The organism is Sphingomonas sp. DC4900 (genome assembly GCF_049896485.1).
Classification (GTDB): Bacteria; Pseudomonadota; Alphaproteobacteria; order Sphingomonadales; family Sphingomonadaceae; genus Sphingomonas; species Sphingomonas aquatilis.
This window is the reverse complement of sequence record NZ_JAFCUK010000020.1, coordinates 1-50,339: the sequence shown is the minus strand read 5'-3', so window position 1 is coordinate 50,339 and position 50,339 is coordinate 1. Positions and strand designations below refer to the sequence as shown.

50 protein-coding genes, 3 pseudogenes and 1 riboswitch are annotated in these 50,339 nt (G+C 68.7%); of the genes and pseudogenes, 32 read left to right on the top strand and 21 right to left on the bottom strand.

All coding sequences use genetic code 11. The features are described from left to right. Positions 1-384: 384 nt before the first annotated feature. The 18 genes and pseudogenes from ACP690_RS16765 to ACP690_RS16680 all read left to right on the top strand — a co-directional run bounded on the left by ACP690_RS16765 (position 385) and on the right by ACP690_RS16680 (position 16,969). A complete protein-coding gene (locus ACP690_RS16765) occupies positions 385-915 on the top strand; it encodes a hypothetical protein (RefSeq protein WP_426261699.1) in 531 nt (176 codons plus the stop codon). Further along, entirely contained in the window at positions 912-2,243 is a 1,332-nt protein-coding gene (locus tag ACP690_RS16760; protein ID WP_426261700.1) for a DNA-packaging protein, read from the top strand. Before ACP690_RS16765 ends, ACP690_RS16760 begins: the two co-directional genes overlap by 4 nt. A 218-nt stretch (positions 2,244-2,461) precedes the next feature. Beyond that, the gene (locus ACP690_RS16755; RefSeq protein ID WP_426261701.1) at positions 2,462-3,565 is read left to right on the top strand and encodes a phage portal protein; all 1,104 of its coding nucleotides are present in this window, start codon (positions 2,462-2,464) and stop codon (positions 3,563-3,565) included. Then, complete coding sequence (locus ACP690_RS16750; RefSeq protein WP_043060828.1) at positions 3,562-3,882, top strand: DUF6127 family protein; 321 nt, start codon at positions 3,562-3,564, stop codon at positions 3,880-3,882. The genes ACP690_RS16755 and ACP690_RS16750 overlap by 4 nt, the downstream gene beginning before the upstream one ends. Then, entirely contained in the window at positions 3,879-4,241 is a 363-nt protein-coding gene (locus tag ACP690_RS16745; RefSeq protein ID WP_426261702.1) for an HK97 family phage prohead protease, read from the top strand. Before ACP690_RS16750 ends, ACP690_RS16745 begins: the two co-directional genes overlap by 4 nt. Before the next feature lie 56 nt (positions 4,242-4,297). Next, a complete protein-coding gene (locus tag ACP690_RS16740) occupies positions 4,298-5,299 on the top strand; it encodes a phage major capsid protein (protein ID WP_426261703.1) in 1,002 nt (333 codons plus the stop codon). Positions 5,300-5,372: 73 nt separating this feature from the next. Beyond that, positions 5,373-5,852, top strand: a complete 480-nt coding sequence (locus ACP690_RS16735) for a head-tail connector protein (protein WP_426261704.1) — start codon at positions 5,373-5,375, stop codon at positions 5,850-5,852. Next, positions 5,849-6,229, top strand: a complete 381-nt coding sequence (gene gp17, locus ACP690_RS16730; RefSeq protein ID WP_426261705.1) for a tail completion protein gp17 — start codon at positions 5,849-5,851, stop codon at positions 6,227-6,229. Before ACP690_RS16735 ends, gp17 begins: the two co-directional genes overlap by 4 nt. Positions 6,230-6,242: 13 nt before the next feature. Then, complete coding sequence (locus tag ACP690_RS16725; RefSeq protein WP_147035399.1) at positions 6,243-6,650, top strand: phage major tail protein, TP901-1 family; 408 nt, start codon at positions 6,243-6,245, stop codon at positions 6,648-6,650. Next, a complete protein-coding gene (locus ACP690_RS16720; protein WP_426261706.1) occupies positions 6,647-6,976 on the top strand; it encodes a gene transfer agent family protein in 330 nt (109 codons plus the stop codon). Before ACP690_RS16725 ends, ACP690_RS16720 begins: the two co-directional genes overlap by 4 nt. 11 nt (positions 6,977-6,987) lie before the next feature. Beyond that, positions 6,988-7,173, top strand: a complete 186-nt coding sequence (locus tag ACP690_RS16715) for a phage tail assembly chaperone (protein ID WP_426261733.1) — start codon at positions 6,988-6,990, stop codon at positions 7,171-7,173. Then, positions 7,166-7,707: pseudogene (locus ACP690_RS16710) on the top strand (tail tape measure protein). Before ACP690_RS16715 ends, ACP690_RS16710 begins: the two are co-directional and overlap by 8 nt. Positions 7,708-8,083: 376 nt before the next feature. After that, complete coding sequence (locus ACP690_RS16705) at positions 8,084-10,348, top strand: DUF2460 domain-containing protein (protein ID WP_426261707.1); 2,265 nt, start codon at positions 8,084-8,086, stop codon at positions 10,346-10,348. Beyond that, a complete protein-coding gene (locus ACP690_RS16700; RefSeq protein ID WP_426254987.1) occupies positions 10,345-11,142 on the top strand; it encodes a DUF2163 domain-containing protein in 798 nt (265 codons plus the stop codon). Before ACP690_RS16705 ends, ACP690_RS16700 begins: the two co-directional genes overlap by 4 nt. Before the next feature lie 401 nt (positions 11,143-11,543). Further along, a complete protein-coding gene (locus ACP690_RS16695) occupies positions 11,544-13,676 on the top strand; it encodes a phage tail baseplate protein (protein WP_426261708.1) in 2,133 nt (710 codons plus the stop codon). Between the two features lie 3 nt (positions 13,677-13,679). Beyond that, on the top strand, positions 13,680-14,186 hold the full coding sequence (locus ACP690_RS16690) for a DUF2793 domain-containing protein (protein ID WP_426261709.1): 507 nt from the start codon (positions 13,680-13,682) through the stop codon (positions 14,184-14,186). Between the two features lie 109 nt (positions 14,187-14,295). Continuing rightward, positions 14,296-15,417 (top strand): OmpA family protein, encoded by a 1,122-nt coding sequence (locus tag ACP690_RS16685; RefSeq protein ID WP_017980059.1) that lies wholly within the window; start codon positions 14,296-14,298, stop codon positions 15,415-15,417. 250 nt (positions 15,418-15,667) lie between these two features. Then, complete coding sequence (locus tag ACP690_RS16680; protein WP_426261710.1) at positions 15,668-16,969, top strand: UDP-glucose dehydrogenase family protein; 1,302 nt, start codon at positions 15,668-15,670, stop codon at positions 16,967-16,969. 3 nt (positions 16,970-16,972) lie between these two features. Here ACP690_RS16680 and ACP690_RS16675 read toward each other — a convergent pair whose 3' ends face one another. Further along, positions 16,973-17,677: a YgfZ/GcvT domain-containing protein gene (locus ACP690_RS16675; RefSeq protein ID WP_426261711.1), complete on the bottom strand. Its 705-nt coding sequence runs from the start codon at positions 17,675-17,677 to the stop codon at positions 16,973-16,975. Positions 17,678-17,748: 71 nt separating this feature from the next. Between ACP690_RS16675 and pyrC the strand changes: the two genes are divergently transcribed. Next, positions 17,749-18,786: a dihydroorotase gene (gene pyrC, locus ACP690_RS16670; protein ID WP_426261712.1), complete on the top strand. Its 1,038-nt coding sequence runs from the start codon at positions 17,749-17,751 to the stop codon at positions 18,784-18,786. Between the two features lie 22 nt (positions 18,787-18,808). Here the strand turns inward: pyrC and ACP690_RS16665 are convergent, their stop codons facing one another. The 7 genes from ACP690_RS16665 to ACP690_RS16635 form a co-directional block, all read right to left on the bottom strand. Next, positions 18,809-19,789, bottom strand: a complete 981-nt coding sequence (locus ACP690_RS16665) for a type II secretion system F family protein (protein WP_024310354.1) — start codon at positions 19,787-19,789, stop codon at positions 18,809-18,811. Positions 19,790-19,809: 20 nt separating this feature from the next. Beyond that, positions 19,810-20,784: a type II secretion system F family protein gene (locus ACP690_RS16660; protein ID WP_147036917.1), complete on the bottom strand. Its 975-nt coding sequence runs from the start codon at positions 20,782-20,784 to the stop codon at positions 19,810-19,812. Between the two features lie 20 nt (positions 20,785-20,804). Further along, entirely contained in the window at positions 20,805-22,082 is a 1,278-nt protein-coding gene (locus ACP690_RS16655; protein WP_017980053.1) for a Flp pilus assembly protein ATPase CpaE, read from the bottom strand. Position 22,083: 1 nt separating this feature from the next. Next, positions 22,084-22,743 (bottom strand): CpaD family pilus assembly protein, encoded by a 660-nt coding sequence (locus ACP690_RS16650; RefSeq protein WP_063686443.1) that lies wholly within the window; start codon positions 22,741-22,743, stop codon positions 22,084-22,086. Between the two features lie 17 nt (positions 22,744-22,760). Then, complete coding sequence (locus ACP690_RS16645) at positions 22,761-24,371, bottom strand: pilus assembly protein N-terminal domain-containing protein (RefSeq protein WP_426261713.1); 1,611 nt, start codon at positions 24,369-24,371, stop codon at positions 22,761-22,763. A 1-nt stretch (position 24,372) separates the two neighbouring features. Further along, positions 24,373-25,419 carry a Flp pilus assembly protein CpaB gene (gene cpaB / locus ACP690_RS16640; RefSeq protein WP_426261714.1) on the bottom strand — a complete coding sequence of 349 codons (1,047 nt, stop codon included), beginning with the start codon at positions 25,417-25,419 and terminating at the stop codon, positions 24,373-24,375. A gap of 62 nt (positions 25,420-25,481) precedes the next feature. Next, positions 25,482-25,991, bottom strand: a complete 510-nt coding sequence (locus ACP690_RS16635; RefSeq protein ID WP_017980049.1) for an A24 family peptidase — start codon at positions 25,989-25,991, stop codon at positions 25,482-25,484. Between the two features lie 81 nt (positions 25,992-26,072). Here ACP690_RS16635 and ACP690_RS16630 point away from each other — a divergent pair, with 81 nt between their 5' ends. Genes ACP690_RS16630 through ACP690_RS16620 form a run of 3 tightly spaced genes read left to right on the top strand, consistent with a single transcriptional unit; the run spans position 26,073 to position 28,335 of the window. Beyond that, positions 26,073-27,032, top strand: coding sequence for an alpha/beta fold hydrolase (locus ACP690_RS16630; protein WP_426261715.1), 960 nt, complete (start codon positions 26,073-26,075; stop codon positions 27,030-27,032). Beyond that, on the top strand, positions 27,029-28,108 hold the full coding sequence (locus ACP690_RS16625; RefSeq protein WP_426261716.1) for an NAD(P)/FAD-dependent oxidoreductase: 1,080 nt from the start codon (positions 27,029-27,031) through the stop codon (positions 28,106-28,108). Before ACP690_RS16630 ends, ACP690_RS16625 begins: the two co-directional genes overlap by 4 nt. A gap of 53 nt (positions 28,109-28,161) precedes the next feature. After that, a complete protein-coding gene (locus tag ACP690_RS16620; RefSeq protein WP_116460512.1) occupies positions 28,162-28,335 on the top strand; it encodes a YegP family protein in 174 nt (57 codons plus the stop codon). Between the two features lie 56 nt (positions 28,336-28,391). Here the strand turns inward: ACP690_RS16620 and rnhA are convergent, their stop codons facing one another. The 3 genes from rnhA to ispH all read right to left on the bottom strand — a co-directional run bounded on the left by rnhA (position 28,392) and on the right by ispH (position 30,923). Further along, the gene (gene rnhA / locus ACP690_RS16615; RefSeq protein ID WP_017980045.1) at positions 28,392-28,847 is read right to left on the bottom strand and encodes a ribonuclease HI; all 456 of its coding nucleotides are present in this window, start codon (positions 28,845-28,847) and stop codon (positions 28,392-28,394) included. Further along, the gene (gene thrB, locus ACP690_RS16610) at positions 28,844-29,797 is read right to left on the bottom strand and encodes a homoserine kinase (protein WP_426261717.1); all 954 of its coding nucleotides are present in this window, start codon (positions 29,795-29,797) and stop codon (positions 28,844-28,846) included. The genes rnhA and thrB overlap by 4 nt, the downstream gene beginning before the upstream one ends. Positions 29,798-29,945: 148 nt before the next feature. After that, positions 29,946-30,923: a 4-hydroxy-3-methylbut-2-enyl diphosphate reductase gene (ispH, locus tag ACP690_RS16605; protein ID WP_426261718.1), complete on the bottom strand. Its 978-nt coding sequence runs from the start codon at positions 30,921-30,923 to the stop codon at positions 29,946-29,948. Positions 30,924-31,075: 152 nt separating this feature from the next. Between ispH and ACP690_RS16600 the strand changes: the two genes are divergently transcribed. The 6 genes from ACP690_RS16600 to ACP690_RS16575 all read left to right on the top strand — a co-directional run bounded on the left by ACP690_RS16600 (position 31,076) and on the right by ACP690_RS16575 (position 37,373). Continuing rightward, positions 31,076-31,675 (top strand): hypothetical protein, encoded by a 600-nt coding sequence (locus tag ACP690_RS16600; protein WP_426261734.1) that lies wholly within the window; start codon positions 31,076-31,078, stop codon positions 31,673-31,675. Positions 31,676-31,846: 171 nt separating this feature from the next. Next, positions 31,847-31,938, top strand: a riboswitch (glycine riboswitch). A 162-nt stretch (positions 31,939-32,100) separates the two neighbouring features. Beyond that, entirely contained in the window at positions 32,101-33,303 is a 1,203-nt protein-coding gene (gene gcvT / locus ACP690_RS16595) for a glycine cleavage system aminomethyltransferase GcvT (RefSeq protein ID WP_426261719.1), read from the top strand. A 20-nt stretch (positions 33,304-33,323) separates the two neighbouring features. Further along, positions 33,324-33,695, top strand: coding sequence for a glycine cleavage system protein GcvH (gene gcvH / locus ACP690_RS16590; RefSeq protein WP_426261720.1), 372 nt, complete (start codon positions 33,324-33,326; stop codon positions 33,693-33,695). Between the two features lie 180 nt (positions 33,696-33,875). Continuing rightward, positions 33,876-35,234, top strand: coding sequence for an aminomethyl-transferring glycine dehydrogenase subunit GcvPA (gene gcvPA, locus ACP690_RS16585; protein WP_426261735.1), 1,359 nt, complete (start codon positions 33,876-33,878; stop codon positions 35,232-35,234). Further along, positions 35,231-36,802 (top strand): aminomethyl-transferring glycine dehydrogenase subunit GcvPB, encoded by a 1,572-nt coding sequence (gene gcvPB, locus ACP690_RS16580; RefSeq protein WP_063686425.1) that lies wholly within the window; start codon positions 35,231-35,233, stop codon positions 36,800-36,802. Before gcvPA ends, gcvPB begins: the two co-directional genes overlap by 4 nt. Before the next feature lie 67 nt (positions 36,803-36,869). Beyond that, entirely contained in the window at positions 36,870-37,373 is a 504-nt protein-coding gene (locus ACP690_RS16575) for a CcdC protein domain-containing protein (RefSeq protein WP_426261721.1), read from the top strand. Here the strand turns inward: ACP690_RS16575 and ACP690_RS16570 are convergent. Next, complete coding sequence (locus ACP690_RS16570; protein WP_426261722.1) at positions 37,370-38,827, bottom strand: diguanylate cyclase domain-containing protein; 1,458 nt, start codon at positions 38,825-38,827, stop codon at positions 37,370-37,372. The genes ACP690_RS16575 and ACP690_RS16570 overlap by 4 nt on opposite strands. 113 nt (positions 38,828-38,940) lie before the next feature. Here ACP690_RS16570 and ACP690_RS16565 point away from each other — a divergent pair, with 113 nt between their 5' ends. After that, positions 38,941-39,810 (top strand): tyrosine recombinase XerC, encoded by an 870-nt coding sequence (locus ACP690_RS16565; protein ID WP_294313950.1) that lies wholly within the window; start codon positions 38,941-38,943, stop codon positions 39,808-39,810. Between the two features lie 199 nt (positions 39,811-40,009). On the opposite strand, the gene ACP690_RS16560 is transcribed toward ACP690_RS16565, so the two are convergent. The 5 genes and pseudogenes from ACP690_RS16560 to ACP690_RS16540 form a co-directional block, all read right to left on the bottom strand. Then, positions 40,010-40,612: a DedA family protein gene (locus ACP690_RS16560; protein WP_426261723.1), complete on the bottom strand. Its 603-nt coding sequence runs from the start codon at positions 40,610-40,612 to the stop codon at positions 40,010-40,012. 23 nt (positions 40,613-40,635) lie between these two features. After that, on the bottom strand, positions 40,636-41,631 hold the full coding sequence (gene gshB, locus ACP690_RS16555; RefSeq protein WP_426261724.1) for a glutathione synthase: 996 nt from the start codon (positions 41,629-41,631) through the stop codon (positions 40,636-40,638). A gap of 576 nt (positions 41,632-42,207) precedes the next feature. Further along, complete coding sequence (locus ACP690_RS16550; protein WP_426261725.1) at positions 42,208-42,585, bottom strand: YraN family protein; 378 nt, start codon at positions 42,583-42,585, stop codon at positions 42,208-42,210. A gap of 3 nt (positions 42,586-42,588) precedes the next feature. Then, on the bottom strand, positions 42,589-43,032 hold the full coding sequence (locus tag ACP690_RS16545) for a hypothetical protein (protein ID WP_426261726.1): 444 nt from the start codon (positions 43,030-43,032) through the stop codon (positions 42,589-42,591). A gap of 65 nt (positions 43,033-43,097) precedes the next feature. Beyond that, positions 43,098-43,289, bottom strand: a pseudogene (locus tag ACP690_RS16540) (YraN family protein); the annotation flags it as partial. 530 nt (positions 43,290-43,819) lie between these two features. On the opposite strand from ACP690_RS16540, the gene ACP690_RS16535 reads away from it, so the two are divergent. After that, positions 43,820-44,766, top strand: a protein-coding gene (locus ACP690_RS16535) for an IS630 family transposase (protein WP_426261727.1) whose coding sequence is annotated in 2 segments (ribosomal slippage) — positions 43,820-44,171 and positions 44,171-44,766 — 948 coding nt in all. Because the reading frame shifts where the segments join, the coding sequence is not laid out codon by codon here. 336 nt (positions 44,767-45,102) lie between these two features. On the opposite strand, the gene rsmI is transcribed toward ACP690_RS16535, so the two are convergent. Next, on the bottom strand, positions 45,103-45,963 hold the full coding sequence (rsmI, locus tag ACP690_RS16530) for a 16S rRNA (cytidine(1402)-2'-O)-methyltransferase (RefSeq protein ID WP_426261728.1): 861 nt from the start codon (positions 45,961-45,963) through the stop codon (positions 45,103-45,105). Between rsmI and ACP690_RS16525 the strand changes: the two genes are divergently transcribed. Next, a complete protein-coding gene (locus tag ACP690_RS16525) occupies positions 45,962-47,167 on the top strand; it encodes a penicillin-binding protein activator (RefSeq protein WP_426261729.1) in 1,206 nt (401 codons plus the stop codon). The two genes, rsmI and ACP690_RS16525, sit on opposite strands and share 2 nt — an antisense overlap. 216 nt (positions 47,168-47,383) lie before the next feature. Here the strand turns inward: ACP690_RS16525 and hemW are convergent, their stop codons facing one another. Further along, positions 47,384-48,547 (bottom strand): radical SAM family heme chaperone HemW, encoded by a 1,164-nt coding sequence (hemW, locus tag ACP690_RS16520; protein WP_426261730.1) that lies wholly within the window; start codon positions 48,545-48,547, stop codon positions 47,384-47,386. A gap of 12 nt (positions 48,548-48,559) precedes the next feature. Between hemW and ACP690_RS16515 the strand changes: the two genes are divergently transcribed. After that, positions 48,560-49,135 (top strand): CAP domain-containing protein, encoded by a 576-nt coding sequence (locus tag ACP690_RS16515; RefSeq protein WP_426261731.1) that lies wholly within the window; start codon positions 48,560-48,562, stop codon positions 49,133-49,135. 155 nt (positions 49,136-49,290) lie between these two features. On the opposite strand, the gene ACP690_RS16510 is transcribed toward ACP690_RS16515, so the two are convergent. Both ACP690_RS16510 and ACP690_RS16505 read right to left on the bottom strand, forming a co-directional pair. Beyond that, a complete protein-coding gene (locus tag ACP690_RS16510; RefSeq protein WP_426261732.1) occupies positions 49,291-49,923 on the bottom strand; it encodes a GNAT family N-acetyltransferase in 633 nt (210 codons plus the stop codon). Positions 49,924-50,133: 210 nt separating this feature from the next. Then, positions 50,134-50,220, bottom strand: a pseudogene (locus ACP690_RS16505) (non-canonical purine NTP pyrophosphatase); the annotation flags it as partial. Between the last annotated feature and the right edge of the window lie 119 nt (positions 50,221-50,339).

Sequence of the window (50,339 nt, the reverse complement as noted above, 5' to 3'; positions counted from 1 at the left end):
CGTCGTCGATCAGGCGTCCGCGGCACACCCGCCAAGGTCAATGCGAACGCTGGTCTTGCGGCCAGCGACAAGGTAAACTCGGCCAGCGTCTCGGATGGCAGTCATGAGAGCGTACGATAGCGGCCTTTCGCGGCAAATTGAAACCCGTTGTCCGACTATTGTACCTTAGTAGCATATCTTGTGGCCGGCCGTGGCGATCCGGCGATAGGATGGGCGAATGTAACCCATATGGTACAAAACGCTTGACATCGTCACGCTCATTCGGTACATAACGGGAAGGCTGAAGAATTGTGAGTCGGGCCGGGGTGGCGGGGATCAAGTCCCGTTACGCTCGGCCGCTTGCGTTTCGGGGCCGGGGCGAATGAGGGGGATGTAGGTATGGGCATGGAGCGGTCGACGGCGGACGCCGACGAACGGCGCGAGGCAGCGGGGGCGCTCATCGCGCAGGGCAAGCGGCCGACCAAGCAGTGGGCGCGGTGGAATGCCGCGATGCGCGACACGTTCTTCGCGCATCTTGCCGGAAGCTGTAATATCGCCGCTTCGGCCGCCGCGATCGGCCTTAGCCCGTCGCAGGTGCAGCACCGGCGCCGGACCAACCCGCAATTCGCGGCGATGTGGGCGGATGCGATCGAGGCGGGCTATCAGCTGCTTGAGATGCGGATGCTCGGCTATGTCCTGGCGGGCGGTGGCGAGACGATCGCGCCCGATGATCCGAATGCGCTGGGGCCGGTGCATTGGGAGGGGGCCATCAAGCTGCTGACCATCCACCGCGCGCGGCGGGAGGGGCGAGGCAAGCCGTGCGGCCCAGCGCCCAAGGCGGCGACGCGCGAGGAGACGGATGCCGCGGTCGTGGCGGGGCTGGCGGCACTGGCGGCGCGCCGGACCAGGGTGCTGCTGCCGATGGGTGGCGCATGAGCCGGCAGGGGGAGGCGATCGACGCCGTCACGGTGCTGGCCGGGCTGACGCCGGACGATCGCGACTATGTGATGCGCCGCCTGACACCGGCGATGCGGCGCGAGCTGTCCGAACGCTGGATCGGCGGGTGGGCGCGGGCGGGGCAGGCGCCGCCGGAGGGGGACTGGCGCATCTGGCTGATCCGCGCCGGGCGCGGGTTCGGCAAGACACGCGCGGGCGCGGAATGGGTGACGACGCTGGCGGCGGACAAGCACGCGGCGATCGCGCTGGTCGGCGCGACCGAGGCGGACGTGCGGCGGGTGATGATCGACGGGCCGAGCGGGCTGCGCGCGGTCGCCAAAACGGGGCGGATCCCGCGCTATACGATCCACAAGGGCGAGGTGCGCTGGCCCAATGGGGCGGTCGCCTATGTCTATTCGGCCGATGCGCCCGAGCAGCTGCGCGGGCCCGAGCATAGTGCGGCGTGGTGCGACGAGCTGGCCAAGTGGCGGCGCGGCGATGCGGCCTGGGACAATCTGATGATGGGCCTCAGGCGCGGCGCCAACCCGCGCGTGCTGGTGACGACGACGCCGCGGCCGACCAATCTGATGAAGCGCGTGCTGCGATCGCAGGGGCTGGTCGAGACGCGCGGGACGACGCGCGACAATCCGTTCCTGCCGCAGGTGTTCGTCGATCATATCGAAGAGGCCTATGCCGGCACGGCGCTGGGCCGTCAGGAACTGGACGGCGAGATGGTCGAGGATCTGGCCGGCGCCTTGTGGTCGCGCGCGCTGCTGGAATCGTGCCGGGGCGGTGTGCCCGACGATCTGGTGCGCGTCGTGGTCGGCGTCGATCCGCCGGCGGGGGGACTGGAGGACGGCACGGCGGGCGGTGCGTGCGGAATCGTCGCGGTCGGGCTGGACGGCGATGGCGTCGCGCATGTGCTGGACGATGCGAGCGTCTCCGCCGCGTCGCCCGAGGGCTGGGCGCGGGCGGTGGCGGGTTGCGCCGCGCAACATCGCGCCGACCGGGTGGTGGCCGAGGCCAATCAGGGCGGGGCGATGGTGCGATCGGTGCTGATGGCTGCCGACGTGACGCTGCCGCTGACGCTGGTGCGCGCGAGCCGGGGGAAGGTGGCGCGGGCCGAGCCGGTGGCGACGCTCTACGCGCGCGGGCGGGTGCGGCATTGCGGGCGGTTCGCGGCGCTGGAGGACGAGATGTGCGGGCTGGTGGCCGGGGGCGGCTACCAGGGGCCGGGGCGGTCGCCGGATCGCGCGGACGCGCTGGTGTGGGCGGTGAGCGAGCTGATGCTGCGGCCGCAGGGGAAGGCCGGCGTGCGGGGGCTGTAGGCGCCGCTTCGTTCGCTTTTCCCTTCGTCATCCCGGCGTACGCCGGGATCCATGGATACGCGACGCTGGCGTCGGCGCGTACCCATTGGCCGCGCCGTACCCATGGATCCCGGCGTTGGGCCCCATCGAAGTATTACTTCGATGGGAACCCGTGCGCCGGGATGACGAGGGGGGGCGTGGCCTCACCCTTGCCGGAACGGCATTACGGGAGATTCGACATGTGGTTGTTCGGGCGGAAGGGGCTGCGCGAGGGCGCGCGGCCGGCATTGTCGCGTGGCGGTGCGGGCGTGGCCTTGGGGGAATGGCCGCGCAGCTATGAGGCGCAGGTGCGCGAGGCCTATGCGGGCAATGCGATCGCGCAGCGGGCGGTGAAGCTGATCGCGGAAAGCGTGGCGGGTGCGCCTGTGGTGGCGAGTGTGCCCGACATGATGGCGTTGCTAACGGCGCGATCGGGCGGGCAGGTGCTGCTGGAGGCGGTGGCGGCGCAGCTGCTGTTGCATGGCAATGCCTATATCCAGGTGCTGCGGGATGCCGAGGGGCAGGTCGGCGCGCTGTATGCGCTGCGGCCCGAGCGGGTGAGCGTCGAGGTGGACGCGGGCGGGTGGCCGACCGCCTATCGCTATGCGGTGGGCGAGCGGCGGGTGCGGCTGGATGCGGAGGGGCTGCGGCCGGATGTGATCCATATCCGCAGCTTCAATCCGATCGACGATCATTACGGCATGGGGTGCCTGGGTGCCGCCGCCGGGGCGGTCGCGGTCCACAATGCGGCGGGCAAGTGGAACAAGGCGCTGCTCGACAATGCGGCGCGGCCGTCGGGCGCGTTGGTCTACGATCCGGGCGATGGCGCGGCGCTGTCGGCGGAACAGTTCGAGCGGTTGAAGGCGGAGATGGAGGCGGGGTTCGCAGGCGCGACCAACGCCGGGCGGCCGATGCTGCTGGAAGGGGGCCTGAAGTGGCAGGCGCTGTCGCTGTCGCCCGCCGATATGGATTTCGTCGGGCTGAAGGCGGCGGCGGCGCGTGAGATCGCGCTGGCGTTCGGCGTGCCGCCGATGCTGCTCGGCCTGCCGGGCGACGCGACCTACGCCAATTATCGCGAGGCGAACCGGGCGCTGTGGCGGCTGACGGTGTTGCCGCTGGCGGGGACGATCCTGACGGCCTTGGCGCAAGGGCTGGGGGGCTGGTTCGAAGGGGCGGCGCTGTCAGTCGATCTGGATCGCGTGCCGGCGCTGGCGGAGGATCGCGAGCGATTGTGGCGCAGCGTATCGGGCGCCGATTTCCTGAGCGTCGAGGAGAAACGGACGATGCTGGGAGTAGGGGCATGAGCGGGCCGGCACAGGATACGGGGGTGCTCGCGCAGCTGATGGCGCAGGCGGCGCGCGAGGGCGCGGACCTGGCGACGATGCGCGGCATCGCCGAGGAGGCGGGCGAGCTGTCGGCGATGCGCGCGCTGACCCGGCTGGGCCTCAGCGACGAGGCGGCGCGGGGGGACCTGGCCGAACTGCGCGAGCTGCTGGGGGCGTGGCGCGATGCCAAACGATCGGCGTGGAAGGCGGCGGCGGGGTGGTGCGTGCGGCTGGCGGGCGCGCTGCTGCTGACGGGGCTCGCGGTGAAGCTGGGGTTCGGCGGGTGGCTGGAGTGAGGTTCGCCGGATACGCCGCAGTGTTCGATCGCGTCGATCGGGCGGGGGATGTGGTGCGAGCGGGGGCCTTTGCGGGCGCCGGAGCTGTGCCGCTGCTGTGGCAGCATCGTGGGCGCGCGGTGGGGCGGATCGACGTTTTGGCTGAAGACGCGCGCGGGCTGCTGGTCGAGGGGGTGATCGACGATGCGGAGGTTGCGCGGCTGGTGACGGCGCGCGCGGTCGATGGGTTGTCGGTAGGGTATCGGCCACTGGTGGTGCGGCAGGGTGCGCGGCGCGAACTGCTGCGCGTGGCGCTGGCCGAGGTGAGTCTGGTGGCGGTGCCGATGCAGCCGCTCGCGCGGATCACGCAGGTCGGCTGATTTCGATCGGCGGGCCGGCACCGCCCCTCAAACGTGTTTCAACGAGGAGAAGACGTATGGACGTGGTCGAAAGGCCGGCGCTGGATGGCGCGCGCGTGGAGCAGACGGACGGGGCGTTTGCGGGCTTCGTGCGGACGGGGACGGTGCTGGAGATGAAGGCCTTCACCGGCGTCACCGGCGATGCGGGCGGATATGCCGTGCCGCGCGAGGTGGACGGCGAGATCGCGCGGGTGCTGAAGGGCATCTCGCCGATCCGCGCGATCGCCAATGTCGTGACGGTGGGGTCGGCGGGCTATCGCAAGCTAATCACCACCGGCGGCACGCCGTCGGGCTGGGCGGCGGAGACGGCGGCGCGGCCGGAGACGGCGAGCCCGGTGTTCGCCGAATTGGTGCCGCCGATGGGCGAGCTGTACGCCAACCCCTCCGCCAGCCAGGCGATGCTGGACGATGCGGCGTTCGACGTCGAGGCGTGGCTGGCGGGCGAGATCGCCACCGAATTCGCGCGCGCGGAAGGGGCGGCGTTCGTCGGCGGCAATGGCGTCAATCGGCCCAAGGGCTTTCTGACCGCGCCGGTCTCCACCGCCAAGGACGCGACGCGGGCGCTGGGGACGCTGCAATATCTGCCGTCGGGCGCGGCGGAGGATTTCGGCACGGCGCCGGACGAGCGGCTGCTCGATCTGGTGCACAGCCTGCGGGCGCCATACCGGCAGGGCGCGAGCTTCGTGATGAACGCCAACACGCTGGCGCGCATCCGCAAGTTCAAGACCGCGGACGGCATGCCGCTGTGGCAGCCGAGCCTGGCGGCGGGGCAACCGGCGACGCTGCTCGGCTATCCGGTGGTCGAGGCGGAGGACATGCCCGACATTGCCGCCAATGCGCTGAGCATTGCCTTCGGCAATTTCCAGGCGGGCTACCTGATCGCCGAACGCGGCGAGACGGCGATCCTGCGCGATCCGTACAGCAACAAGCCGTTCGTCAGCTTCTACGCGACCAAGCGCGTCGGCGGCTGTGTCGCGGACAGCGCAGCGATCAAACTGATGAAGATCGCCACCGCCTGACGGCGCGCGGCCCCCGTCGGGATGGACGGGGGCCGCTTTCTTTTGCGGGGAGAGCGGGATGGGAGCGGCGGCGATGCCGGCCGCGGCGGTCGCGAACGCGGCGGCTGCGACGGCGACCTATTTGCGGATCGGCGAGGCGCCCGATGCGGTGCTGCTGCGTGCGAGCGGCACGGCGCTGGGGCTGGCGGAGGCGTTCTGCGGGCAGTTGCTGGTGGCGCGTGACTGCGAGGAGCGGATGCGGCCGCGCGCCGGGTGGCAGCGGCTGGCGGCGATGCCGGTGCGCGGGATCACCGGCGGCACCGGGCTGGGGATCGATATCGATGCGGGCGGGGTCGGCTGGGTGAAGGTCGACGGCGGCGAGACATTGGTGCGCTATTCGGCGGGACTCGCGGCGGCGTGGGAGGCGCTGCCCGAGGCGGTGATGCAGGGCGTCGTGCTGCTGGCGGCGCATCTGTTCGAACGGCGCGATGGCGATGCCATGCCGCCCGCGGCGGTGGCGGCGCTGTGGCGGCCGTATCGTCGCATGCGGCTGGGCGTGGAGGCGCGGCCATGAGCGCAGGGATGGTGCTGCATGCCGCGGTGCTGGCGCATCTGAAAGCAACGTGCCGGGTGTTCGACGCGCCGACGGCGCGGGCGGCGATGCCGGTCGCGGTGCTTGGCGAGGCGGTGCTAGGCGCCAGCGACGCGGTGGGGGTGAGCGGGCGGACCGGCACGATCGCGGTGGACTATGTCGATACGGGCGAAAGCCCGGAGCGGCTGCGCGCGCTGGTCGGCGCGGTCGAGTCGGCGGCGGCAGGCGTGCCGCGGGGTTTGCGCGAAGGCTGGCAGCTTACCGGGCTGCGGCTGACCAAAAGCCGGATCCAGCGCAGCAAGGGCGATCGCTGGGTCGCGTCGAGCGAGTTCGCGGTGCGGATGTACCGGGTTCAATAACAGGAGAACAGTGATGGCGGTGGAACGGGGCAGTGCGTTCCTGCTGAAGGTCGGCGATGGGGCGGCGACGCCCGCGTTCGCGACGGTGGCGGGACTGCGCACGACGCAATTGAGCGTCAACGGCGAAGCGGTGGTGGTGACGACCAAGGATTCGGGCGGCTGGCGGCAGCTGCTGTCGGGCGCGGGCGTGCGCAGCGTCAGCGTGAGCGGCGCGGGCGTGTTTACGGGATCGGCGGCGGAAACGCGGATCAAGGCGAGCGCGCTCGGCGGTACGATCGACGATTACCGGCTGAGCTTCGAGAGCGGTGACAGCATGACCGGGCGGTTCCTGGTCACGCGGCTGGATTATGCCGGCGATTTCAATGGCGAGCGATCCTACACGATCGCGCTGGAAAGCTCCGGCCCGGTGGTGGCGGCATGAGCGCGGCCAACGAGGCGCGCCCCGCCAATGAAGCCAGGGGGGAATGCGCGGTGCGGGTCAACGGGTGCGACCTGGTGTTGCGGCCGAGCTTTCAGGCTTTGGTCGCGGCGGAGGCGGAGCTTGGGCCATTGTTCGAACTGGTCGAGCGCGCGGCGGCGGGAAAGCTGGGGTTCGGCGAGCTGGTCGCGCTGTTCTGGCACTGCCTGCGCGAGGTGCCGGAGGAGGTGACGCGCGAGGTGCTGGGCGAGGCGCTGGCGGCGCTGGGGCTCGCCAAGCTGACCCCGGTGCTGCGCGTGCTGCTCGGCCAGATCCTGGCCGGGCGGTGAGCGACTTCCGGATGAGTGCGGTGCGGCTGGCGGGCTTTGCCGGGGCGGCATTGGGCTGGACGCCCGATGCCTTCTGGCGGGCGACGCCGGCCGAACTGGCGGCGGTGGTGACGGCGGCGAGTGGCGGGGCTGGGGCGGTGACGCCGCCCGATGCCACGACGATCGCCGCGATGCGGAGGGCCGATCCCGATGGATGAGGTGGAGCGGATGGCGGTGGGTGTGCGCGCCGACACCGCAGGCTTCGCGCGCGAGGTGGAAACGATGCGCGCGACGCTGGAAGGCGAGCTGGGCGCGGGGGCCGAGCAGGCAGGGCGATCGATCGAGCGGGCGCTGCTGCGCGCGGCGCGGACCGGGCAGTTCGGGTTCGATGACCTGAAGGCGACCGCGCTGGGGGTGCTGGCGGAGATCGCGCGCGCGGCGGTGCGCGGCGGGGTGCAGGCGGCGTCGGGCGGGGATCGTTGGGCGGCGTGCTGGCCGGGTTGCTCGGTGGGTTGCCGGGGCGGGCGACGGGCGGGCCGGTGACGCCGGGTCGCGGCTATGTCGTCGGAGAGCGCGGGCCGGAGCTGTTCGTGCCGACGACGAGCGGGCGGGTGGAGGCGGCGGCGTCGCCCGCGGCGCGCGACGTGCGGGTGACGATCCATGTGCAGGCGGGGGCGGGGGACGCGCCGGCGGCGTTGCAGCGGTCGAGCCGGCAGGTGGCGCGCGCGGTGCGGGCGGCGTTGGAGGGGTAGGGGGCTTTCCAATCCTCCCCCGCCAGGGGGAGGTGGCGCCGCGAAGCGGTGACGGAGGGGGCGGTACGTCACGACCGTCGAGGCGTGCGGAAGCGCCCCCTCCACCATTCGCTTCGCGAACGGTCCCAGCGCACGGTCGATCATGCCCCCGGCATGATCTTGGATTGCTGGGGGCAATCCAACCCTGCGCTCCCGCTGACGCGAGGGAGGAATTTTGGGGCGCTGCGATCCCGCGTCACCCCGGACTTGATCCGGGGTCCCGCTTTTACGGGCGGGGGAGAAGAAGCGGGACCCCGGCTCAAGGCCGGGGTGACGGGGTGGGTTGGGCGAGGGTCGCTGCTTCCGTCGCCTCCCCTCATCATCGGGAGACATCATCATGGCGCATTGGCTGTGTTCGCAGCGGGTGGAGCAGGAGGCGGGGGTGCTCAGCCGGTTCGATCCACGGTTCTGGACGGTCAATTTCCCGCGGCCGATGATGGCGGCGGTGACCAATCCGGCGCCGGATGCGCTGCGGGTGGATGCCGTCTTCTATCGGCGGAGCGATCTGGCCGGGCTGATCTGGGAGGCGGAGGATCGGTTCGACCATCCGCTGCTGCGGTACGAGACGGCGCGGGATTTTCGGGGCTGTCGGCTCCGGTTCCGCTGGCGGTCGGCAGGCGTGAAGCCGCTGGACGCGATCCGGGGGCCGACACTTACGATCGAGGGGCGCGATGCGGCGGGCAAGGCGCGCGTGTGGCATGTGCGGCTGTGGAATTATGCGACCGGCAACCCGGAGGATGCCAGTGTCGCGATCGACTTTGCGAGCGTCGTGGGCGGCTTTGCGCTGCCGAGCGAGGCGGACCCGGTATGGGCGGGCGATGTCGACCGGATGTTCGTATCGCTGGTCGCGCCCGAGTTCGACGAGACCGACGTGCCGCTGGCCGCAGCGCAGGAGGCGTGGGTCGAGCTGACCGGGATGGCGTGCGAGGGGCCGGGGGCGGTGATCGGCATCGGCGAGGCGGTGCTGCCCGAACACGGCTTCCAGATCGCGAGCGGCTATGACGACAGCTATAACCTGACGCCGGCGCGGTTGCTGCGCAATGCGCTGCACCTCGGCTATCGCGGGGCAATCACGCATTATGTCGGGATGAGCCATTATTTCCGGCTCGATGCGCTGTACGGCGGCTTCTACGTCGGGTTGACCGGCGGCGTGCTGAACGTGGCGTGCGCGGCGTGGCATCGCGACTTTGCGGCCCGCGCGAAGGCGCTGGGTTATGACGTCATCTGGTCGTTGAGCTACGAACTATTCGACGCGCATTGCTGGAACGACTGGAAGCAGCGCGCGGCCGATGGCGCGCCGGCGCTGACCGGGTGGGAGCCGCCGTCGACCTTGCTGTCGCCGTGCCACGAGGGCGCGATGAGCTATCTGCGGCAGGTGGCGGCGGCCTTCGTCGGGATCGGGGTCGCGGCGGGATTGCGGCCGAAGTTCCAGATCGGCGAGCCCTGGTGGTGGACGATGCCGGACGGGCGGCCGTGCCTGTACGACGCCGCCGCGGTGGCGGCGCTGGCGCCGGTGGCGATTCCGAGCGTGCGTAGGGCTATGGACGCCAGCCAGCGCGCGACGATGGATCGGGCGGGGGCGGCGCTGTCCGCCTCGACCGCGGCGCTGGCGGGATGGGTGAAGGCGGCGTTTCCGGGGACGCAGACGTTGCTGCTCACCTATCTGCCGACGGTGCTCGATCGGGCGGCGCCGGAGCTGAAGCGCGCCAACATGCCGCTGGGCTGGGCGTATCCCGCCTTCGACGTGTTGCAGCTGGAGGATTACGACTGGGTGACGGAGGGCGATGCCGCGGCGACCGCGCGGGGTGTCGCGGCGGCGGAGGCGCGATTGGGCTATCCGCGCGACCGGCAGCATTATCTGTCGGGCTTCGTGCTGCGCCCCGACCAGGCGGCGCAATGGGCGCTGATCGAGACGGCGGGACAGGTGGCGCGCGCCCGCGGCGTCGCGTCGGTGGTGCTGTGGGCGCTGCCGCAGGTGATGCGCGACGGCTTCGTCCGCCTCGAGGGGGAAGACGACATGCAGGATTATGACGATGTGCTGTTCCCGCTGGCGCTGGGGCGCGAGGCGGAGGTGGCGCCGGCCTTTTCCACCGCGATCCTGACCGCGGCGGGTGGCGCGGAGCAGCGCAGTGCGGGCTGGGCGGAAGCGCGGACGAGCTACGATGTCGGACCGGGCATACGGTCCGAGGCCGATATCGCGACGCTGCTCGCCTTCTTCCGCGCGCGGATGGGGCCGGCGCGGGCGTTCCGGCTGCGCGATCCGTTCGATGCGAGCGGCGTGGACGAGGTGATCGGTACGGGCGACGGCGCGACGCGGCGGTTCGAGCTGGTCCGCCATTATGGCGCGGCGACGCGGCGGATCGTCCGGCCGGTGGCGGGCAGCGTGCGGATTGGCGTGGATGGCGTTGCGACGCAGGGCTTTAGCGTCGAGGCCAATGGCGTGGTGGTGCTCGACGTGGCGCCGGCCAAGGGCGCGGTGGTGCGGGCGAGCTTCACCTTTGACGTGATGGTGCGCTTTGCCGAGGATCGGTTGCGGGTGGCGCGATCGACCTTCCTGGCGGGCGAGGCGGTGTCGGTGCCGCTGATCGAGGTGCGCGGGTGAGCGCGCTGTCGTGCATCGCCCTGTGTTGGCGGGTGGAGCGGCGTGACGGGGTCGCGATCGGGCTGACGACGCATGACCGTGATTTGACGGTCGACGGCCTGATCCATCGCGCCGCGCCGGGCATGGTGCCGTCCGCGATCGAGCGCTCCGATGGGCTGGAGGCGGACACGATGGATATCGGCGGCGCGCTGACCAGCGCGGCGATCGGTGAGGCGGACCTGCTCGCGGGGCGCTGGGACGGGGCGCGGGTGCGGGTGTTTGCGATCGACTGGGAGACGGGCGATCGGCTGGCCGAACTGGGCGAGGGGCGGATCGGCGCGGTCGAGCTGACCGACCATGGCTTTACCGCGGAGCTGGCGGGCGTGAGCGCGGCGTTAGCGCGCGCGGTGGTGGAGGAGACGTCCGCCGAATGCCGCGCCGATCTGGGCGATGCGCGCTGCCGGGTCGCGATGGCGGGGCGGCGGCGGTTCGCGCGGGTGGTGTCGGCGGTCGAGCGGGTGGTGACGCTGGATGCGGGCGAGCCGGTGGCGGGGGCCTATGCGGGCGGCGTGCTGCGCTGGTTCGGCGACGGCAATGCGGGGCTGTCGCAGAGCATCGATGCGTCGGACGGCGCGACGGTGACGCTGCGCGCGGTGCCCGCCTTTGCGGTGGCGGCGGGCACGTTGGTCGAGGTGAGCGAGGGATGCGACAAGAGCTTTGCCACCTGTGTGGCGCGGTTCGGCAATGGCGTGAACTTTCGCGGCGAGCCGCATCTGCCGGGGATCGATCTGCTGACGCGCTATCCCGGTGGGTGAGGGCGCGGCGGATGCGGTTGCGGCCGCGGCGCTGGCGTTGGTCGGCACCCGGTTCCGGTTGCACGGGCGGGATGCTTTGTATGGGCTCGATTGCATTGGGGTGATTGCGGCGGCGCTGCGGGGTGCCGGCTGGGAGGGGGAGGTGCCGAGCGGCTATCCGTTGCGCGGCGGCGATCCGGCGGTGGTGGCGGCGGGCTTCGATGCGGTGCTGGCGCGGGGCGACGGACGGCGAGCGGGCGATGCGCTGCTGTTCGCGGTGGGGCCGGGGCAGATTCACGGCGCGGTGAAGACGGCGGCGGGTTTCGTCCATGCCGATGCGGGATTGCGCTGCGTGGTCGAGCGACCGGGGGCGGCGGACTGGCCGCTGATCGGGGCGTGGCGCTATATCAGGGGAGGGGCGGATGGCGACGCTGGTGCTGACGACGGTCGGGCGGGCGATCGGCGGACCGATCGGGGGTGCGCTGGGTGCGCTGGCGGGGCAGGCGATCGACGGGCGATTGTTCCGCGGGGCGGCGCGCGAGGGGCCGCGGCTGAGCGACCTGTCGGTGCAGACGTCGAGCTATGGCACGCCGATCCCCAAATTGTTCGGCACGATCCGGGTGGCGGGGACGGTGATCTGGTCGACCGACCTGATCGAGACGCGCACCACCAGCCGCGGCGGCAAGGGCCAGCCGGGGACCAACACCTATAGTTATAGCGTGTCCTTCGCCGTGGCGCTGTCGGCGCGGCCGATCCGCAGCGTCCGGCGGATCTGGGCGGAGGGCAAGCTGCTGCGCGGGGCGGCGGGCGACTGGAAGAGCGTGACGGGGTTTCGGCTGCATACGGGTGGCGAGGATCAGGCGGCCGATCCGCTGATCGCTTCGGCCCTGGGGGCGGTGCCGGCGTATCGTGGCATCGCCTATGCGGTGTTCGAGGGGATGCAACTGGCGGATTACGGTAACCGCATCCCCTCGCTGACCTTCGAGGTGGAGGCCGACGCGGCGCCGGTGGCGAGCGGGGCGGTCGCGGCAGCGCTGGCGCCCGAGGTGCGCGGCGCGGACGGGGTGATGCTGGGCGGCTTTGCGGCGTCGGGCGCGAGCGTGCGCGGCGTGCTGGACACGCTGACGACGATCGATGGCGGCTGGTGGCGGGCGGAGGGCGCGACGCTGGTGCGGAGCGATGCCGGCGGGGCGGCGGTGGCGATCGCCGATACCGGCAAGGAACGCAGGCGCAGCGTCGCGGCGGCGGGCGGAACCGTGCGCGAGGTGGCGGTGGCGCATCATGACCCGGCGCGGGACTATCAGATCGGCGTGCAGCGCGTGCGGCGGCCGGGGGCGGGCCAGACGGTCGATCGCGTCGATCTGCCGGTGGTGCTGGCCGCGAGTGAAGCGAAGCGCGTGGCGGCGGCGCTGCTGGCGCGGGGCGAAAGCGAGCGGACGCGGCGACGGGTGACGCTGGGTCGCGAAGGGCTGGGGATTGCGCCGGGTGCGATCGTGACGATCGCCGGAGAGGCGGGGCGGTGGCGCGTGGCGCAGGCCGCTATGGTGGGGCTGGCGACGACGCTGGACCTGGTGCCGCTCGCGCCGGCCGCGTTGCCGATGCGGGCGAGCAGCGGGACGGTCGCGGCGGCGGCGGACGTGCGCATCGGCCGGACGCTGCTGGTCGCCGCGGAATGGCCGGGGCTGGAGGATCCGCCGCTGAGCCAGCCGCGGGTGTCGGTTCTGGCCTGTGGTGAGGGGGCGGGGTGGCGACAGGCGGCGCTGCTCTACAGCCTCGACGATGGCGCCAGCTGGACGGGCGCGGGCGGGACGGCGGCGCCGGCGACGATCGGGGTGATCGAGGGGGTGCCGGAGGTAGCGTCTCCCTGGCTGATCGATTCGCGCAGCCGGCTGATCGTGCAGCTGAGGCGGGCGGACATGGTGCTCGGCGATGCCGACGCGACGCGGCTGGCGCAGGGCGGCAATCTGGCGCTGGTCGGTGACGAGCTGATCCGGTTCGCAATTGCCGAGCCGCTGGGTGCGGGGCGCTGGGCGTTGATCGGGCTGCGACGGGGCGTGCGGGGAACCGAGGCGGCGATCGGCACGCAGCGGCCGGGCGATCGCTTCGCGCTGATCGAACGCGATGCGGTGGCGTCGATCGATCTGCCGGTGACGGCGATCGGGCGACGCGTGCGGTTGATGGCCAGCGGGGTGGGCGATGCCGGCGCGCCGGCCGGTGCCGCGGTGATCGTGACCGGCGCGTCCGTGGCGCCGCCATCGCCGGTGCATCTGGGGCTGCAGCGCGATGCGGCGGGCGGGCGGCGGCTGGGCTGGATCCGGCGCAGTCGCGCGGGATGGACCTGGCGCGATGGGCTCGACGCGGCCGTGGGGGAAGAGAGCGAACGCTATCGCGTGACGATCGCGAGGCCGGATGGCGGCGTGCGCAGCGTCGAGACGACGGCGCCAACGCTGTCGATCGAGGCAGGCGATGCCGGTGCCGTCGTCACCGTCGTGCAACAGGGAACGCTCGCGATCTCGCCGCCGGGGCACGTGACATTTTCCGATCTGGGAGCTTAATCGATGAACAGTCTGACGACGTCGCGATTCGCCCTGCCGCTGCTGGCGGCGGGGCAGGCGGACAAGGAGCTGACGCATAATGAGGCGCTGACGCGGATCGATATGCTGTTGCATCCGGTGGTGCAGGCGGTCGGCCTGTCGGTTCCGCCGACGACGCCCGGCGTTGGGCAATGCTGGGTCGTTGGCGGCAATCCGACCGGGGCATGGGCGGGCCAGGCCAATCGACTGGCGGGATGGAGCGAGGGGGGATGGCGCTTCGTCGACCCGCGGGAGGCTCTCGTCGTGTGGGATGTTTCGCAAGCGATACCAATCGCTTATCGAGGAGGGCTGTGGCAAGAAAGTGACGTCCGCGGGGCGCGCCTGACGGTGGGCGGGCAGCAGGTCGTCGGCAGCCGCAAGGGCGCGATCGCAGACCCGCAGGGCGGAGGCATGATCGACGACGTCGCGCGCTCCACGCTGGTCGCGATCCTTGCCGCGCTGCGCAGCCATGGTCTGATCGGCACCGGCTGACCTGTGACATTGGCGCAACAGTTCCAACCTTTTGTCGGCTTGCGTGGAAACCAACCCTCCGATAGTGAGTTTGCGCTGTCCGTAGTGACACTCAAGAAAGGGGACTTCTATGCGGAAGCTTGCCGTCGTTCTGGCACTGGCCTCCACCGCACTCGCCACTCCCGCCCTCGCCCGCGACAAGTCGTGGTACGTCGGCGTCGAAGGCGGTGCGATGATCGTCGAAGACATCAACTATGACATCGGCGCGTCGCGCAATGCGGCCACCGTCGATCACAACTATGGCTATGACGTCGATGGCGTGATCGGCTACGATTTCGGCGGGTTCCGCGTCGAAACCGAAGTCGGCTATCGCAGCGCGACCGTCGATGGCTACACCTCGACGCTGACCACCCCGGCGTACACGTCGACGGGTGCGCTCGTGAACGTTCCGGCCGGTTCGTACAGCTATGCTGGCGGCCGCACCTCGGCGCTCAGCTTCATGCTGAACGGCCTGCTCGACTTCGGTGACGACGACGGCATCCAGGGCTTCGTCGGCGGTGGTGTCGGTGTTGCTCGCGTCAAGGCGAACTACCAGCTGAACACCCGCGGTAACTTCGTCGATGATTCGGACACCGTGTTCGCATGGCAGGGCCTGGCGGGCGTTCGCGCTCCGCTGACCGACCACATCGACGCGACGCTGAAGTATCGCTTCTTCAACGCCGACAACGTCAAGCTGGTCGACGTGACTAACCGCACGTTCGACGGTCGCTTCCGTTCGCACAGCATCCTGGGCGGCATCACCTACAACTTCGGTTCGCCGACCCCGCCGCCGCCGCCGCCGCCGCCGCCTGCTCCGGAGCCGACTCCTGCTCCGCCGCCGCCGCCGGTCGAAGCGCCGGTCTGCTCGCCTGGTCCGTTCATCGTGTTCTTCGAATGGAACAAGTCGGACATCACGCCGGAAGCAGCGTCGATCCTCGACAACGCGGTCAGCCAGTACCAGAACTGCAACAACGCGCAGGTCATGGTTGCGGGTTACACCGACACGTCGGGTACGCCGAAGTACAACCTGGGTCTGTCGCAGCGCCGCGCCGACTCGGTGAAGGCGTACATGACTTCGCACGCCGTCCCGGCCACGCAGATTTCGACCGAAGCGTTCGGCGAAACACGTCTGCGCGTTCAGACCGCCGATGGCGTTCGCGAAGTGCAGAACCGTCGCGTCGAAATCACCTACGGCCCGGGCGCTGGTCAGTAAGACCAGTCCCACCGTTGGGATACGATCGGGGAGGTCGGCGCAAGCCGGCCTCCCTTTTCGTTTGGGTTCGGTAATTACCGTCAAGCGCACGCGGATCGATCATGATGTTCGCTTCGTACGATCCACTCTCGTGTCGTAATGTGCTGACGATGAGGCGTTTCCCTGCCCTTCCGGTTGGGAGGGTGGCAATCGCGCCCTGTTTCGCTAGAGAGCGCGTGACCGGGGATCACCCCTCCACGACGAGGTATCGATGCGCATTACGATGATCGGTTCGGGCTATGTCGGCCTGGTGTCGGGTGCCTGCTTTGCCGATTTCGGGCATGAGGTGATCTGCGTCGACAAGGACGAGGGCAAGATCGCCGCGCTGAAGGCGGGGCGGATGCCGATCTACGAGCCGGGTCTCGATACGCTGGTCGCGAGCAACGTGGCGGCGGGGCGGCTGACCTTCACCACCGATCTGGCCTCGTCCGTGGCGGGCGCCGATGCGATCTTCATCGCGGTGGGCACACCCTCGCGCCGCGGCGATGGCCATGCCGACCTCAGCTACGTCTTTGCCGCAACCGAAGAGATCGCTGCGGCGGTGACCGGCCCGACCGTCGTCGTCACCAAGTCGACCGTCCCCGTCGGCACCGGCGACAAGGTGGAGGCGATCCTGCGGGAGAAGCGCCCCGAGGTCGATGTCCAGGTCGTCTCCAACCCCGAATTCCTGCGCGAAGGCGCCGCGATCGGCGACTTCAAGCGTCCCGACCGCATCGTCATCGGCACCGATGACGAGGGCGCGCAGCGGGTGATGCGCGGCGTGTACCGCCCGCTCTACCTCAACGAATCACCGATCCTGTTCGTCAGCCGCCGCACCAGCGAGCTGATCAAATATGCCGCCAACGCCTTCCTCGCGACCAAGATCACCTTCATCAACGAGATCGCCGACCTGTGCGAAGCGGTAGGGGCGGACGTGCAGGATGTCAGCCGCGGCATCGGGCTCGACAACCGCATCGGCAAGAAATTCCTGCATGCCGGCCCGGGCTATGGCGGATCGTGCTTCCCCAAGGACACGCTCGCGCTGCTCAAGACCGCCGAGGATTTCGAAAGCCCGATCCACATCGTCGAGGCGGTGGTGAAGGTGAACGACAGCCGCAAGCGCGCGATGGGCCGCAAGGTGCTGCACGCGCTGGGCGATGCACCCAAGGGCAAGACGGTCGCGCTGCTCGGCCTCACCTTCAAGCCCAACACCGACGACATGCGCGATGCGCCGTCGATTGCGATCGCGCAGGCGCTGCTCGACGAGGGCGTGACGGTGCGGGCTTATGATCCCGAGGGCGTCGAGCCGGCGCGGCGGATGATGCCCGACCTCACCTATTGCACCGATGCCTATGACGCGGCCGAGGGTGCCGATGCGGTGGTGATCGTCACCGAATGGGACGCCTTCCGCGCGCTCGACCTGACGCGGCTCAAGACGCTGATGACCGCGCCGGTGCTCGTTGACCTGCGCAACGTCTACCGCCGCGAAGAGGTGGAAGCCGCCGGCTTCGCCTATACCGCCGTCGGGCGCTGAGCGTCAGGCGAGCGCCGGGGCGAGCCAGTCGGGGATCAGCGCATCGCCGAGGGCCTCGACCCGGCGGTGTTCGATCATGAAGCCGAGGTCGGGGTATGTCGCTCGCGTGCGATCGCCCGGCTCCGCCAACGGCGCGACGACCAGGCGCCGGTTGACCTTGGCCCGGTGATGCATGCGCGCGGTGTTTTCCTGGCCGATATAGCAGCCCTTGGTGAAGCTGACGCCGTTGAGTTCGCGCGCATTGCATTCGAGCCAGAGCGTTTCGCCATTGCCGAGTTCGCCGACCCCTTCGGTCACGCCGAGCGACAGGCGGTGGGCCTGCCACCCGTCGACGGGTTGCGAGGGGGGCGCGATCCAGCGCTGACCGAGCGCGGGCAGGCGGGGGTCGGCGACCCCTTCCATCCCATCGCGCGACCAATGCACCGCCAGCCCCGTGTCGATCGCAATCCGGATCGCCCGGCGCAGACGATAGAGCGTCAGCCGTCGGACGAGCGCGTCCGCCTGGGTCGCTTCGGCATCGAGGAGCAGGTCGTCGCCGTCGGTCCAGACGAGAAAATCGAACAGCGCCTTGCCCTGCGGCGTCAGCAGCGCTGCCCAGACCGGCAGGGCGCCGGCGACGTCGTTGGTGACGAGGCCCTGTAGGAAGTTGCGCACATCCTCTCCGGACAGGCGGATGACGGCGCGATCGGTGAGCGTGGTGGCGTTCATGCCACTGCACCTAGGCTGTCGCCGCCATTTTCCAAGGTGGCGACACGGCGCCGACGGCGATAGGAGGGCGCATGACCGATCGCCTGACCATCCGCCGCCCCGACGACTGGCACGTTCACCTGCGCGATGGCGCGATGCTGACGCAGGTCGCACGGCATACCGCGCGGCAATTCGGCCGGGCGATCGTGATGCCGAACCTGACCCCGCCGGTGACGAGCGTTGCGGCAGCGGAGGCCTATCGGCAGCGGATCCTGGCAGCGGTCGGCGGCGGTGGCGGCTTCACGCCGCTGATGACCTGCTATCTGACCGACGGTATCGAGGCTGCGGAGATTGCGGCGGGACATGCGGCTGGCGTCTTCACCGCCTGCAAATTGTACCCGGCCCATGCGACGACCAATTCGGCGCATGGCGTCACCGATATCCGGGCGCTGACCGATGTGCTGGAGACGATGCAGCGGATCGGTATGCCGCTGCTGATTCATGGCGAGGTGACGGACAAGTCGGTCGATATCTTCGATCGCGAGGCGGTGTTCATCGAGCGCGTGCTGATGCCGCTGATCCGCGACTATCCGGCGTTGAAGATCGTGCTGGAGCACATCACGACTGCGGAAGCGGCTGCCTTTGTCGGTGAGGTCGATCATCCGATCGCGGCGACGATTACGCCGCAGCATATCCTGATCAACCGCAACGCGATGTTCGATGGCGGTCTGCGTCCCCATGCCTATTGCCTGCCGGTGCTGAAGCGCGAGGCGCATCGGCTGGCCGTAAGGCGCGCGGCGACGTCGGGCAGTCCTCGATTCTTCCTTGGGACTGACAGCGCGCCGCACGTCGTCGGCGCAAAAGAGTCGAGCTGCGGTTGCGCGGGGATCTTCAACGCACCCTTTGCGCTCGAGGCGTATCTGCAAGCCTTTGACGAGGATGGGGCGATCGACCGGTTCGAGGGCTTCGCGTCGGAACATGGCCCGCGCTTCTACGACCTGCCGCTGAACGAGGGCACGGTGACGCTGGTGCGCGAGACGGTGACGGTGCCCGAGCGGATCGGCGAGGGCGAGACGTCGGTCGTGCCGTTCCTGGCCGGCGATACGGTGGGATGGCGGTTCGAGGGGTAAGCCCTCGAACCCCACCCACCCGTCAGAAGGCGTCGTTGATCGAACAGGCCGCCGGGCCGAGGATGACGATGAACAGCGTCGGCAGGATGAACAGGATCAGCGGGATCGTCATGATCGCGGGCAGGCGCGCGGCCTTTTCCTCGGCGCGCATCATGCGTTCGTTGCGGAATTCCGCCGACAGGACGCGCAAGGCCGACGCGAGCGGCGTGCCGTATTTCTCGGTCTGGATCATCGTCGTGACCACGCCCTTGATGGCATCGAGTTCGACGCGCGTGGCCAGATTTTCGAACGCCTGACGCCGTTCGGTGAGGAAGCCCAGTTCGATCGCGGTCAGGGTGAATTCGTCGCCCAATTCGGGATATGCGCGGCCCAGTTCCTTCGCGACGCGATGGAAGGCGGCGTCGACCGTCAGGCCGGCTTCGGCGCAGATCACCAGCAGATCGAGCGCATCGGGCAGCCCCTTGCGGATCGCATCGGTGCGCTTGGTGATGGCGTTCTTGAGATAGATGTCGGGCGCCTTGTACGACAGCACCAGCGTCCCCGCGACCAAAGCATAGCGCTTCAACGCGGACCAATCGTCGAAGGTCGAGGTGCCGTAGACGATGAACGCCATGATCCCGCCGAACACGATCGGCAACACCATCCGCCCGAAGATGACGCCGACCGCCCAATCCTTCGACCGGATGCCGGCGCGCATCAGCTTGAGCTGCGCTTCCTTGACCTGGCTGTCCTGCAGCACCTTCAGCGACGACAGCATCGTGCGCATCAGGTCGGTGGTGTCGTTGCGCTGGATCAGCTTGGCGCGCCGCTTGGTAGAGGCGGTGATGCCGGCCTTCAGCTGTTCGCGCCGGTCGTTCAGTGACTTGACGCGCTTGCTCATCGGGTCGCTGACCGTCGTCGCCGCGTAGATCGCGATCATCACCGCGAAGGCGGCGACGCCCGACAGGATCGTCGCGACCCACAGCACGTCGATACCCATCAGTGTCGGACCGGAAGCCTGCATGTCTCTACCCGTTCCCGCCGTCAGATTTCGAAGCTGACCATCTTGGCCATGATGAATACGCCGATGCCCATCCACAGCAGGCCGCCGAGGCCGGTGATGATGAGACGCGGGTCGACGAAGAAATTCTGCATATAGCTCGTGTTGATGAACCAGATCATCGTGAAGACGATGAAGGGCAGCGAGCCGACGATATAGGCCGACGCTTTCGATTCCGACGACATCGCCCGGATCTTGAGCTTCATCTGACCACGCTGGCGCAGCACCGTCGCGAGGTTGGCAAGCGTTTCGGCGAGGTTGCCGCCGGTTTCGCGCTGGATCGCGATGGTGATGACGAAGAACTGAAATTCAGGCGTGCCGAGCCGATCGGCGGTGTCCTGCAACGCCGCGTCCATCGACTTGCCGATCTTCATCTTGTCGGCGACCATGCGGAATTCCTCGCCGACAGGGCCTTCCACTTCGTTGCCGACGACCTGAATCGTCTCGCTGACGGGTAAGCCGGAGCGTAGGCCGCGGACGAGCAATTCGATCGCGTCAGGGAATTTGGCGGTGAATTTGGCGATTCGGCGCTTGATGAACTGGCCGACGAGCCAATGCGGTATGCCTGCGCCGACCGCGAGGCCGAACAGGAGTGCGAGCAGCAATGGCGCGCCCTTCAGCCACAGCAGGCCGGTCATGACGGCGACCAGCCCGGCGCTGACCATGCCATATTGGCCGACCGTCCAGTCATGACCGGTCATCGCCAGTCGCTTGGCGAGTTGTTCGGGGTTGGGCAGCAGGCGGCCGAAGGCGATGTCGGACCGCGTCTGTTCGCGCCCCGCCGCGATCCGCCGCATCTGCGCATCGGCGACGACGCCGCTGTCGCCGTGCCGTTCGCGCATCGCGGCGATGCGCCGCGTCTGTGCGCGCTGCGGCGAGGGGCCGGCGAACACGAACAGCACCATGCCCAGCGAGATCGTCGCGCCGAGACCCAGCATCAGAAGGGAGAACAGATCCATCGCGGCGCCCTTGCCCGACGTTATTTCTTGCTGCGCTTCGACAGCATCGCCGACATGCCGCCGAGCAAGGACTTGCTCTTGGGCTTGCCGGTGCCGCCGTCATCGTCGCCCACGACCATGTCGTCGGCGGCGTTGAGCACATGGCGGGTCAGCGCGATGATCGGCGCGATCGTCCGCGAATTCTTGCCGGCTTCGGCCAGCGGCTTGCCGAGCTTGGCCGCCTGCGCCGCGAGCTTCTGGTCGAACGGGATCAGAAAATCGATCTTGCGTTCGATCGACCCTTCGAAATCCTTGCGGCTGATTTCGAGCTGGCCGGCGGCGTGGACGCGATTGGCGACCACGGTCACCTGTGTCTGCGGCGCGTTGGCCTTCAGCCAGGACAGCAGCCGGATCGTGTCGCGCGCGGCGGCAAGCGTCAGCTCGGTCACCACGACCATCGACTGCGTGTCGCGGATCAGGTGCGGGTAGAGGATCAGCATGCTGCGCGGCAGATCGACCACGGTCGCCTCGAACGCGGCGCGCATTTCCTCCTGCAACTGGAGGAAGGCGGTGCCGTCGGTCATCAGCGGCGTGTTGATCGGTGCTTCGGCGGAGAGGACCGCGAGCTTTTCGCTGGCCTTCACCATCGCGCGTTCGATGAACAGGCCGTCGATGCGGCTGGGATTTTCGATCGCGTCGGTGAGGCCGCGGCCGGGCTCGAGGTCGAGCGTCAGCGCGCCGGTGCCGAAATGCACGTCGAGGTCGAGCAGCGCGGTCGTGCGCTTTTCCTTGTCGCTGACCAGCCAGGCGAGCGAGGTCGCGATGGTCGACGCACCGACGCCGCCACGCGTGCCGATCACGGCGATCGCGCTATGCGGCCGGTCGAGGCTCGCTTCGATCGGCTTGGGCGCGTTGAGCATCGCATGGGCGTGGCCCAGCGATTCGCGCAGCGCATCGGGTTGCAGGGGCTTGAGCAAATAGTCCTGGATGCCGCTCGCGATCAGATCGCGATACAGGCGCACGTCGTTCACCTGACCCGCGGCGATCACCACCGTGCCCGGCTCGCAGACTTCGGCCAGCGCATTGATATCGTTGAGCGGATCGCCCGATTCGGCGAGGTCGACGAACAGGATCTGCGGGCTTGCCGAGACCGACAGCGACTGCACCGCGTTGCGCAGGCCGCCCTTGTAGACCTTGTCGATCGACCAGCCCATGTCGCCGGCGATCGGGCGCAGCGCCTCGGCGCTGGCCTCGTCGCACACATAAGCGGCGAAGGGATCGCGGCTGACGATGCCGGCCGGTTTCCACGGCGCGTTCATATCAACGGCCCCCCTTGGCGCTGACCTGTTCCAGCGCGCCTGCGCCGGTCGCCGGTTTCTTGCGATAGGCGTCGATCGCCTTGGCGGTGAGCACCGGATCGCTGATCGGATCGTGATCGACGCCGCGCACCAGATCGCCCGGGCGAGCGACCATCGCGGCCAGATTGGTGTTCACCGCACAGCCGAAGTTCGACGAGGTATTGGCGTCGAATTCGTGCGAGGCGTCGCGGCTCCAGTCGGGGCAGCCGGGGACGCGGGCGTGCATGCGGCTGACCACGACGCGGACCGTGCCCGGCGTCACCGGGGCGGCGGTGACGGGGTGATCGTCCGACAGCAGCAGGCCATAGCTGGCGACCACGGCGGCGACTTCGTCGCGCGCCGCGACCGGGATCGGGCCACCGGCATCGACGCCGACGCGATCGCCGAAGCCCAGATGCATGGTGTTCATCCAGTCCGACAGGCGGCGCGCCTCACTGGGGGCGAGCCGCCCGCCCGCGGTGGCGACGTCGAGCGCATAGTCCTGCCGGGAGACGACGGGCTGATGCACCGAGGTGATCCCCGGATTCTGCGTGCCCATGCAGCCGCCGAGCAGCAAGGCCGGTGCAGCCAGCGTCGCGCGCAGCGTGGCAGGGAGGATCGAACGCTTGGTCATCGCAGCCATGTCCTTGGAGCAAGCCATCAGTTGGAAAAGCCGGGGACGGGCGCCGCGCCGGCCCTGCGCACGGTCGCGCGCGGATCGGCGCTGGAGCGCGGCGAGGCGGGGACGGGCGCGCGGCCGACGGGCACCGCGGCGGCGGCTCCGATCGTCGGCGACACCGCCATCGGCGAACCCGGCACCATCACCGGTCCCGGTCGCGGGCCACCCGGCGTGCCGGATATTTGCCCGAGCAGCAGGCGTTCGGCGTCGGTGGGCGCGCGATAGCCATCGGTCGGCATCGCGATCTGCGACAGGCTGTTCACCGGCTTCACCAGATACGGGGTGATGATGATGACCAGTTCCGTCTCGTTGCGCTGGAAGCCGTTCGAGCGGAACAGCGAGCCGATGATCGGCAGGTCGCCGAGGAACGGCGTTTTCTGGATCGTGTTGTTGTGACCGTTCTGCAGCAGGCCGCCGATCATCATGCTTTGGCCCGACCCCAGTTCCAGCGTCGTTTCGACGCGGCGGGTGGTGAGGCCGGGTACGCGCGTGCCGTTGAGCTGGACGGCATTGGCGTAATCGAGCTGCGACACTTCCGGGCGGACGCGCAGGGAGATGCGCCCGTCCGACAGCACCGTCGGCGTATAGGCCAGGCTGACGCCATATTGCTTGTATTCGACCGAGGTCGTGCCGAAGCCGCCCGCAATCGGCACCGGCACTTCGCCGCCGGCGAGGAAGGTGGCGGTCTCACCCGACAGAGCGGTGAGGTTGGGGTTGGCGAGCGTCGTCACCTGACCGGTCGTTTCGCCCAGGTCGAGCGCGCCGATCACGTCGACGCCGAACAGCTTGCTGGCGAGGCCCAAAGTCGCGCTGTTCGCGGCCTGGGTGATGAGGCTGCCGCCGGTGGCGGGGGTGGTGAAGCCCGTGCCCAACTGCCCGCCGGGTGCGAAATTGGTGCTGGCGCCGCGGCCCTGCGCGAGGCCGAACTTGAAGCCGCTGGTGGCGTCGTTGGTCTGCCAGTTGACGCCGACGTTCTTGATGAAGTTGCGGCTGACCTCCGCGACGCGGACCTGCAAATTGATCTGCAGCGGCGTCGCGGTGCGCAGGCGCGAGAGGACCTTGGTCGTATCGCCGACATAGGCCTGGACGAGGCGCTCGGCTTCCGCCGCATCGCCGGGGCCGGCCACCGTGCCGGTGAGCAGGACCAGGCCGTTCATCGGCGTCGCGGTCAGCTGCGCATCGGGCATCGCCAGACGCAGCATCGTGCTGATCGAATCGAGGTTCTGACCGACGCGAACCGTGGTCGCATAGACGACCGCGCCGCCCTTTGCGGTGGCGGAGATCGTCGTCTCGCCGGTCTTCTTGCCGTAGATATAGAGCTGGGTCGGCGAGCGGACCTGCACATCGGCGATGGTTTCGTCGGCGACGAACACGTCGCTCATCGCGCGCGGCAGCGTCACCAGCCGGCCGCGGCCGGTGTTGACCTGTACGATCGACGATCCGGCCACGCTGGCGCCGCCGGCGGGCAGGCGCGCATCCGCGCTGCCGCCGAGCGTGCCGGCCGCGAGCACGAGGCCCAGCGCCAGTCCGAGCGATGCCGTGCGCGGCGGCGCGGTGCGCCGGCGTGCGTCGGCAGATACGGTGGTGCGCATCTTAATTCTTCCCCCCGACCGGAACGACGGTCACGTTGTTGCCGCGCGCGACGCGCACGACGGGTCCCATGGCGACGGCGGTGCTTCCCGCTGCCGCACCCGGCGTACCCGCACCCGGCAGGGGCACGCCCTGGACCGAGGCGGGGCCATTGCCCTTGCCGCTCGGCACCGTGCTGCGCTGGTAGCGCGACACGTCGGCGCCGGTGGCGAAGCTGGAGCTGCCGCTTTGCGGTTGGGCAGCGACGCGCAGCATCATCGCCTTTTCGTCCTTCGCATCGCCCGGCACCTTCACCGCGCCATTGGCGATCGCTTCTTCGAGTTCGCTGGGATTGTCGGCCAGCGCGCGCAGCGACAGCGACAGTTCGCCGATCGTGCGCGCGACGGCGACCTGCTCGGCCATCTTGGGCGTCGCCTCCAGCGTCACGGTGGAATAGGTGCTGACCTTGGTCTTGCCGTCCTCGCCGACGACATTGTCGGTGCGCTGGTCGGTGGCGAGCACGCGGACGTTGCGCATGATCGTTTCGGACACCTTCAGCGGCGGACCGTCGCCACCGCCCGCAACCGTCTGCGTCAGGACCAGGTCGATCCGGTCGCCCGGAAAGACGAAGCCCGCCACCGCGGCCTGATTCGACACGGCGACGGTGACCGCGCGCATGCCGGGGCCGAGCGCTGCGGCCAGGAAGCCGCGATCCCCCGGCGAAACGAGCGCGCCCTTGGTGAGCGGCTGGCCGGCGGTGATCGCGTTGCGCACCACCGTGCCCTGCAGCTTGGTGATGTCCGTCGTCGGCTTCAGATAATACGCACCGTCGACCAGTTCCTTGGGCCAGGGCTGAAACTTCAGCGCGGTCGCGTCCAGGATGGTGCCGACGGGCAGCGCGCGCGTCGCGACCAGCACTTCGGGGCCGGTGGCGGGCGGCGGTGGCGGCGGCGTGCCCATGGCAGCCGCCTGCGGTGCCGCGGACCCGGCGATGAGCGTGCGAGCGAAGAATGCCGTAATGCCGGCCACGAACAGCGCGCCCACCAGCAAAACGATCTTGCGACTATCCATGTCTCATCGGGCCTTTCAGGTCGCCGGTGGTTGATCCGACGGTAATCATTGCAGCGGAGTGGTTAAGATCGGGTTTGCGCCACTTGGGCCGCAGCCGGTACAGGACCGTCGATCGGCAGGATGGCCGGCAGCACCAGCAGCGCGGCGGCCGCGATGGCGACGCCATACGGCACCTCGATCGTGCCGAAGGCGCGGCGGCGGCGCTGGTCGATCATCATCAGCACGGTGATCGCGCCGCCCAGCACCGCCATCACCATCAGCATGTCGACGAGGCTGCCGAGCGGCAGCCACAGCGAGATGGCGGCGATCATCTTGACGTCGCCGCCGCCCATCCAGCCGGCGGCAAAGGCGCCGACGAACACCCCGAAGACGATGGCGGCGACGAGCAGTTGCACGCCGACGTCGGTCCAGCCCAACCCCAGGGCCCACCACCATAGTGGCGCGAGCAGCGCGATCGCCGCATTCTTGGCATTGGCGATCTCGCGGGTGCGCGCATCCTCGATCCCCGCCGCCAGCAGCAGTGCGGCCAGGACCACGGCGAGTCCGACGATCGCAAAAGCGTTCCATCCCATCACGCGATCACTGGTAGACGGCATGGCTTGCCAAACCGTAACCATGATGGCGATGACCCTGATTTGCATGACTCCATCGCCATGACCGCCGCCAGCCCGACCCTATCCCCCGATCCCGACGCGCTGCGCCGCGACTGGCCTCCGGGTTCGCGCCTGTCCGAATGGGTAGCGCCCGACGGCTGGCGCCATCGCCGCTTCGACTGGACGCATCCCGCCCCGCGCGGGCGCATTCTGGTGCAGGGCGGTCGCGCCGACATCATCGAGAAATTCGTCGAGACGATGGGGTGGTTGCACGATCACGGCTGGTCGGTGACCGCATTCGACTGGCGCGGGCAGGGCGGGTCGGGCCGGCTGTGCGCCGATCCCCACGTCGGCCATGCGGCGAGCTTTGCGCCCTGGGTCGAGGACCTCGGCCATTTCTGGCGCACGTGGCGGGCGGAGGCGGACACGCCGGTGGCGCTGCTCGGCCATTCGATGGGTGGGCATCTGGTGCTGCGGGCGCTGATCGAGGGGCGGGTCGATCCCGATGCTGCGGTGCTGGTCGCGCCGATGGTCGGCATCCGTTCGCCGATCGGCAACCGGCTGGGCGCGCTGCTGGCGCGGGCGCTGGCGCGGCTCGATCCGACGCGGGCGGCGTGGAAGGTGCGCGGCGATGCGGCCTCCGCCGGGCATCGCGAGCGGCTGCTGACGCATTCGCACGCACGCTATGCGGACGAGGCCTATTGGTATGCGCGCGATCCGGCGCTGCGGCTGGGACCGCCGAGCTGGGGATGGGTGGCTAAGGCGTTCGCATCTGGCGCACGGTTGCAGGCCGATCCGCGGCTCGCCACGCTGACGACGCCGATCCTGATGCTGGTCGCCGACGAAGACGGTCTGGTCGATCCCGCCGCCGCAGTGCGGCTCGCCGGGCGGCTGCCCGATGTCGAGCTGGTGCGGTTCGGGCCCGAATCGGCGCATGAAATCCTGCGCGAGGCGGATGGGGTGCGGCTGCTGGCCTATCGGCTGATCGATGCCTTCCTCGCCAAGCGGCTGGCGGCATGATCCATGACATCGCCATCATCGGTGCAGGGATCGCCGGCGCGAGCCTTGCCGCGGCGATCGGGCGCGATGCCCGCGTGCTGCTGCTCGAGGCGGAGGATCAGCCTGGATACCATGCGACGGGTCGGTCGGCGGCCTTCTGGTCCGAAACCTATGGCGGGCCGGGCATCCAGCCGCTGACCAGCGCGTCGGAGGCGGGCTTGCGCGCGCATGACGTGCTGACGCCGCTGGGGTCGCTGCATATCGGGCGCGCCGAGGGTGCAGACGCGATCGACGCGCTGCTCGCCGCCTTCGCCGACACGCCGGTCGCGCTGGCGCGGGTCGATCCACGCGATTTTGTACCGGGGCTGCGTGCCGACTGGACGCTGGGCGTGATCGAACCGAGTTGCGCCTATATCGACGTCGCCGCCTTGCACCTCGCGTATCTCGGCATCGTCCGGCGGACGGGCGGCGCGATCGTGACGCGGGCAGGCCTGATCGCGGCTCATCGTACGGACGGCGTATGGACGATCGAGACGGCGGCCGGCCCCTATCGGGCCCGCATCTTGGTGGATGCGGCGGGGGCGTGGGCGGATGCGGTGGCGGTGCGCGCGGGCGCGCGGCCGATCGGCATCGCACCCTATCGGCGGACGATGGTGCAGCTGCGCACCGATCCCGCCGCACCGCCGGCGATGCCGCACGTCAAGGACATCGGCGGGCGCTTCTACTTCAAGCCGGAGGTGGGCGGGCGGCTGTGGCTGACCCCGCATGACGAAACGCCGGTCGAACCAGGCGACGCCGCTGCCGACGAGATGGATGTCGCCATCGCGATCGAACGGTTCGAGGGGGTCGTCGATTGGCGCGTCGATGCGGTCGAGCGGCGCTGGGCGGGGCTGCGCAGCTTCGCGCCGGACCGTTTGCCGGTGTACGGCTTCGATCGCGACGTGCCCGGCTTTTTCTGGTGCGCCGGCCAGGGCGGCTTCGGCATCCAGACCGCGCCCGCCGCGGCCGCGCTGGCGGCGAGCCTGTTGCTGGGACGCAGCCTGCCCGACTGGCTGAGCGGAGTCGATCCGCAGCGCTACGCGCCGACGCGCTTCTAGCGCACCCGTTTCTTTGCTATGGCGCTGCGCATCGTATCAGCGGGAGTGTCGTCGTGGCGCACAGGTTCGTGATCGAGAAGAACAAGGCGGGCGAGTTCGTCGCCAAGTTCAAGTTCAACAACGAGTTGATCTGGTGGACCGAGGGCTATGAGAGCCGTGCCTCGGCGCGCAACGCGATCGCTTCGATCCTGAAGAACGGGCCGGCCGCCGAGGTGCAGGAGGACTGAAGGTCAGCCTCTTGCCGCCGCCCCGGCTCCGCGGCCGGGTAGCGAGCGGGATGGCGTCAGCTCGCCGGGCGGCTTGCTGCCAGCGCCGCATCGCTGGCGAGCTTGTCGACGCGTTCGTTGTCGGGGTGGCCGGCGTGGCCCTTGACCCAGACCCACTCGATCTCATGCTTCTGCGTTTCGGCGAACAGCGCCTGCCACAGTTCGGCATTCTTGACCGGCTTCTTGTCGGCGGTGCGCCAGCCGTTCTTGCGCCAGCCGTGAATCCAGCGGGTCAGGCCATCCATCACATATTTGCTGTCGGTCGACAGGCGGATGCGGCACGGGCGGGTGAGGACGCGCAGCGCCTCGATCGCGGCGGTCAATTCCATGCGATTGTTGGTGGTGAGCGTCTCGCCGCCCGACAATTCCTTTTCGTGGGTGCCGAAGCGCAGCAGCGCGCCCCAGCCGCCGGGGCCCGGATTGCCCTTGCACGCGCCGTCGGTGGCGATTTCGACGAGTTGCGGTTCGGTCATGCGAAAGCCTCCGGATGCGCGTCATACCAGTCGAGGCGGCGCAGATAGGCGAGTGGGTCCTTGCGCGTCACCAGCGCATCGGCTGGGGTATTGAGCCAGTCCCACGCGCGGGTCAGCAGGAACCGGATGCACGCGCCCTTCGCCAGCACGGGCAGCGCCGCGCGCTCCTCGGCGGACAAGCCGAACGCCGCGTCATAACCGGCGAGCACCGCGGAGCCGACGCCATCGAGCGGCGCGCCGATGGAATCGAAGGCCCAGGAGGTGTGCATCACCGCGACGTCATAGGCGCGGATGTCGTTGCAGGCGAAGTAGAAATCGATGAGTCCGGTCACCTGGTCGCCCAGCATCAGCACATTGTCGGGAAACAGATCGGCGTGGATGACGCTGGTGGCGAGATGGCGGGGCCAGGCGGCCTCGACCGCGGCCAGCGCCGTGTCGATACGGCCGTAGAGGCCGGGTGCGATGCCATCGAGGTCGTGACCGCAGCGGTCGAGCAGGGGGCGCCAGTCCGCCACCCCCAGCGTGTTGGGCCGCTGTCCGGCGAAATCGGCAACCGCGCCGTGCATGCGGCCGAGCGCGGCGCCAGCGGTGACCGCTTGCTGCGGCGTGGGGCGCGAGAGCGAGATGCCGGTCAGGAAGCGGATCAGGCAGGCGGGCCGGTCTTCCAGCGTCTGGATCGCGATGCCTTCGCGATCGGCGAGCGCCGGCGGCACCGGCAAACCGCGCGCGGCGAGGTGGTCGAGCAGGGCGAGGAAGAAGGGCAAGTCGCCTGCATCGACGCGCTTTTCGTACAGCGTCAGGATGAAGCGCGAGGTGGTGGTGTCGACGAGATAGTTGCTGTTCTCCACCCCTTCGGCGATGCCCTTGGCCGAGACGAGATCGCCGACATCGTCGTAGCGGCGCAGGAAGGCGTCGAGGGATTCGGCGGACACCTGCGTGTAGACGGCCATGACGGTCTCTCTTTCTCCCCTCCCTCTCAGGGAGGGGCTGGGGGGTGGGTGGCGTGCTCGTGGTGCGGCGGCGTCGGGCGCCCGGTGGCCGTTTCGCCTGGACGCCACCCACCCCCGACCCCTCCCTGATTAGGGAGGGGAGAAGCGCTTATGCTGCTTCCAGCCCGCGCGGCAGCTTGAAGGCGATCGTTTCGCGCGTCGTCTCTTCCTCGCGCTCGGTGACGTCGTAGCGGGTGGCGAGCAGGTCGACGAGCTCGCGCACCAGCTGTTCGGGCGCCGATGCGCCGGCGGTGATGCCGAGCGTGCCGACGCCGTCGAGGAACGACCAGTCGAGATCGGCGGCGCGCTGGATCAGCCGCGCGGGGATGCCCTCGCGCTCCGCGACCTCGACGAGCCGGACGGAGTTGGACGAATTGGGCGCGCCGATCACCAGCATCGCATCGCACTGGCTGGCGATCGCCTTCACCGCGGCCTGCCGGTTCGACGTCGCATAGCAGATGTCCTCGCCGCGCGGCGCCTGCATCAGCGGGAAGCGGCGCTGCAGCGTCGCGACGACCGCGGCGGTATCATCGACCGACAGCGTCGTCTGCGTCAGGAAGGCGAGGTTGGCGGGATCGGGCGGGGTGAAGGCCTCGGCGTCTTCGACCGTCTCGATCAGCGACATCGCGCCTGTCGGCACCTGGCCGAACGTGCCGATGACCTCCGGATGGCCGGCGTGGCCGATGAAGACGATATGGCGGCCGGCATCGACCAGCCGTTCGGCCTGGCGATGGACCTTGGACACCAGCGGGCAGGTCGCGTCGAGATAGGACAGCCCGCGATCCTCGGCGGCGGCGGGCACCGATTTGGGCACGCCATGCGCGGAGAAGACGACGGGCACGCCGTCGGGCACCTGGTCCAGCTCTTCGACGAAGATCGCGCCCTTCGCCTTCAGCGTATCGACGACGAACTTGTTGTGGACGATCTCGTGCCGGACATAGACGGGCGCGCCGTGCTTTTCGATCGCGAGTTCGACGATGCGGATCGCGCGGTCGACCCCGGCGCAGAAGCCGCGCGGCGCGGCGATCAGCAGGTCGAGCGGAAGCCGGGCGGTGCCGGCGGCGGCGTCTGCGGAGATGGAGGCCATATCCTGCCGCTTACGCGATTGCTTGCGCGCGCGAAAGGCGGTTCCTATGGTGCGCGCCGCAACGCCGGCCCCGCGCCGGCGCTGGTCCTGCTCGTTCGACAAAGGTACGCGTCCTCGTGAAAACCCCGGCAATCGGCCTTTGCGCCCTCGCGTTGATCCTGTCCGGTTGCGCGGGCAAGGGCGAGATCGTGGAAGGCGGCATCACCGCCGTGCGTTCGGCCTGCCCGACGGTGGGCGTCGCGGCGGGCACCGGCGACATCACGCTGTTCGATCCGGCGACCAGCCGCGACGAGAATGCGATCGACGTGGTCGCGAACATGACGCACGTCCGCGGCACCTGCGCCGACGTGGGCGACGACATCACGACGACGATCACCTTCGACGTGCTCGCCCGCCGCACCCGCGCCGATGCGGCGCGCGACGTGACGCTGCCCTATTATATCGCGATCGTGCGCGGCGGCACGGCGGTGACGGCGAAGCGCAAGGGAACGGTGACGGTGCATTTCGATGCAGGCCAGACCCGCGCGCAGGCGAGCGGCACTGCATCGACCACGATCGGCCGAGCCGCGGCGACGCTGCCGGAGTCGGTGCGCGAGGAATTGACCAAGAAGCGCAAGGCCGGCGACGAGGATGCCGCGGTCGATCCGCTGACCAAGCCCGAGGTGCGCAGCGCCGTGCTGCGCGCGACGTTCGAGGCGCTCGTCGGCTTCCAGCTGACCGACGACCAGCTGAAGTATAACGCGCAGCGGTAAGGGCGGTCAGTCGCCGCCTTCCCGTCGTCACCCCGGACGTGTTCCGGGGTGACGGGGGATATGGGGCGGTCGTCTCGTTTGCCCAACTTGGCCCGATCGGCCGCTTTCTCAATTGACTAAACCGGCCCCGCTCGCCAGAGCGGCGCATGTCGATGGCGGTGCGAGCCGTCATGGGCATGCGCGGGAGAGAGCCCCTCACGAAAGGGACCGCCGAAGGAGCAACCACCCCGGAATCTCTCAGGCAAACGGACCGCGCAGGCCTTATCGATACTCTGGAAAGCGCCCCTTCTAGGGGCCACCGAAGGGGTAAGCCGGCCGCGTCGGCGAAAGCTCTCAGGTTCCCGTGACAGAGGGGGTTCGACGGATCGTGACGGCGGGTACGCCCCCGCGGGAACGGTCGCGTGGCCTTGATCTGGAGACGGTTGATGAGCGAGACGCTGACGGAAACCCTGCCCGACCCGCTCGATGGGATCGACGAGGGCGACGAACCCGCCATCCTGCACCTGCCGCTCGACGCCTGGCACCGCGCCCGCGGCGGCCGCATGGTCCCGTTTGCCGGCTACGAAATGCCCGTCCAGTATGAAGGCATCATGGCCGAGCATCTGTGGGTGCGCGATTCGGCCGGTCTGTTCGACGTCAGCCACATGGGGCAGGTGATGCTGACTGGGGATGGCCTGGATGCGGCGGCGATCGCCAAGGCGCTGGAAGCGGTGCTGCCGGGCGACATCGCCGGCCTGGCGTCGACCAAGATCCGCTATTCGCTGCTGCTGAACGACGAAGGCGGCATCCTCGACGATCTGATGGTGACGACGTTGCCGGCAGACGGCGCACATCCGTTCGGCGAGGCGAGCTACTACGTCGTGGTCAACGGCGCGACCAAATATGACGATCTCGCCTATCTGCTCGACGTGCTGCCCGACGATGTGACGCTCAACCTGATGGACGAGCAGGCATTGCTCGCGGTGCAGGGGCCGAAGGCGGTCGAAGCGGTCGCGCGGCTGGTGCCGGGTGTCGAGAGCCTCGTGTTCATGACGGCGGGTGCGTTCGAATGGAACGGCCATGCGCTGTGGATCAGCCGTTCGGGCTATACCGGGGAAGATGGCGTCGAGATTTCGATTCCGGCCGAGGCGGCTGCGGCCTTCGCCGATGCGCTGTGCGAGCAGCCCGAGGTGAAGCCGATCGGCCTGGGTGCGCGCGATTCGCTGCGACTCGAAGCCGGGCTGCCGCTGTATGGTCATGACCTCGATCCCGAAACGACGCCGGTGATGGCGGACCTGGGCTTCGCGCTGTCGAAGCGCCGCCGCGAGGCGGCTGACTTCGCCGGTGCCGGCCGCATCCTCGCCGAGCGCGAGAGCGGCGCGGCGGTGAAGCGCGTCGGCCTGTCGGTCGCCGGGCGCCAGCCGGTGCGCGAGGGCGCGAGCGTCGTCGACGCGGACGGCGCGGTGATCGGCCGCGTCACTAGCGGCGGCTTTGCCCCCAGCGTCGGCGCGCCGATCGCAATGGCCTATATCCCCGCCGATCTGGCGAGCGCCGGCACCGCCGTCCGCCTCGTCCAGCGCGGCAAGATCCATGAGGGCATCGTCACCCCGATGCCTTTCGTTCCCCACCGCTACGTCCGCAAGGCGTAGGCTTTCTGGAGCCAGTCAAGATGAGCCGTTACTTCACCGAAGATCACGAATGGGTCGACGTCGATGGTGACATCGGCACGGTCGGCATCTCGGAATATGCGCAGAGCCAGCTGGGCGACATCGTGTTCGTCGACGTTCCCGAAGACGGCAAGGCGCTGGCGAAGGGCGACGAGGCGGCGGTTGTCGAATCGGTGAAGGCGGCGTCGGACGTCTATTCGCCGGTGTCGGGCAACGTGCTGGAAGGCAACAGCCAGCTCGCCGACGATCCCAGCCTCGTCAACTCGGACGCCGAAGGCGAGGGTTGGTTCTTCAAGATCACGCTGAGCGATCCGTCCGAGCTGGAATCGCTGATGGACGAGACCGCCTACGAAGCGTTCGTCGCGAAGCTGTAAGACCTGCTCCCCTCCCTGAGGGCTCCCATCAAAGTAATACTTCGATGGGGCCCGGTAAGGGAGGGGCTGGGGGTGGGTGGAGTGCTTGCGATACGGCCGCCGCGCCGGGCAAGCCTTGCCGTACCACCAGGACGCTACCCACCCCCGACCCCTCCCTTGTAGGGAGGGGAGGAGCCTATGATGCGCTACCTGCCGCTTACCCATACCGACCGTGAGGCGATGCTGTCCGTCATCGGCGCCGCCAGCATCGACGATCTGTTCGTCGACGTGCCTGAGGCTGCCCGGCTCGACGGCCCCGTCCATGGCCTGCCCAATCACGCCACCGAACTCGCGGTCGAGCGGCATATGGCCAAGCTCGCGCGGGCGAACACGGTCGCGGGCGAAGTGCCCTTCTTCCTCGGTGCGGGGGCGTATCGGCATCATGTGCCTGCGACCGTCGATCACCTGATCCAGCGCGGCGAGTTCCTGACGGCCTATACGCCGTACCAGCCCGAGATCGCGCAGGGCACGTTGCAGATGCTGTTCGAGTTCCAGACGCAGGTCGCGCGCCTGCTCGGCACGGACGTCGCCAATGCGTCGATGTACGATGGTTCCACCGCATGCTGGGAAGCGATCGGCATGGCGCGGCGCATCACCAAGCGCGGCAAGGCGATCCTGTCGGCTGGCCTGCACCCGCATTATGTCAGCGTCGCCAAGACGATGGCGAAATATACCGGCGATACGCTGGACACGACGACGCCCTGGCTGACCGGCGAGATGGATATCGATCGGCTGATCGAGAAGATCGACGGCGATACGTCGTGCGTCGTCGTGCAATATCCGGACATCCTCGGCCGCATCGCCGACCTGACCCCGCTGGCCGATGCTTGCCACAAGAACAAGGCACTGCTGATCGCAGTCGTTACCGAGCCGGTGGCGATGGGTGCGATCCGTAGCCCAGGCGAAATGGACGCCGATATCGTCGTCGGCGAAGGCCAGTCGCTGGGCGTCGGCCTGCAGTTCGGTGGCCCGTACGTCGGGCTGATGGGCTGCAAGGAAAAGTATATCCGCCAGATGCCGGGTCGCTTCTGCGGCGAGACGGTGGACGCCGACGGCAAGCGCGGCTTCGTGCTGACGCTGTCGACGCGTGAGCAGCATATCCGCCGCGAAAAGGCGACGAGCAACATCTGCACCAATTCGGGTCTGTGCGCGCTCGCCTTCTCGATCCACATGACGCTGCTCGGGGAGGCAGGCCTGCGCCGGCTCGCCGCAATCAACCACGCCGGTGCGTGCCGCGCGGCGGATCGGCTGAGCAAGGTGCCGGGCGTCGAGCTGGTGACGCAGAGCTTCTTCAACGAATTCACGCTGAAGCTGCCCAAGGAAGCGCGTCCCGTCGTCCGCACGCTGGCGGATCGTGACATTCTGGCGGGCGTGTCGCTTGGCCGGCTGTATCCGGCTGAGGATACCCTCGCCAACGGGCTGATCGTCGCGGTCACCGAAACGACGACCGCGGAGGACGTCGAAACCCTTGCCGCCGCACTCGAGGAGGTTTTGGCATGAGCATCAACCAGAGCGGCTGGCGCCCCGAGATGACCGCGCGTGACAATGCGGCGGGCCAGACCTTCACCGGCAATCGCGCGCTGATGCTGGAAGAGCCGTTGATCTTCGAGATCGGATCGACCGAGACGACCGGCGTCGACTTTCCGGACGGCGACGTCGCGGGATCGCGGTTGGGCGACCTGACGCGCAAGCAGCCGATCGGCCTGCCGGGCCTCGCCGAGCCGGAAACGATCCGCCACTATACGCGGCTCAGCCGGCAGAATTACGCGATCGACCTGGGGCTGTTCCCGCTCGGCTCGTGCACGATGAAGCACAATCCGCGCCTCAATGAACGCGTCGCGCGGATGCCGGGCTTTGCCGACGTCCATCCGTTACAGCCAGTCGATACCGTGCAGGGCGCGCTGGGCGTCATCAACGAACTGGCGGTGTGGCTGATCAAGCTGACCGGCATGTACGGCGTCGCGATGAGCCCCAAGGCGGGCGCGCATGGCGAGCTGTGCGGTATCCTGTGCATCAAGGCGGCGCTGGAGAAGCGCGGCGAGGGGCATCGCAAGGTCGTGCTGGTGCCGGAATCGGCGCACGGCACCAATCCGGCGACCGCCGCCTTCGCGGGCTTCACCGTCGAGGACATTCCCGCGACGCCCGACGGCCGGATCGACACCGCGGCATTGGAAGCGCGGTTGGGGCCGGACGTGGCGGCGGTGATGATCACCAATCCCAACACCTGCGGCCTGTTCGAACGCGACCTGAAGCGCATCTCGGACGCGGTGCATGCGGCGGGCGGCTACGTCTATTGCGACGGCGCGAACTTCAACGCGATCGTCGGGCGGGTGCGTCCGGGCGATCTGGGCGTCGATGCGATGCACATCAACCTGCATAAGACCTTCTCGACGCCGCACGGCGGCGGCGGGCCGGGGTCCGGGCCGGTGGTGCTATCCGAAGCGCTGGCGCCGTTCGGGCCGCTGCCGTTCACCGCGCGGATGGCCGACGGTCATATCCAGCTGATCGAGGAAGAGACGGCGGGCGACGACCATCCCGACACGTTCGGGCGGATGACCGCGTTCCACGGCCAGATGGGCATGTTCACCCGGGCGTTGACCTATATCCTCAGCCATGGTGCCGATGGCCTGCGCCAGGTCGCCGAGGATGCAGTGCTCAACGCCAATTACGTGCTGCGCAGCCTGGAAGGCACGCTCGACGCGCCATTCGCCAAGGCGGGGCCGTGCATGCACGAGGCGATCTTCAGCGACGCCAACCTGGCCGAGGGCTTCTCGACGCTCGACGTCGCCAAGGGGCTGATCGACGAGGGGTTCCACCCGATGACGGTCTATTTCCCGCTCGTCGTCCATGGCGCGATGCTGGTGGAACCGACCGAGACCGAATCGAAGGCAGCGCTCGACCAGTTCATCGGCGCGCTGCGCAGCGTGGCGGAGCGGGCGAAGGCGGGCGATGCCAGCCTGAAGACCGCGCCGCACTTCGCCCCCCGGGCCCGGCTCGACGAGACGCTGGCGGCGCGCAAGCCGGTGCTGGTGTGGAAGGAGCAGCCGCTGGCCGCGGCGGCGGAGTAACGGCGTCTCCCCTTCCGTCAGGTCCCTGCGCTCGCTACCCTTCGCCCGAACAGGGCAGGGGTAGCGTATGCAGGTACATCAGGCGGGCGGCTGGATCAGCTATGCGATCCCGTTCGTCGTCATCGCGATCGTCGTGGCGATCCGGTGGAAGCGGATGAGCCGCGTGACGCCGCTGAAGCTGGAGCGGCTGTGGATGCTGCCCGCTGCCTATGCCGCGCTCGTCATCTTCGCCTTTGCGATGCATCCGCCCAAGGGGCTGGCGTGGCTTTTCTGCCTGCTCGCGCTGGGGCTTGGCGCGGCGCTAGGCTGGCAGCGGGGCAAGATGATGCGGATCATGTTCGATCCCGAAACGCATCGGCTGAACCAGACGTCGTCGCCTGCCGCGCTGCTGTTCATCGTCGTCCTCATCGTCGTGCGCAGCGGGGCGCGGGGGGCGATGAGCTATAGCGGCGGCACGTTCGATCCGATGGCGGCGACCGACGTGCTGATGGCGCTGGCGCTGGGCCTGTTCGCGGCGCAGCGGCTCGAGATGTACCTGCGCGGCAAGCGCATGCTGGAGGCGGCGCGCTAACCCGCGCGCCGTTGCGCCGTGGGCATGCGGCCGATGCGCTTGCGCTTTTCGGCGTAGAGCATCGCGTCGGCGCGGCGGGCGAAGTCGCGCAGCGAGTGGCAGTCGGTATCGAACATCGCATGGCCGATCGACCCCGCGCTCGTCATCGTGATGCCGCCCGCGGTGACGGGGACGCGCAGCGCGGCTTCCAGGCCGCGGCACAGCCGTTCCGGATCGGCGATCAGCGCGGGCGCGGTGACGATCAGAGCGAATTCGTCGCCGCCGATCCGCGCCGCGAAACAGTCGCGCAGCCACGGCTGGGTCAGCGCCGCGCCAGTCAGGCGCAGTACGTCGTCGCCCGCATCATGGCCGAGCGCGTCGTTGATCGCCTTGAACCCGTCGAGGTCGATCAGCATCAGCATCAGCGGACTGCCGTCGGTGCGGGCGCGGGTCATCGCCGCATCCAGTTCGCGGTCGAAGGCGGCGCGGTTGGCGATGCCGGTCAGCGCGTCGGTGTCGGCCGAGCGGCGCAGCTGCGTTTCGAGGCGATGGCGTTCGGTGATGTCCTGGAACACGCCGACCAGCGCCTGGACGCTGCCGTCCTCGCCACGCTCCGCCTCGCCCGCCGCGCGAACCTGCAACAGCCGCCCGTCAGCGGTGTGAAGCGCGGATTCGAAATCGAAGGGTTCGCCGGTCCGCACCGTGCGGCTGATCGTTTCCGAAATCTGGTCGCGCATATATGGCGGATAAAATTCCAGCGCCTTGCTGAGCGGGGGCTGGTCGCCGGTCGGCACGCCGTGGATGCGAAAGACGTTTTCCGACCATTCGAGCTGCGAATCGCCAAGCGACAGGCGCCACGATCCGATCCGCGCGATGCGTTCGGCCTGGCGGAAGATCTTGTCCTGCCGCGCAAGGTCGCGGACGAGCTGTTCGCCGGTCGTCGCGATGCGGATCGCCTCCATCGCATTCCGCCGGGCGGCGATGAGCACCTCGGCCAGCGTCGCGAGGTGGCGCAGCGCCGCTTCGCCCGCAGCGTTGAGCGAGCGCGGCGTGGCATCGAGCACGCATAGCGTGCCGATCGGCTGCGTCACGCCATGGCCGTCGACGACATGGATCGGGACGCCGGCATAGAAGCGGTGGCCCGCGTCGGTCACCACGGGGCTGGTGCGATAGTGCGCATCCAGCGTCATGTCGGTGATGACCATCAGCTCATTCTGTCGGACGGTGCGGTCGCACATCGCAACGTCGCGCCCAAGTTCGTTCGGGCCGGGCGCGTTCATCGCCTTGACCCAGATCCGGTCGCGATCGACGAGGCTGATCAGCGCGGTGGGACAGCCGAGCAGGTCTGCGGCCAGCGCGACCACCGCGTCAAATTCGCGTTCGGGCTCGCTGTCGAGCAGGTTGAGCGCGTGCAGCGCTGCCAGGCGACCGGCTTCGTCATAGGCCGCCTGTGGGGGAAGGACAGCATCGTTCATGACATTTCCCATGCCATCCAAGGTCTTAAAATGTCCTTCCCCCACGGGGCGGTCCGAGCCACAACCGCGACGGAATGAGCGAGACCGATCCTTACGAAACGATGCCCCTGACGATGCAATGGGCGGCGCATCTGGCGCGCGACCGGCGTCGGTCGGCGCATACCGTGCGCGCCTATCGCGCCAGTGCGGAGCGGCTGGTCGCATTCCTACAGGCGCATTGGGGCGAGCGGCCGACCACAGCGGCGCTGGCCCGGGTGAGTGCGGCGGACCTGCGCGCCTTTCTGGCGGCGCGGCGTGGCGAGGGGCTGGGCAATGCCTCTGCCGCGCGTGAGCTGTCGGCGGTGCGGGGGTTCCTGGCGTTCGTGGCGCCCGATGCGGCGATGCCCCGGCTGCGCGGCCCCCGCGTCAAACCCGGCGTGCCGCGGCCGATCGCGCCGGACGAGGTGATGGCGCTGGCCGGCGAGGTGGCGGACGAGGCGGCGGAACCCTGGGTGGGCGCGCGCGACTGGGCGGTGCTGCTGCTGCTGTATGGCGCAGGGCTGCGCATCGGCGAGGCGATCGCGCTGCCGACGCGTGTCCTGCCGTTGGGGGAGACGCTGACGGTAACGGGCAAGCGCGACAAGACGCGGATCGTGCCGCTGCTGCCGCAGGTGCGCGCCGCGGTGGAGGCCTATGCCGCGCAGATGCCCTGGGCGCCGGCGCCGGACGAGCCGTTGTTCCGCGGCGTGAAGGGCGGGCCGCTGTCGCCGGGGATGATCCGGCGATCGGTGCGCGCGGCGCGCGGGCGGCTGGGGCTCGGCGAGCGGACCACACCACATGCGCTACGCCACAGCTTCGCGACGCATCTGCTGGGCCGCGGCGCCGACCTGCGCGCGTTGCAGGAGCTGTTGGGGCATGCGAGCCTCAGCTCGACGCAAATCTATACCGCCGTCGATGCGGCGCATCTGCTGGACGTCTATCGGAATGCGCATCCGCGGGCGTAATGACCGGCGAAGATGGGCAACAGGAACACCTTGGGCGAAACGATCGGGAGTAATCGTTTCCATTGTTGCACCCATTGAAAAGGTGTTCCGTCGCAATGACGCGGGAATGTCGGATGACTGGCGTTAGCGGATTGGGTGGATGTAGGACAGCGGGTCTCGAGTTTGCGCTCGCATTCAACCCCTTACCGGCGTCCCGATCCTATCGTGCGCGCGGTTTCCAGGTGACGACGCGATAGAGGTAGGCGAGGACGATCGCGACGCTGAGCGCGACTGCGGCGGGGCCGACATAGCGGTCGATCGCCTCGAAATTCGACCCGAGATAGACACCGGCGGCAGCGAGCATGCTGTTCCAGATCAGGCTGCCCGCAAAGGTCCAGATGAGGAAGCGCCACAGCGGCATGCAGGTCATGCCCGCGGGCAGCGACACGAGCGTGCGGAAGGTGGGCATGAAGCGGAACACGAACACCACGCCGCCGCCGCGCTTGCAGAAGAAGCGGTGGAGCTTTTCGACATCTTCCCACTCCATCGTCAGCCAGCGGCCGTGGCGTTCGATGAACGGGCGGAAGCGCTGGTAGCCGATGTGGCGGCCGATGAAATACCAGAAGTAATTGCCCGCGGTGGTGCCGGCGGTGCCCCACAGCACCAGCGGCACGATCGCCATGTCGCCGCGCGCCACCGCCATGCCGCCGAGGCCCATGATCACCTCCGACGGGATAGGCGGGACGATATTCTCCAGCGCCATCAGCAGGAAGATGCCGATATAGCCGCCCTGGGCGATGGCGTTGAGGATGAACTCGGTCATGGCCCAGGGTAACGGCGCGGGGGTCAGCCGCGTTCCGCTGCGACGCCATCCGATGCGCGCTTCGCGACGCGGCGCTCGATGGCATCCCAGATCAGGCCGGCGACGTCGGTGCCGTCGAACGTCTGGATCGCGACGATGCCGGTCGGGCTGGTGACGTTGATTTCGGTCAGCCATTCGCCGCCGATCACGTCGATACCGACGAACAGCAGCCCGCGGCGTTTCAATTCCGGCCCGAGCACGGCGCAGATCTCGCGCTCGCGCTCCGTCAGTTCGGTCTTCACCGCCGAGCCGCCGACCGCGAGGTTCGATCGGATTTCGCCTTCACCCGGCAGGCGGTTGATCGCGCCGGCGACCTCGCCGTCGATCAGCACGATCCGCTTGTCGCCCTTCGCCACCGCGGGCAGGAACGCCTGGATCATATGCGGTTCGCGCCAGGTCTGGTTGAACACCTCGATCAACGCGGACAGGTTCGCACCGTCCGATCCGACACGGAAGATCGCCTTGCCGCCGTTGCCGTGCAGTGGCTTGACGACGATCTCGCCATGCTGCGCCAGGAAGGCGCGCGCTTCGTCGAGGCTGCGGGTGATGAGCGTCGGCGGCATGAACTGCGCATAGTCGAGCACGAACACCTTTTCGGGCGCGTTGCGGACGCTGTGCGGGTCGTTCACCACCAGCGTCCGATCGGCGATGCGTTCGAGCAAATGCGTCGCGGTGATATAGCCGAGGTCGAAGGGCGGGTCCTGCCGCATCAGCACGACGTCGGCCTGCTCGCCGAGATCGAGGCGGACGGGCGCGTCGAAGCGGAAATGCTCGCCCGCGCCCGGTGCCGCCGGGCGCTGTACCGTCACCGGATGCGCCTTCGCCCAGACGCGGCCGTCGGCGTAATTCAGGTCCTCGGCGAGGTAATGGAACAGGCGGTGCCCGCGTGCCTGGCCTGCCAGCATCAGCGCGAAGCTCGAATCGCCGGCAATGTTGATCTGATCGAGCGGGTCCATCTGGACGGCGACGGTGAGGGTCATGGGCACACTCGCGAGTGGGTTGGTTCGGGGTGGGACTTAGGGGCCGGGCGGTGGAATGTCACCCGGAGCGCGCGCGGAAGTGGACGAAGTGGACGATACGTCGTCGTCGGGAGACGGGGGGCGGAACGGCTTTTTTTGTGAGGGAAGCCAACGGGTTTGCGCGCAGAGGCGCGGAGGGCGCGGAGGTGTGTCGTGCGACGCAGCGTTCCGCTTGATATCCGACCGGGGTGACGGATCGCACCGGTACGGCAGGTGCGACCCCTCTGCGGTCTTTGCGCCTCTGCGCGAGCATCGTGCTGCCTTCCGACCTTTGGTGCGATCGCCCCCAACCGTCGCCCCAGCGCAGGCTGGGGTCGCTCGCGGCGCTTGCTGCGCGCGATAGTTGGGAGATCCCAGCCTGCGCTGTGATGACGATGGGGCGGGGGGGGGGGATTGTGCGTCTTGGACGGGACGCGATGAGGGGCGGGGCGACGGGACGGGCATGGGTGGAGGCTATCGACGCCGGGACCCGTAGGACAGCGTGTCCCGTTTTCCGTCGCCCGATCCGTCACTTGCGGTGCGGGCGATCCAACACGCTCAGCCGATCCAGGCATTCTCGATATGCCGCGGCCGTGTGCCGGGGGCGAGCAGGATAACATCGACGCGGATGTCGTCGCCCGGCCCGGCATAGCGCGGCATCAACACCTCCGCCGCCGCGGCGACGCGGGCGAGGCGGCGTTCGTCGATCGCGAAGTCGAGCTCGGCGGCGGTGGCGCGGGTCTTCACCTCGACGAAGGATATCAAGTTCCCCTTTCGGGCAATCAAGTCGACTTCGCCCGCCGGAGTGCGGACACGACGGTCAAGTATTCGCCAGCCCTTGAGTCTCAGCCACCATGCCGCAAGGCGTTCGCCACGCCGACCCGCTGCTTCGGCTTCGCGTCGCTGCCGGTGACTTCTGGTGGGTATTCGTTCCATCGCTCAGTCGAATTGTCGGGCGTGGAGATAAAGGGAAAGCTCCCGCGCGTGCCGACCCCAATGGAAGAACATAATCCTGAAATACCAATTCGCATCGTCAACTCCAAGATGCGCCTCTCTCCATATGACCTCGCGCAGATCCCTTGTTATGTCGGCAATGTCATCAATGGCATCTGCCATCATCTTATCGTCGTCGAGCGGAGCGAGCGGATCGGCTACAGGATACATGCCGAGGTCAGGGAATCGCACGGCAACCTCTTGGTAGAGGGCAGGGATATCGATCTTCGGAGGATCCCGATCCTCATCGGAGCAATCCGCGAAAGGGATATCGTGAGAACGAGCGAGTAGCCTATCGAGTGATTGGCTAAGCGCCTTGATAGAAGGCGTTTCATTGTCCCACACGGCCAACAAAAACTCTTGGGCGATCTCGGCAGCGGATGGCGTCATGTAAATTGAATCTCATCTTCAACGCCATGCCGCAAGTTGATAACGCCGCGGGGTGTAATTCACGCCTTCACGAAGGCGATCAGCGCACCGCGGCGGGCGATGATGTCCACCTCACCGGCCGGCGTACGCACGCGGCGATCGGGGATGCGCCAGCCCTTCAGCCGCAGCCACCAGCCTGCGATCCGTTCAGCCCGTCGGCCAGCGGCTTCGGCGGACTGGCGCGCCTGGGTGGTGCGGCGACGGGGCGGACGAGGCATGGGGGGAGGGTGGTGCAGTGTGCCGACGGTCGCAAGGTATTGGATGGTTCGTGTCGTTCAGAAGCGGACGGGCAGCTTACGCCCAATAGCGGACATCGCCCAGCGCGGGTAGAAGGAGACAACATACTGGATCGAGTCGTGCCATCCTACATCCTCATACCCTTTGGAGTTTTCTTCGTCTGTTGTTTGTCGCAGTTTGGTTCATGAAGAAGGTGCGGGACGCCTTGATCGAGCGTCACCCGGACACTTTTCTCGCGGTGGAGAAGTCGTCTATCTTTCCGCACCAAGGGCTTTGGCGGTTCACGCAAAACAATCAATATAAAGAGCTTCGTGACGAGAACTTGAACCGGCACGTGCGAAATCTGAAGAGGCTTCACTTTGTCGCGATTGCCTCATGGCTTGCGTATGGGATTGCAATCTTCAGTGCGGCGTCAAGCTAGAGCGGTTTTCAGCCGAATTGAATCATCGGGGATTCACATGGCGGCCGTTTTCTGATTCACGATCCGTGCTGGCAAAGGAGGCTGGCGCGAATGGGTCGAGCTTTATCACGTGATCTGCGGGACCGCGTCGTTGCGGCTGTTGAAGGTGGACTATCATGTCGACAGGCGGCCGACCGGTTCGACGTCAGCGCAGCAAGCGCGATCCGCTGGCGGCAACTGGTGCTTGTTCACGGCACGCCAGCAGGCAAGGTCCGAGGCGGCGACCGCCGTACGGCGAAGATCGAGGACCATGCAGCCTTTATCCTGGATGCGATCGAGCAGCAGCCTGATCCGACCCTGGCGGAATTGCGGGAGATGCTGGCTGCGCGCGGCGTGACCACGAGCATTGCCACGCTATGGCGCTTCTTTGCCCGGCATGGGATTACGCGCAAAAAAAGAACGGCCACGCGAGCGAGCAGGACCGCCCCGACGTCCTGAAGCGCCGCGAGGAATGGTTTGAGGGCCAGCTCGACCTCGATCCCGACAGGCTGGTCTTCATCGACGAGACATGGGCGTCCACCAACATGGCCCGCCGTCATGGACGATGTCGACGCGGCCAGCGATTGCGTGCCGGCATTCCCTTTGGCCACTGGAAGACCACCACCTTCACGGCCGGTCTGCGCCGCACCGGCATGGTTGCACCCTGGGTGCTCGACGGGCCGATGAACGCCGATGCGTTCCTCACCTATGTAACGCGTGTCCTCGTACCCGAACTGGACTGCGGCGACGTCGTCATCATGGACAACCTGTCGAGCCACAAGACGCCTGCCGTGCGCGCCGCCATCGAGAGTGTCGGCGCAACGCTCCTGTTCCTCCCGCCGTACAGCCCGGACTTCAACCCAATCGAGCAGGCATTCTCCAAGCTGAAGGCGCACCTGCGCAAAGCCGCAGAACGGACCATCCATGGCCTATGGAACGCCATCGGGCGCATCCTCGACCTCTACTCACCACAGGAATGCGCCGACTACTTTGCAGCCTGCGGATATGATGCAGACTGATCGAAAACCGCTCTAAGGTCCGCTTTCCTCCCATTTTCCGACATTCGCGCTTCGTGGGACAGTGCAATGCGTTGGCGTCGGCCGGCCACGGGGAGGATACGTGGGTCATGTCTTGGATCGCACGGGTAGACTGGAGGTGGGTGCGACGGCTGGCGCCGGTGCCTGTGGTGATCGCTGCCGCGCCCTTTTTTCGGCATTCGGATCGGATGCATTGGGTGGCGTGGGGCTTGGGTGTGGCGGGTGGTGCATTGCTGTTGATCGCCGCAGGGATCGGTGAACGACGCGCGGGTCAGTGACGCATGCGATCTGCCGGCGCGCCTTCGGCCGTTCTGAAGTCTAACCCTCCCCCTTCATCGTCAGCGCGCGGGCGTACAGTTCTTTGCGGTCCAGGCCGAAGGCCTTGGCGACTTCGCCGGCGGCTTTTGCGAGCGGCAGGCGGGTGAGGGCGTCGGCCAGAGCGGCGTCGGCGTCTTCGATCGCGGCGGGCGGGGCTTCGCCGGGCGGGGCGATGACGATGGCGATCTCGCCCTTGGGGGCTGCGTCGGCGTAGCGGGTGGCGAGGGTCGATAGCGTGCCGGTCACCGCTTCCTCGAAACGTTTGGTGATCTCGCGCGTCACGGCGGCCTCGCGGTCGCCGAGGCCCTCGGCGAGGGCGGTGAGGCAGGCGGAGAGGCGCGGGCCGGATTCGTAGAGGACGAGCGTCGCGCGGATCGGGGCGATTTCGGCGATGGCGTCGGCGCGGGCCTTGGCCTTGCTTGGCAGGAAGCCGGCGAACAGGAAACGATCGGTCGGCAGGCCCGCCAGCGTCAGCGCGGCGATCGCGGCGCAGGGGCCGGGGATGGTCACCACCGTATGGCCGGCGGCGCGGGCGTCGCGGACGAGCTTGTAGCCGGGATCCGAGATCAACGGCGTGCCCGCGTCCGAGACGAGTGCGACCGCCTCCGTCCCCATGCGCGCGATCAGGCCGGGGCGGACGCCTTCGGCATTATGGTCGTGATAGGGAACCATCGGGCGCTTTGCACCGATATGGCGGAGCAGGCCGGCGGTGACTCGGCTGTCCTCGACCGCTACGACGTCGGCGCGGGACAGGATGTCGGCGGCGCGGGGCGATAGGTCAGCAAGATTGCCGATCGGGGTCGCAACGATATAAAGACCGGGCTGTAGGGGATTTTCGACGATGGTCACGGGGAACGTCATGACAGAGGCGAGCGCGGTTGGACAGCCTGCGAAGGGCGGCGGCGTCAAGCGCTGGCTGGCGATCCTGGGGGCGGGGCTGCTCGCGGCCTGTTCCACCGTGGTGCCGCGTGGACCGGTGGAGGCGCCGACGCGGCCGGGCCGCCCGCAGGCGCAGCGACCCGATGCGCCGGTCGAGGCCGGGCTGCCGCGCGACACGCAGCGCAACCGCGTCGCGCTGCTGGTGCCGCTGTCGGGCGCCAATTCGGGCGTCGGCCGATCGATCGCCAATGCGACGATGCTGGCGGTGCTCGACACCGGCACCGACAAGGTGCGCATCACCAATTACGATACCGCGACCGGCGCGGGTGCGGCGGCACAGCGTGCGATCGCCGAGGGCGCGCAGCTGATCCTGGGGCCGCTGCTGGCCGACGACGTGCGCGCCGTTGCGCCGATCGCCAAGGCGGCGGGCGTGCCCGTGCTGAGCTTTTCCAACGACGTGTCGGTGGCGGGCAATGGCGTGTATCTGATGGGCTATGTGCCCGGTCAGTCGATCGACCGCGTCGTGCAATATGCGCGCAGCCGCGGGGTTTCTACCTTTGCCGGCCTCATCCCCAACGGCCTTTACGGCGAGCGCGCGTCGACCGCCTTCCTGCGATCGGTGGAGGGCGCTGGCGGATTGGTGGTGTCGCTGCAGACCTATGGCCGGACCGCGGGCGGCGTGACGGGCGCGGTGACGCGGCTCAACGCCAAGGCGCCGTATGACGCGGTGCTGGTCGCCGATGCGGGCACGACCGCGGCGGTGGCGGCGCCGCTGATCAAGCGCGGCAGCGGCGCGTCGACGCGCATCCTGGGCACCGAATTGTGGAATTCGGAGAACGGGTTGGCAGCCAAGCCGGCGCTCAGCGGGGCGTGGTTCGCGAGCGTGTCGAACACGCTGTACCGGCAATATGCGGCCAAGTACCGCGCGCGCTACAATGCCGGGCCGTACCGACTGTCGAGCCTGGGTTATGACGCGGTGCTGCTGACGGTGCGGATCGCGCGCGACTGGCCGGTGGGGCGCGCGTTCCCCGAAAGCAAGCTGCGCGATGGCGACGGCTTTGCGGGCATCGACGGCGCGTTCCGCTTCGGTCGCGACGGCGTGGCGGAGCGGGCGCTGGAGGTGCAGGAGATCCAGGCGGGCGGGCTGGTGACGGTGTCACCGGCGCCTTCGGGGTTTGGGAAGTAAGGGGTTTTCGCGCGAAGTCGCGAAGACGCTAAGAAGAGTTTGGCTCACGCGAAGACGCGAAGACGCTAAGGTGTTGCGTTTGCTGCCGCAGGCTTTCTTTCCTCGGGCGGCACCGCTTTGTGCGACGGTGATGAAGGAAGGGGGCTGCGCCGCGGGCGTGCCCTCTTCGCGTCTTCGCGTGACTCCAGTCCTCCCCCTGGCGGGGGAGGACTGTGGTTAGGGGGCGTCGGCGACGACCAGCGGCAGGATCGAATCGAGGAGGAGCGCGCCGGCTTCGGTGACGCGGAGGCGGTGGTCTTCGTGGGCGATCATGCCCTGGCGTGACAGGCGCTCGACCGCGGGCCAGTCGATCGGGGCGGTGCCGCCGGCCAAAGCCGCGACATGGTCCAGGTCGACGCCTTCGCGCAGGCGCAGGCCCATGACGAGCGCTTCGCTGGCGCGGTCGTGGGGGGCGAGCGGCTCTTCCACCTCGAGGCCGTGGCCGTTGCGCGCGACGGCGGACAGCCAGTTTTCAGGCTTGCGGCGGCGCTGTGTGGCGAGGCCGTCGCGGCGGCCGTGCGCGCCGGGGCCGACACCGGCATAGTCGCCGTAGCGCCAATAGGTGAGGTTGTGGCGGCTTTCCGCGCCGAGACGGGCGTGGTTCGAGGTTTCGTAGGCGGGCAGGCCCGCGGCGGCGGTCATCGCGCGAGTCATCTCGAACAAATCGGCGGCGGTGTCCCCGTCGGGGATCGTCAGGCGCCCCTGCGCGGCTTCGGTGGCGAAGCGCGTGCCGGGTTCGATCGTCAATTGGTAGAGCGACAGATGTTCGGTGCCGAAGCCGAGCGCGCGGGCGAGTTCGGCCTGCCATGCGGCGAGGCTTTGGTCGGGCAAGGCGTAGATCAGGTCGACGCTGACGCGGCCGAAATGCGCCTGCGCGGTGTCGAGCGCGCGCAGGCTTTCGGCGACGCTGTGCGCGCGGCCGAGAAAGGCGAGCGCGGTATCGTCGAGCGACTGCAGTCCGAGCGAGACGCGGTTGATGCCGGCGGCGGCGAGATCGGCGAAGCGCGCGGCCTCGACCGACGAGGGGTTCGCCTCCAGCGTGATCTCGATATCGGGGGTGGGCGTCCAGTGCGTCTGCGCGGCGTCGAGGATTGCCGCGACGGTGGCGGGCGGCATCAGCGACGGCGTGCCGCCGCCGAAGAAGATCGATCCGAGCGTGCTGCCGGGCAATGCGGCGGCTTCATGCGCGAGGTCGGCGAGCAGCGCGTCGCGCCACGCCTGCTGGTCGACGCTCTCGCGGACGTGGCTGTTGAAGTCGCAATAGGGGCATTTGGAGACGCAGAACGGCCAGTGGACGTAGAGCGCCAAGGGCCGGGCTGCCGGCGTCTTGTCGGGGATCATGATGGTGCCGATATGGCGGCGATGATCGCGAAACGCTACCGCGCGCTTGCGCTGCCGCTCTTGTTACTGGCCTGTGCGCAGGGGCCCGAGGGGCCGGAGCGGGTGATCGAGCCGCGGGTGAGTGCGTCCGCCGCGCCGCGCGGGTCGGTGCTGCTGAAGTCGGTGATGCTTGCCGCGCACAATCGCGCGCGGGGCGAGGTGGGCGTGGCGCCCTTGGTGTGGAGCGATACGCTTGCCAGCTCGGCGCGCGGCTATGCCGAAGAGATGGCGCGGACCGGGCGGTTCGAACATGCCGCGCAGCCGATGGGGCCGGGGCGGCAGGGCGAAAATCTGTGGACCGGCACGCGCGGCGCCTATCGCTTTGACGAGATGGCGGGGCATTGGATCGCGGAGAAGCGCGACTTTGTGAACCTGCCGACACCCAACTTCAGCCGGACCGGGCGGTGGCAGGACGTGGGGCATTATACGCAGATGGTGTGGCGCGGATCGACCGCGGTCGGCTGCGCGATCGCGAGCAATCGGACGGATGATTTTCTGGTGTGCCGCTATGCGCCGCCTGGGAATGTGTTCGGGCAGGTGGCGTTGTAGGCGTTTGCTGCGGAGGGGTGAACTCACGCGAAGACGCGAAGACGCAAAGATGGCTCGAGCGCGGCAGCGCTCCCGCCCTGCGTGTCGCTTTCGATGAGAAGCCGCTGTCGCGGCGAGCGATCACATCTTTGCGTCTTCGCGTCTTCGCGTGAACCTCAGACGATCGCGGCGCTCGTGTACGGGCAATATTCGCGCCAGCCGAGGCTCGCGTAGAGCGCCGCGCCCATGTCGGTGGCGGTGAGGATCTGTTGCGCGCGGGGGGAGCGGCGGGTGGTGGCGAGCGTCGTCATCAGCGCGTGGCCGAGACCGCGGCGGCGGTGGGCTTCGGCGGTGACGATGCGGTCGTAGACGAAGACGCCGTCCAGTTCGGCGGCATAGCCGCTCGCGGCGAGGTCTCCCGCCGGGCCGGTGATCGCGACATGGGCGACGCCGGCGGTGTGCGTGGTGGTGGCGATATAGCCGGTAGGCAGCGGACGGCGCGGCGGCGGCGGGCCGTCGGTCACCATCATGCGATTGGCGTCGGTGATCGTCCAGCGCGGCGGCAGGATCGCGCGCAAGGTGGCGGCGTCGGCGCAGAGTTTGAGGAAGATGGCGGGTTCGGTGATCGTCGCGGCGAGATGGTCGAGGCCGGGGCCGGCTGTGGCGAAGACGTAGCGCTGGCGTTCGGGTTCGGTGGCGGTGTCGACGCGCCAGCCGCCATGGTCAGCCACGGGTGCGGGGAGGCCGCGGGCGAGGGAGCGGGCCGCGAGCCAGCCGCGGACGAGGGCGGGGTCTGGGTGGGGCGTCATGGGGTGGGGTGGCCTTGCCTAACGCGCTCCGTCACCCCGGACTTGATCCGGGGTCCACTCTGCGGCGAGGGGGGAGGCTGGAGGCTCCGGCCACTCCCCTGCGGCCCGGTGGACCGCGGAGCAGGGAACCCATCAAAGTAATACTTTGATGGGAACCCAAGTCCGGGGTGACGAAGTGTGGGTGGAGAGAGTGCGCTCCCCACCCTTGCCTCAGAACACCGCGGCGACAAGCTGGCGGAAGGCGTCGGCGCGGTGGCTGATCGCGTGCTTGGCGGCCGCGTCCATCTCGCCGAACGTCTCGGTGCCGTAGCACATTGGGAAGCGCTGGTTCGGGAGCCGCTATGGCCCTGATGAAGACAAGGCCGCGTAGCGGCCGCAGACTTCATCAGGGCAAGCCATGGCCGGTCAGCAGGTAT

Coding starts and splice junctions, on each gene's coding strand:
- cpaB (WP_426261714.1), bottom strand. CDS start 25,419: ATGGATAGTCGCAAGATCGTTTTGCTGGTGGGCGCGCTGTTCGTGGCC.
- ACP690_RS16660 (WP_147036917.1), bottom strand. CDS start 20,784: ATGGATCTGTTCTCCCTTCTGATGCTGGGTCTCGGCGCGACGATCTCG.
- ACP690_RS16515 (WP_426261731.1), top strand. CDS start 48,560: ATGGCGGCGATGATCGCGAAACGCTACCGCGCGCTTGCGCTGCCGCTC.
- ACP690_RS16740 (WP_426261703.1), top strand. CDS start 4,298: ATGGACGTGGTCGAAAGGCCGGCGCTGGATGGCGCGCGCGTGGAGCAG.
- ACP690_RS16750 (WP_043060828.1), top strand. CDS start 3,562: ATGAGCGGGCCGGCACAGGATACGGGGGTGCTCGCGCAGCTGATGGCG.
- ACP690_RS16765 (WP_426261699.1), top strand. CDS start 385: ATGGAGCGGTCGACGGCGGACGCCGACGAACGGCGCGAGGCAGCGGGG.
- ACP690_RS16525 (WP_426261729.1), top strand. CDS start 45,962: ATGACAGAGGCGAGCGCGGTTGGACAGCCTGCGAAGGGCGGCGGCGTC.
- ACP690_RS16510 (WP_426261732.1), bottom strand. CDS start 49,923: ATGACGCCCCACCCAGACCCCGCCCTCGTCCGCGGCTGGCTCGCGGCC.
- hemW (WP_426261730.1), bottom strand. CDS start 48,547: ATGATCCCCGACAAGACGCCGGCAGCCCGGCCCTTGGCGCTCTACGTC.
- ACP690_RS16695 (WP_426261708.1), top strand. CDS start 11,544: ATGGCGACGCTGGTGCTGACGACGGTCGGGCGGGCGATCGGCGGACCG.
- ACP690_RS16665 (WP_024310354.1), bottom strand. CDS start 19,789: ATGCAGGCTTCCGGTCCGACACTGATGGGTATCGACGTGCTGTGGGTC.
- ACP690_RS16680 (WP_426261710.1), top strand. CDS start 15,668: ATGCGCATTACGATGATCGGTTCGGGCTATGTCGGCCTGGTGTCGGGT.
- ACP690_RS16570 (WP_426261722.1), bottom strand. CDS start 38,827: ATGAACGATGCTGTCCTTCCCCCACAGGCGGCCTATGACGAAGCCGGT.
- thrB (WP_426261717.1), bottom strand. CDS start 29,797: ATGGCCGTCTACACGCAGGTGTCCGCCGAATCCCTCGACGCCTTCCTG.
- rsmI (WP_426261728.1), bottom strand. CDS start 45,963: ATGACGTTCCCCGTGACCATCGTCGAAAATCCCCTACAGCCCGGTCTT.
- ACP690_RS16760 (WP_426261700.1), top strand. CDS start 912: ATGAGCCGGCAGGGGGAGGCGATCGACGCCGTCACGGTGCTGGCCGGG.
- ACP690_RS16560 (WP_426261723.1), bottom strand. CDS start 40,612: ATGACCGAGTTCATCCTCAACGCCATCGCCCAGGGCGGCTATATCGGC.
- ACP690_RS16715 (WP_426261733.1), top strand. CDS start 6,988: ATGAGTGCGGTGCGGCTGGCGGGCTTTGCCGGGGCGGCATTGGGCTGG.
- ACP690_RS16690 (WP_426261709.1), top strand. CDS start 13,680: ATGAACAGTCTGACGACGTCGCGATTCGCCCTGCCGCTGCTGGCGGCG.
- ispH (WP_426261718.1), bottom strand. CDS start 30,923: ATGGCCTCCATCTCCGCAGACGCCGCCGCCGGCACCGCCCGGCTTCCG.
- gcvPB (WP_063686425.1), top strand. CDS start 35,231: ATGAGCATCAACCAGAGCGGCTGGCGCCCCGAGATGACCGCGCGTGAC.
- ACP690_RS16630 (WP_426261715.1), top strand. CDS start 26,073: ATGACCGCCGCCAGCCCGACCCTATCCCCCGATCCCGACGCGCTGCGC.
- gcvH (WP_426261720.1), top strand. CDS start 33,324: ATGAGCCGTTACTTCACCGAAGATCACGAATGGGTCGACGTCGATGGT.
- ACP690_RS16550 (WP_426261725.1), bottom strand. CDS start 42,585: ATGGAACGAATACCCACCAGAAGTCACCGGCAGCGACGCGAAGCCGAA.
- ACP690_RS16685 (WP_017980059.1), top strand. CDS start 14,296: ATGCGGAAGCTTGCCGTCGTTCTGGCACTGGCCTCCACCGCACTCGCC.
- ACP690_RS16725 (WP_147035399.1), top strand. CDS start 6,243: ATGGCGGTGGAACGGGGCAGTGCGTTCCTGCTGAAGGTCGGCGATGGG.
- ACP690_RS16705 (WP_426261707.1), top strand. CDS start 8,084: ATGGCGCATTGGCTGTGTTCGCAGCGGGTGGAGCAGGAGGCGGGGGTG.
- ACP690_RS16735 (WP_426261704.1), top strand. CDS start 5,373: ATGCCGGCCGCGGCGGTCGCGAACGCGGCGGCTGCGACGGCGACCTAT.
- ACP690_RS16635 (WP_017980049.1), bottom strand. CDS start 25,991: ATGGGATGGAACGCTTTTGCGATCGTCGGACTCGCCGTGGTCCTGGCC.
- ACP690_RS16755 (WP_426261701.1), top strand. CDS start 2,462: ATGTGGTTGTTCGGGCGGAAGGGGCTGCGCGAGGGCGCGCGGCCGGCA.
- pyrC (WP_426261712.1), top strand. CDS start 17,749: ATGACCGATCGCCTGACCATCCGCCGCCCCGACGACTGGCACGTTCAC.
- ACP690_RS16720 (WP_426261706.1), top strand. CDS start 6,647: ATGAGCGCGGCCAACGAGGCGCGCCCCGCCAATGAAGCCAGGGGGGAA.
- ACP690_RS16655 (WP_017980053.1), bottom strand. CDS start 22,082: ATGAACGCGCCGTGGAAACCGGCCGGCATCGTCAGCCGCGATCCCTTC.
- ACP690_RS16645 (WP_426261713.1), bottom strand. CDS start 24,371: ATGCGCACCACCGTATCTGCCGACGCACGCCGGCGCACCGCGCCGCCG.
- ACP690_RS16625 (WP_426261716.1), top strand. CDS start 27,029: ATGATCCATGACATCGCCATCATCGGTGCAGGGATCGCCGGCGCGAGC.
- ACP690_RS16565 (WP_294313950.1), top strand. CDS start 38,941: ATGCAATGGGCGGCGCATCTGGCGCGCGACCGGCGTCGGTCGGCGCAT.
- ACP690_RS16650 (WP_063686443.1), bottom strand. CDS start 22,743: ATGGCTGCGATGACCAAGCGTTCGATCCTCCCTGCCACGCTGCGCGCG.
- ACP690_RS16545 (WP_426261726.1), bottom strand. CDS start 43,032: ATGACGCCATCCGCTGCCGAGATCGCCCAAGAGTTTTTGTTGGCCGTG.
- gshB (WP_426261724.1), bottom strand. CDS start 41,631: ATGACCCTCACCGTCGCCGTCCAGATGGACCCGCTCGATCAGATCAAC.
- gcvT (WP_426261719.1), top strand. CDS start 32,101: ATGAGCGAGACGCTGACGGAAACCCTGCCCGACCCGCTCGATGGGATC.
- gp17 (WP_426261705.1), top strand. CDS start 5,849: ATGAGCGCAGGGATGGTGCTGCATGCCGCGGTGCTGGCGCATCTGAAA.
- ACP690_RS16575 (WP_426261721.1), top strand. CDS start 36,870: ATGCAGGTACATCAGGCGGGCGGCTGGATCAGCTATGCGATCCCGTTC.
- gcvPA (WP_426261735.1), top strand. CDS start 33,876: ATGCGCTACCTGCCGCTTACCCATACCGACCGTGAGGCGATGCTGTCC.
- ACP690_RS16675 (WP_426261711.1), bottom strand. CDS start 17,677: ATGAACGCCACCACGCTCACCGATCGCGCCGTCATCCGCCTGTCCGGA.
- rnhA (WP_017980045.1), bottom strand. CDS start 28,847: ATGACCGAACCGCAACTCGTCGAAATCGCCACCGACGGCGCGTGCAAG.